The sequence below is a fragment of the Pseudomonas sp. GW822-FHT02G04 genome (assembly GCF_058802085.1).
On record NZ_JBXANU010000019.1, the window covers coordinates 57672 to 115342 of the forward strand.

At 59.0% G+C, this 57671-nt stretch carries 51 protein-coding genes and 2 pseudogenes (2 of these 53 cut by a window edge); 29 read left to right on the top strand and 24 right to left on the bottom strand.

All coding sequences use genetic code 11. The features are described from left to right. Both AC1RO5_RS21525 and AC1RO5_RS21530 read left to right on the top strand, forming a co-directional pair. Positions 1 to 1172: the 3' portion of an McrB family protein gene (locus tag AC1RO5_RS21525; RefSeq protein ID WP_493177520.1), read on the top strand. 1093 nt of this gene lie to the left of the window's left edge; 1172 of the gene's 2265 nt are visible here — the last part of the coding sequence; its start codon lies beyond the left edge, outside the window; the stop codon is at positions 1170 to 1172. A 2-nt stretch (positions 1173 to 1174) separates the two neighbouring features. Beyond that, on the top strand, positions 1175 to 2737 hold the full coding sequence (locus AC1RO5_RS21530) for a hypothetical protein (protein WP_493177521.1): 1563 nt from the start codon (positions 1175 to 1177) through the stop codon (positions 2735 to 2737). A 741-nt stretch (positions 2738 to 3478) separates the two neighbouring features. Here the strand turns inward: AC1RO5_RS21530 and AC1RO5_RS21535 are convergent. From AC1RO5_RS21535 to AC1RO5_RS21560, 6 genes are all read right to left on the bottom strand, one after another. After that, entirely contained in the window at positions 3479 to 3841 is a 363-nt protein-coding gene (locus AC1RO5_RS21535; protein ID WP_493177523.1) for an antitoxin Xre/MbcA/ParS toxin-binding domain-containing protein, read from the bottom strand. Between the two features lie 220 nt (positions 3842 to 4061). After that, complete coding sequence (locus AC1RO5_RS21540) at positions 4062 to 4454, bottom strand: hypothetical protein (protein WP_493177525.1); 393 nt, start codon at positions 4452 to 4454, stop codon at positions 4062 to 4064. Positions 4455 to 4468: 14 nt separating this feature from the next. Further along, a complete protein-coding gene (locus AC1RO5_RS21545) occupies positions 4469 to 6586 on the bottom strand; it encodes a hypothetical protein (protein WP_493177527.1) in 2118 nt (705 codons plus the stop codon). A 1-nt stretch (position 6587) separates the two neighbouring features. Beyond that, complete coding sequence (locus AC1RO5_RS21550) at positions 6588 to 8054, bottom strand: hypothetical protein (protein ID WP_493177529.1); 1467 nt, start codon at positions 8052 to 8054, stop codon at positions 6588 to 6590. Between the two features lies 1 nt (position 8055). After that, positions 8056 to 9240, bottom strand: coding sequence for a tyrosine-type recombinase/integrase (locus AC1RO5_RS21555; RefSeq protein ID WP_493177530.1), 1185 nt, complete (start codon positions 9238 to 9240; stop codon positions 8056 to 8058). A gap of 189 nt (positions 9241 to 9429) precedes the next feature. Then, positions 9430 to 12324, bottom strand: a complete 2895-nt coding sequence (locus AC1RO5_RS21560; protein WP_028938897.1) for a ribonucleoside-diphosphate reductase subunit alpha — start codon at positions 12322 to 12324, stop codon at positions 9430 to 9432. A 738-nt stretch (positions 12325 to 13062) separates the two neighbouring features. Here AC1RO5_RS21560 and AC1RO5_RS21565 point away from each other — a divergent pair. Both AC1RO5_RS21565 and AC1RO5_RS21570 read left to right on the top strand, forming a co-directional pair. After that, positions 13063 to 13776, top strand: a complete 714-nt coding sequence (locus AC1RO5_RS21565) for a response regulator (protein WP_493177532.1) — start codon at positions 13063 to 13065, stop codon at positions 13774 to 13776. Continuing rightward, entirely contained in the window at positions 13773 to 15383 is a 1611-nt protein-coding gene (locus AC1RO5_RS21570; RefSeq protein WP_493177534.1) for an ATP-binding protein, read from the top strand. The genes AC1RO5_RS21565 and AC1RO5_RS21570 overlap by 4 nt, the downstream gene beginning before the upstream one ends. 23 nt (positions 15384 to 15406) lie before the next feature. On the opposite strand, the gene AC1RO5_RS21575 is transcribed toward AC1RO5_RS21570, so the two are convergent. Both AC1RO5_RS21575 and AC1RO5_RS21580 read right to left on the bottom strand, forming a co-directional pair. Further along, positions 15407 to 16132, bottom strand: coding sequence for a 4'-phosphopantetheinyl transferase family protein (locus tag AC1RO5_RS21575; RefSeq protein ID WP_493177535.1), 726 nt, complete (start codon positions 16130 to 16132; stop codon positions 15407 to 15409). Positions 16133 to 16304: 172 nt separating this feature from the next. Next, positions 16305 to 17096: a dienelactone hydrolase family protein gene (locus AC1RO5_RS21580; RefSeq protein WP_493177536.1), complete on the bottom strand. Its 792-nt coding sequence runs from the start codon at positions 17094 to 17096 to the stop codon at positions 16305 to 16307. 146 nt (positions 17097 to 17242) lie between these two features. Between AC1RO5_RS21580 and AC1RO5_RS21585 the strand changes: the two genes are divergently transcribed. The 4 genes from AC1RO5_RS21585 (at position 17243) to AC1RO5_RS21600 (ending at position 20670) form a co-directional block, all read left to right on the top strand. Then, positions 17243 to 17845, top strand: a complete 603-nt coding sequence (locus tag AC1RO5_RS21585; RefSeq protein ID WP_493177538.1) for a hypothetical protein — start codon at positions 17243 to 17245, stop codon at positions 17843 to 17845. A gap of 92 nt (positions 17846 to 17937) precedes the next feature. Next, entirely contained in the window at positions 17938 to 18615 is a 678-nt protein-coding gene (locus AC1RO5_RS21590) for a response regulator transcription factor (RefSeq protein WP_018926312.1), read from the top strand. Then, positions 18612 to 19958, top strand: coding sequence for an ATP-binding protein (locus tag AC1RO5_RS21595; RefSeq protein WP_413697048.1), 1347 nt, complete (start codon positions 18612 to 18614; stop codon positions 19956 to 19958). Before AC1RO5_RS21590 ends, AC1RO5_RS21595 begins: the two co-directional genes overlap by 4 nt. 352 nt (positions 19959 to 20310) lie before the next feature. After that, positions 20311 to 20670: a DUF6124 family protein gene (locus AC1RO5_RS21600; protein ID WP_493177540.1), complete on the top strand. Its 360-nt coding sequence runs from the start codon at positions 20311 to 20313 to the stop codon at positions 20668 to 20670. Between the two features lie 158 nt (positions 20671 to 20828). On the opposite strand, the gene AC1RO5_RS21605 is transcribed toward AC1RO5_RS21600, so the two are convergent. Next, a complete protein-coding gene (locus tag AC1RO5_RS21605) occupies positions 20829 to 21827 on the bottom strand; it encodes an AraC family transcriptional regulator (RefSeq protein WP_493177541.1) in 999 nt (332 codons plus the stop codon). 338 nt (positions 21828 to 22165) lie between these two features. Here AC1RO5_RS21605 and AC1RO5_RS21610 point away from each other — a divergent pair, with 338 nt between their 5' ends. Further along, the gene (locus tag AC1RO5_RS21610) at positions 22166 to 23500 is read left to right on the top strand and encodes a dicarboxylate/amino acid:cation symporter (protein WP_493177543.1); all 1335 of its coding nucleotides are present in this window, start codon (positions 22166 to 22168) and stop codon (positions 23498 to 23500) included. A gap of 143 nt (positions 23501 to 23643) precedes the next feature. Then, the gene (locus AC1RO5_RS21615; RefSeq protein ID WP_493177544.1) at positions 23644 to 24825 is read left to right on the top strand and encodes a CaiB/BaiF CoA transferase family protein; all 1182 of its coding nucleotides are present in this window, start codon (positions 23644 to 23646) and stop codon (positions 24823 to 24825) included. Positions 24826 to 24968: 143 nt separating this feature from the next. Here the strand turns inward: AC1RO5_RS21615 and AC1RO5_RS21620 are convergent, their stop codons facing one another. Further along, positions 24969 to 25463 carry a SprT family zinc-dependent metalloprotease gene (locus AC1RO5_RS21620; protein WP_007937535.1) on the bottom strand — a complete coding sequence of 165 codons (495 nt, stop codon included), beginning with the start codon at positions 25461 to 25463 and terminating at the stop codon, positions 24969 to 24971. A 142-nt stretch (positions 25464 to 25605) separates the two neighbouring features. Next, positions 25606 to 26208, bottom strand: a complete 603-nt coding sequence (locus AC1RO5_RS21625; protein WP_019581231.1) for a Yip1 family protein — start codon at positions 26206 to 26208, stop codon at positions 25606 to 25608. Between the two features lie 431 nt (positions 26209 to 26639). Between AC1RO5_RS21625 and ttcA the strand changes: the two genes are divergently transcribed. Beyond that, positions 26640 to 27464 (top strand): tRNA 2-thiocytidine(32) synthetase TtcA, encoded by an 825-nt coding sequence (gene ttcA / locus AC1RO5_RS21630; RefSeq protein WP_007937538.1) that lies wholly within the window; start codon positions 26640 to 26642, stop codon positions 27462 to 27464. 171 nt (positions 27465 to 27635) lie between these two features. Next, positions 27636 to 28310 (top strand): DNA-3-methyladenine glycosylase I, encoded by a 675-nt coding sequence (locus tag AC1RO5_RS21635; RefSeq protein WP_493177546.1) that lies wholly within the window; start codon positions 27636 to 27638, stop codon positions 28308 to 28310. A 123-nt stretch (positions 28311 to 28433) separates the two neighbouring features. Here AC1RO5_RS21635 and AC1RO5_RS21640 read toward each other — a convergent pair whose 3' ends face one another. The 3 genes from AC1RO5_RS21640 to arsC are packed head-to-tail and all read right to left on the bottom strand — an operon-like array spanning position 28434 to position 29807. Continuing rightward, entirely contained in the window at positions 28434 to 28859 is a 426-nt protein-coding gene (locus tag AC1RO5_RS21640) for a DUF2069 domain-containing protein (protein ID WP_493177547.1), read from the bottom strand. Next, positions 28852 to 29457 carry an NAD(P)H:quinone oxidoreductase gene (gene wrbA, locus AC1RO5_RS21645; RefSeq protein ID WP_493177549.1) on the bottom strand — a complete coding sequence of 202 codons (606 nt, stop codon included), beginning with the start codon at positions 29455 to 29457 and terminating at the stop codon, positions 28852 to 28854. Before wrbA ends, AC1RO5_RS21640 begins: the two co-directional genes overlap by 8 nt. Next, positions 29454 to 29807, bottom strand: a complete 354-nt coding sequence (gene arsC / locus AC1RO5_RS21650; RefSeq protein WP_493177550.1) for an arsenate reductase (glutaredoxin) — start codon at positions 29805 to 29807, stop codon at positions 29454 to 29456. The genes wrbA and arsC overlap by 4 nt, the downstream gene beginning before the upstream one ends. 114 nt (positions 29808 to 29921) lie before the next feature. Here arsC and AC1RO5_RS21655 point away from each other — a divergent pair, with 114 nt between their 5' ends. Continuing rightward, a complete protein-coding gene (locus AC1RO5_RS21655) occupies positions 29922 to 30389 on the top strand; it encodes a TlpA family protein disulfide reductase (protein ID WP_493177551.1) in 468 nt (155 codons plus the stop codon). Positions 30390 to 30538: 149 nt separating this feature from the next. Here AC1RO5_RS21655 and AC1RO5_RS21660 read toward each other — a convergent pair whose 3' ends face one another. Further along, a complete protein-coding gene (locus tag AC1RO5_RS21660) occupies positions 30539 to 30943 on the bottom strand; it encodes an META domain-containing protein (protein WP_007937547.1) in 405 nt (134 codons plus the stop codon). Then, the gene (locus tag AC1RO5_RS21665) at positions 30943 to 31377 is read right to left on the bottom strand and encodes a hypothetical protein (protein ID WP_493177552.1); all 435 of its coding nucleotides are present in this window, start codon (positions 31375 to 31377) and stop codon (positions 30943 to 30945) included. The genes AC1RO5_RS21660 and AC1RO5_RS21665 overlap by 1 nt, the downstream gene beginning before the upstream one ends. 134 nt (positions 31378 to 31511) lie before the next feature. Here AC1RO5_RS21665 and AC1RO5_RS21670 point away from each other — a divergent pair, with 134 nt between their 5' ends. Continuing rightward, positions 31512 to 31907: a hypothetical protein gene (locus tag AC1RO5_RS21670; protein WP_493177554.1), complete on the top strand. Its 396-nt coding sequence runs from the start codon at positions 31512 to 31514 to the stop codon at positions 31905 to 31907. 5 nt (positions 31908 to 31912) lie between these two features. On the opposite strand, the gene AC1RO5_RS21675 is transcribed toward AC1RO5_RS21670, so the two are convergent. Then, on the bottom strand, positions 31913 to 32902 hold the full coding sequence (locus tag AC1RO5_RS21675; protein WP_493177555.1) for a 2-hydroxyacid dehydrogenase: 990 nt from the start codon (positions 32900 to 32902) through the stop codon (positions 31913 to 31915). A 63-nt stretch (positions 32903 to 32965) separates the two neighbouring features. Continuing rightward, the gene (locus tag AC1RO5_RS21680; RefSeq protein WP_493177557.1) at positions 32966 to 35716 is read right to left on the bottom strand and encodes a response regulator; all 2751 of its coding nucleotides are present in this window, start codon (positions 35714 to 35716) and stop codon (positions 32966 to 32968) included. A gap of 215 nt (positions 35717 to 35931) precedes the next feature. Here AC1RO5_RS21680 and AC1RO5_RS21685 point away from each other — a divergent pair, with 215 nt between their 5' ends. The 8 genes and pseudogenes from AC1RO5_RS21685 (at position 35932) to AC1RO5_RS21720 (ending at position 43801) form a co-directional block, all read left to right on the top strand. Then, positions 35932 to 36654 carry a response regulator transcription factor gene (locus AC1RO5_RS21685; RefSeq protein ID WP_493177558.1) on the top strand — a complete coding sequence of 241 codons (723 nt, stop codon included), beginning with the start codon at positions 35932 to 35934 and terminating at the stop codon, positions 36652 to 36654. A 13-nt stretch (positions 36655 to 36667) separates the two neighbouring features. Continuing rightward, positions 36668 to 37436 (top strand): annotated as a pseudogene (locus AC1RO5_RS21690) (sensor histidine kinase); the annotation flags it as partial. Then, positions 37387 to 37521 (top strand): annotated as a pseudogene (locus tag AC1RO5_RS21695) (DUF1016 N-terminal domain-containing protein); the annotation flags it as partial. The pseudogenes AC1RO5_RS21690 and AC1RO5_RS21695, both read left to right, overlap by 50 nt. Positions 37522 to 37654: 133 nt before the next feature. Next, the gene (gene cysM, locus AC1RO5_RS21700; RefSeq protein ID WP_018926292.1) at positions 37655 to 38557 is read left to right on the top strand and encodes a cysteine synthase CysM; all 903 of its coding nucleotides are present in this window, start codon (positions 37655 to 37657) and stop codon (positions 38555 to 38557) included. Beyond that, positions 38557 to 39909, top strand: a complete 1353-nt coding sequence (gene rlmD, locus AC1RO5_RS21705; RefSeq protein WP_493177560.1) for a 23S rRNA (uracil(1939)-C(5))-methyltransferase RlmD — start codon at positions 38557 to 38559, stop codon at positions 39907 to 39909. Before cysM ends, rlmD begins: the two co-directional genes overlap by 1 nt. 121 nt (positions 39910 to 40030) lie before the next feature. After that, a complete protein-coding gene (gene relA, locus AC1RO5_RS21710) occupies positions 40031 to 42274 on the top strand; it encodes a GTP diphosphokinase (protein ID WP_007937564.1) in 2244 nt (747 codons plus the stop codon). Between the two features lie 125 nt (positions 42275 to 42399). Beyond that, complete coding sequence (gene mazG, locus AC1RO5_RS21715; RefSeq protein WP_018926289.1) at positions 42400 to 43233, top strand: nucleoside triphosphate pyrophosphohydrolase; 834 nt, start codon at positions 42400 to 42402, stop codon at positions 43231 to 43233. Positions 43234 to 43258: 25 nt separating this feature from the next. Then, positions 43259 to 43801, top strand: coding sequence for a DUF2058 domain-containing protein (locus tag AC1RO5_RS21720; protein WP_477815485.1), 543 nt, complete (start codon positions 43259 to 43261; stop codon positions 43799 to 43801). 66 nt (positions 43802 to 43867) lie between these two features. Here AC1RO5_RS21720 and AC1RO5_RS21725 read toward each other — a convergent pair whose 3' ends face one another. From AC1RO5_RS21725 to AC1RO5_RS21750, 6 genes are all read right to left on the bottom strand, one after another. Continuing rightward, on the bottom strand, positions 43868 to 44056 hold the full coding sequence (locus AC1RO5_RS21725) for a hypothetical protein (protein WP_493177561.1): 189 nt from the start codon (positions 44054 to 44056) through the stop codon (positions 43868 to 43870). A gap of 374 nt (positions 44057 to 44430) precedes the next feature. Further along, positions 44431 to 45651 carry a beta-ketoacyl-ACP synthase I gene (fabB, locus tag AC1RO5_RS21730; protein WP_305483380.1) on the bottom strand — a complete coding sequence of 407 codons (1221 nt, stop codon included), beginning with the start codon at positions 45649 to 45651 and terminating at the stop codon, positions 44431 to 44433. Positions 45652 to 45662: 11 nt separating this feature from the next. Continuing rightward, positions 45663 to 46178 carry a 3-hydroxyacyl-[acyl-carrier-protein] dehydratase FabA gene (gene fabA / locus AC1RO5_RS21735; RefSeq protein ID WP_007937570.1) on the bottom strand — a complete coding sequence of 172 codons (516 nt, stop codon included), beginning with the start codon at positions 46176 to 46178 and terminating at the stop codon, positions 45663 to 45665. Positions 46179 to 46422: 244 nt separating this feature from the next. After that, positions 46423 to 48324 (bottom strand): ATP-binding protein, encoded by a 1902-nt coding sequence (locus AC1RO5_RS21740; protein WP_493177562.1) that lies wholly within the window; start codon positions 48322 to 48324, stop codon positions 46423 to 46425. Continuing rightward, positions 48321 to 49253 carry an ABC transporter substrate-binding protein gene (locus AC1RO5_RS21745; protein WP_493177563.1) on the bottom strand — a complete coding sequence of 311 codons (933 nt, stop codon included), beginning with the start codon at positions 49251 to 49253 and terminating at the stop codon, positions 48321 to 48323. The genes AC1RO5_RS21740 and AC1RO5_RS21745 overlap by 4 nt, the downstream gene beginning before the upstream one ends. 1 nt (position 49254) lies before the next feature. After that, positions 49255 to 51372, bottom strand: a complete 2118-nt coding sequence (locus AC1RO5_RS21750) for a TonB-dependent receptor plug domain-containing protein (RefSeq protein WP_493177564.1) — start codon at positions 51370 to 51372, stop codon at positions 49255 to 49257. 196 nt (positions 51373 to 51568) lie between these two features. Between AC1RO5_RS21750 and AC1RO5_RS21755 the strand changes: the two genes are divergently transcribed. From AC1RO5_RS21755 to AC1RO5_RS21785, 7 genes are all read left to right on the top strand, one after another. Beyond that, on the top strand, positions 51569 to 52591 hold the full coding sequence (locus AC1RO5_RS21755) for an NAD(P)H-dependent glycerol-3-phosphate dehydrogenase (RefSeq protein ID WP_007937592.1): 1023 nt from the start codon (positions 51569 to 51571) through the stop codon (positions 52589 to 52591). A gap of 35 nt (positions 52592 to 52626) precedes the next feature. Further along, entirely contained in the window at positions 52627 to 52974 is a 348-nt protein-coding gene (locus AC1RO5_RS21760) for a DUF4389 domain-containing protein (RefSeq protein WP_007937595.1), read from the top strand. Beyond that, positions 52971 to 53423 (top strand): phosphohistidine phosphatase SixA, encoded by a 453-nt coding sequence (gene sixA, locus AC1RO5_RS21765; RefSeq protein WP_007937597.1) that lies wholly within the window; start codon positions 52971 to 52973, stop codon positions 53421 to 53423. The genes AC1RO5_RS21760 and sixA overlap by 4 nt, the downstream gene beginning before the upstream one ends. A 166-nt stretch (positions 53424 to 53589) precedes the next feature. Beyond that, entirely contained in the window at positions 53590 to 55257 is a 1668-nt protein-coding gene (locus tag AC1RO5_RS21770; RefSeq protein ID WP_493177567.1) for an AMP-binding protein, read from the top strand. Positions 55258 to 55289: 32 nt separating this feature from the next. Then, positions 55290 to 55733 (top strand): hotdog fold thioesterase, encoded by a 444-nt coding sequence (locus AC1RO5_RS21775; protein ID WP_105342844.1) that lies wholly within the window; start codon positions 55290 to 55292, stop codon positions 55731 to 55733. Positions 55734 to 56048: 315 nt separating this feature from the next. Next, positions 56049 to 56855 (top strand): alpha/beta fold hydrolase, encoded by an 807-nt coding sequence (locus tag AC1RO5_RS21780; protein ID WP_258672757.1) that lies wholly within the window; start codon positions 56049 to 56051, stop codon positions 56853 to 56855. After that, positions 56852 to 57671 carry the 5' portion of an alpha/beta hydrolase gene (locus tag AC1RO5_RS21785; RefSeq protein ID WP_493177568.1) on the top strand. Its footprint extends 35 nt past the window's final position, so only the first 820 of its 855 coding nucleotides appear in the window; its start codon is at positions 56852 to 56854; its stop codon lies off the right edge, out of view. The genes AC1RO5_RS21780 and AC1RO5_RS21785 overlap by 4 nt, the downstream gene beginning before the upstream one ends.

Here is a 57671-nt window from a genome sequence, read left to right on the forward strand (position 1 = left end):
CGTCGAGTCTTATTTGGTGGCTCAGGTCGCTCCAGCTAGTAGATCTCACTGACAAAGTTCTTAGCCTCACGGAGAGAGGCTTGCATTGGGCCAAGCAGATCCATTGGGTGCCGAAGGGGCTGCCGGTAGCTGACCAGGCCGACCAGCAGGATATTGAGATAACGCCGGTAACAGCGACGTCGGTCTCTGTAGAGAGGCCGTCACTCAAAGACATCGTCGGTGGGTTTGATCCTGAGTTTCAGTTCCCAGCGGAGCTGATCGCTCAATTAGATGCCGGACTATGGAGCCACAAGAGGCGCCATTTTGCAGTTCTGACGGGCCTTAGTGGAGCGGGGAAAACTCAATTAGCCCGGGGCTATGCCCTTAGCACCTGGCAGAGTGAAGACGTTCCAGCTGAAGGACTCCTGATAGTTCCTGTCCAGCCGGGCTGGCATGATTACTCGAGCCTCTTGGGATATGTGAACCCACTCGAGACAGACTCATATGTTCGTACAGGTGTTCTGGATTTCCTGCTCCAAGCGAGTGCCGATCCCTCCAAGCCCTATACGCTCGTGCTGGATGAGATGAATCTCTCCCATCCTGAGCAATACCTCGCTCCTTTGCTTTCAGCGATGGAGACTGGAGAGGCAATTGAGTTGCACGGCCAAGCTGAAGGTCTTAACGGCGTTCCGGGCTCAGTCCCTTATCCGGATAATCTCGTGATTATTGGTACTGTGAATATGGATGAGACCACCCATGGTCTTAGCGATAAAGTCTTGGATCGTGCCACCGTAATCGAGTTTTGGGACATTGACCTAAAAGCGTTCCCAGGATGGAAAACTACCGCCCTTGCGCACGACCAAATCGAAACCATCCAAACCCTTATGACCCGACTGATGGAGATCTTGCGTCCGCTCCGCATGCATTTCGGTTGGCGAACCCTCCACGATATCTTGGGTTACATCCACCAGACTCAACTTGGCGAGGTTATCGAATTTCAGCGAGCGCTGGATCATGCGGTTTATTCAAAAATCCTGCCCAAGCTCAGAGGGGAAGACAGTCCACGGGTGCAGCGGATGTTCACTCTGCTTAAGGCTACCTTTAAGGACGCAGATCTCAAATCGTCTTTTACAAAAGTGGAAGAAATGAGCGAGGAATTGGGGCACACAGGATCCACGCGGTTCTGGCGGTAACCATGGCAATCATTAGCTGCGCCTGCAGTGATGGTACTCGCTTCGAGGTTTCGCTCGAGGCGCTCAACACTGGGTTTTCAGAGCGTTCGACTTACCACTTCATAGCCCGAAAGGATTGGGCCATGTATGTGGATGACGTTCTCCTGGAGAAGGTCAGTTGGGAAGGCGAAGCCGCTTGGCAGTGGCAGCCTGGTTTTTACGCCGGTGAGGTGATGGCCGAGCTTTTCGATGAGCATCAGGAGCGTATAGGGATTTATCGCCTCGACGTTTCTCCTGATTCGAAAAAGCTTGGCGGCGAAACCTTTTCTGCAATGGTGAATGACATCCTAGATTTCGATCCAGCCCTTCTGTTCGGGACGGAGGATGCTCAATCCGCTATTGGAGCCGATGGGGGTATGACCAGCCATCACCTTCAGTATTCACGGCTAAGGAGATATGGCGAACGTCTTGTGGCGGGACTGAAGCAAGTCACACTGAAGCCGCTGACAAAGCTTCGTAGAGAGCGAGCATTCGTCAGTGCGCATCAGGTCAAACGGTTGGACAGGGCTGGCATCCACAAAGCATTCAACAGCCCCGGAGGGAGAGCTTTACTGCATCCAGAGATAGCCGATAAACCACCACTGAACACGGTGCGGTTCGATATTCCCACTGCTTACGAAGACCAAGACAATGCTGCCAATCAGGCAATAGGGCTGATTCTGTCCGAAGTCATTCGGCGGTGTAAGAAAGTCAGCATAGCGTTGAGTGTGATCGCGGCAAAAGTTGAGTTAAGCGATACCCGATCCCCACTGGCTCCCAGGTTAGAAAGGCGCCTTGCGTATTTGGTGTCTCTGCAAGCTAGGCTAGAGCGCATCAACAATCAGATGCCTTTTCGTAGTCTGTCCAACCGTAGGCTCTCTGCGTCCGGCCTGAATGCAATCTCCTCCCACCCTGTCTATGCACAGGCGTACCGTTTCGGTTGGTTCATTCTCCGGCCTGGGGTACTTGGACAACTCTCGGACGAGTCGCTCTGGATCAGCCCTACATGGGAAGTATACGAGCGATGGTGCTATACAGCGGTGGTACTGCAGCTTCGGCGGTTGTGCCCTCAGCTTAATTGGAAGCGCCACCCCTCGACCAAAATCGACCGGATACTTTGGCGAGGCATCGGTGACGGCTTCGCGCTCGACGTTTGGCTGCAAGTGCCGTGTCCCGCTGTCGATAAAAAGCCCTACAAAGGTTTTCGGAGCCTCTCTCGCCGGCGTGTCCCTGATATCGTCATCACGTTGGATTCGCCGGGTGGGCGGCGATTCATTGTGCTCGACGCTAAGTATCGGAGTAGTCGACTCGGGGTATTGGATGCGATGGAGTCAGCGCATCTTTACCACGATTGTCTGCGCTGGAATGGCCTCAAGGCTGAAGCCGTCTTGCTGATGATCCCTCGGGGCGGAAGCGTGCCGATATTGGAGAGTCCGGATTTTCAGGCTTCAAACGGGATAGGGAGTGTTGTGATGGGAGGCCAAAAGGATGCGGAAAAACTTGGAGCACTGTTGGTGGCCCTGCTTTTCCGCGACGCGAATGCTTAGGCACGACCTCTCTTAATGTCCCTTAAAAGGGACACTAACCTAGCTTTTGCCACTTAATGACCCAGTTTGGGGTCATTAACGGATGTCTGTTTTGCGCTCAAAAATTAGTGAAACAATCGACTGCACTTGGGGTGATTGCCGCGAGCGCTTCTTCAAAAAGCCAACCGCATCTTTGACTCAGGTGCGGGTCGCTTTCGGCATACAACGTGGGGGTATAGTCGAATCTGCATTCCGTGAGCGCTTGGAGGAAATGACCGGGAGATGGGAGTACTTGTGTGATTCACAGCAGTAGTCGAGCAAGGTGCAATGCTGTCCTGCCATCGCCCCTTCGAGCCGACGGCTCGGCTCAGTACGCCAGCAAGACCGCTGATGTCATCGCACGAATCGCTTGAGTGATCGTCGACTCGCTATTACTTGCTCTCGTATCTCGTCTGGGTTTATCGACATGCCGCCGTCAGGTGTCACGCGGAGCGACTGCAGTTTATTGAGGGCAGCTATGAACGCGCGATCTCTCGCTTGCTCTGAGCCAGATCTTTTGTCAGGCCAAACGAATTCAACGCATCTCCTAAACAAGTTCATAACGCTCTCCATTGACGTCGACTGCTCATCACAGAGCTTCAGCAAATGATATCTGGGTTCTACTACCCTCAGCGACGGGCGCTGATGTGCTGGGCCATAAAAACTCAAAGCGCGGTGGTAAATCGTCATGCATTGGCCACCTGACTGGCTTCACAGGAGGTGTTAGATGAGTGAGCGATTAGCCGCTAGATATTGGACAACTTGCTCGAGACCCGTTCTGCTATTTATAAGGCCACGAGGTCGACTACACAGACCACGATTCTCGCTGCTGAGCCAGTTTCTTGCATTTCGCTCGTTACCAACGGCTGCGAGTAATGACTGATACACCTCAACTAAAAGCAAAGCACGGCTCCACGCGTCACTGCTCGGTCGAAGCAGTTCATGTCCATGGCGGAGAAGCAGCACCGAAGAAACATGCTCGTTCAAGACAGCTGAAAGTTCAGCGTCATCAAGCCCCAGCCCTTCGCCGGCCCGGATAAAAGCTTTGCCAAGTACAGCGCTTTCAGCGCTCGAAGCGGACTCCATGCTCCACCATATGGTCGGTGATGACTGGTCTGTAACGTAATTCTATGCTCTGTAACGCTGCTTACGTTACAAGTCAAAAGTTACGTTACAGTGTGTGATTAAACTCAAAAGGCAAGCGGAGCGCGCAGGCCCGCACGGCTAAAGGCGTAAGAATGGAAGCCCATTGGCAGAGACCGGCGCTCGCAGCTCGCACTCGCGCTTCCTCGTTGGTGGCAGCCATTTAAGAAAGATCTTTTGTTTTAACGTACGGCAGAGGCCGTTCCAGCTCCTCCAGACTCATTCCTCGCCGTGAAGCGTTATGAGCCCAGCGCACGAACTGCTCCAAAAGCCTGGTGTTTTCGCGTGTTAGGCGTTGTATGCGTTCCTCCAGTTCTCTATTCCGACTATCCATGAGCGCGACTTCGGGGGGCTTGGAAGAGTCCTCATTCGAACCCCGGCAGCGCTCTTTCGCATGATCCCAAGCATCTTTGATTCGATCATGTCTCAGCATTGCTGCCTTGGTGTATCGATGGCCAATATCAACGGCAAGAGACTCGAGATATAGATCCCAAGTCAGCTTTCCCGCCCATCCGTCCAGCATTAACACCGACTGATTTATCATCAGATCGGTCATCTTAGGTGCGCCCATCAGAAGAACCCCATCGACATAAGAGCATCTTCAGCTTCATCTGCAAGGTCAGCCTCTGGTGGCTGATCTGCGTCTGTAGTGATCATTCTGACGGCATGAGCCAATCCCGTTTTGGACTGAGTATTCTCGGGCGGGGGCAGGGTGATCAAGGTTCCATCAGGGATGCTAGGATCGTTCATCCTCTCCAACACGAGAGCCCAGCGCTCCATCCGGGGCTGATTCTGCTTCAGCCAGCGTGCTGCACCTGGCTCACCTCTCTGGAGAGCGGCTGTGGCGGCTGAAACGGCCTTCGCATGGATGTTGTATTGGAACTCAGCTTCCTTGCGGTGGCGTTTGTCTCCCTTAACGAATACATGTTCTGAACAGTTAGAGCAGTCTTTATCTAAAGGGCATGGTGTCAGGGCGTATTCGTGCTTGCAAAGACCGAAGCGAGTTACGCTAATGGCCCCTAGCTCGACTCTCATGGCCTCATGCTCAGTCAATCCGTGGCTGGCAATGAGTCCTTGTACCTTTTCGCTTAGCGCTTCTCCGGAGGCTATGCCGCCGACGTTGTCTCCAAGTTTCAGATACGCTTCGATGAAAGCCTCTTCAGGCACGTGGTCATACCATTTGTTTTGCTTGACGCTCTTTCGCCCTGACCAGAATGCGATGAGAGACTCACTCAAATGCTTGCTTTGAGCCAGAGTGTTCAAAAGGTGCCGGAATCCGTGGGTTGTGATGGCCAGTGGGCTGCCGTCCGGTTGTGTTTTCCCGTGACGAGAGAAAATGGTGATGCCGCTAGGATTTGCCCCTAATTGGTTGTTGAATTGATTGACACTAAATACGGCTGGAACGTTGTTAAGCGTCTCGGCTGTAGGTGAAAGTGTATTTTCAGGCAACACGAATAGACTCTGATGCCATTTCAATCCAGTAGAACCATCCAAAATTGGAAATATCTCAGGTAGTTTCGCCAAGACATAATTTTGGAGTGAGTTAAAGTCGTACAGACTTACCCAAGAAGCCGCCGCGTCAGCTCGGCGTGTTGGGTCTGAAGTATAGCCCTTTACCTTCAAAAGCCCGTAGCGATCAGAGTGACAGCCTTTGATAGCCGTATTTTTCCCTAATATTCTCGCAACTTCATAAAGCGTTACAGGCTTATCTCGAAGGTGTTCCAAGCTCTCAGGGAGATATAGCTTTCCTGGGTTTTCTGTATACCACAGTGCTGCCTTCCTGGCCGATGCGCCAAGGTTAATAAGAAACTCAACAGTGTCCGATGCAAGCTTTTCAAAGTCTTCTGAGGCAGCAAACTTCGTGAGCGGCATTCCGCCTTTGGCCGGATCCCAAGCTAGACCCATCATCAATCCATCTTCGTCTTGCACATGGCGAATGCAGTTTACTGGCAAGGATAAAATCTCAGAGCCCCTGCTGGGTGCAAACATCGCCAATGTAACGAACGAAGTAACCACGCGATCTGGGATGTGCTTACTTGTATGGTGAATTTCAGCCAAGTCGAGAATGGACTGTACACTAGGAAGTCGGCTGACTACCTTGTCGTTAAGTTTCGGCGCCACCCGATCACCCCGAATGGGTTGTTTATATGCAATCGGAGACACCCATTCCAGTGGTACATTAGTCAATTTTGCGGGGGAGATGATTTTCGTCGCCAGTCGCTCCAAGCAGCGACCGACGCTCCAAGCATCGGCGAAGCGAACCTGTAGCAATTTGGCGGCTTCATCCAGAATGAACCCGTCAACATGGCCAATGCACGCGGGCTTATTTGCATCTAAGAGAGCTTGCTCTATCGCCTGCATTGCATACAAATAGCGTTTGAATTCTTGCAGCTGAAAGCGGCGCATAATTTCGCTAAAAGCGGATTTTGCAAATTCAAGAAATGGCATCGAAAATGGAATTTCGACGGTAGACTTGCTTCCAGAAGGATCGCGCAGCGCCTTGAAATGCGCAATTTTCTTAGTTTTGCCTTGGTTTTTGCCAATGTTGAAGCTGGTAATATTCCAACTATTATCTTCCCAGCAGACGTTGGCGAACGGCATATTCACTTTTGCATGAAGAATAAACTGCTCAAGATTCTCACTCGCGGCCAGCTCTGTCTTTCCTACGAAATGTACAATCGCGCCCATGTTAGACTACCGCCTCATGCATCCTGCTGTCTCGTACTGCCATGATCTGTTGAATCGCAGCCATTGCATTATGATTTATCTGCTGAATTCGAGGTTCTGTCTCGATTTTCTGATCATCAATCAGCGACACCATCAAGGTTTCCCAGGGAGCGTTGATCAAAGGCTCAAAGTACGGGCAAGACAGGCAGGCGATGGGGGCGTGCTGATGGCATTCAGCACGAGTGCCGCAAGCACCCAAGGTCTCTCCGGTGAGCCGGAGGTAATCAGAGATAACGCATTCGTCATCTCCGGCACGACTGGCCTCATCCAGGTGACTAATCAGACGCCCTTGGAAAGCGCTGGCGAAATAATCCATTTCTTTTCCAAGAGCTTGCCGAATCGGCTTCTGAAGCTGCGGCATCGATGCTCTATAGAATTTAATGCAAGAAGTGCTTCGGTGTGTAAGCAGCCTCGCTACCTCTGCATCGGATGCACCTTGAGCTAATGCCCGCGTTGCCATGGTGTAACGGAAGCGGTATGGAGTGATGTGGATGGGGCTTTCCAGACGCTCCGAATAGGTAGGCAGTGACGCCAATGTGTCAGTCACTAAGTTACCTAGCACCGACGGTGTGCCTGGGAAAAGCGGCTCATCTTCTGAGTTCTTTGTATTTGCGTACGTCTCCAAATACGTGATCAAGCACTCCGCAAGCACTGTAGGAGCCTTCCTGATCCAGTATTCACTCGTGATGACTCCTTGGCCCTTCGCCAGTGGGATCCTGAGAGTTACCTCCATACCGGCTTTGTCGTGAATAATCACATCATTGCGTTTCATTCGACGAACTTGGACAGGGCGCACACCCGTTCCAATAAAAAACCAACATAAAGTGAATGCCAGAAGAGATAAATCTCCTTTGGCATATCCGTGATTTAATGCGCCATGAATACTGTGCAATTCTTGATTTGTCAGGGCGCCTTTTTCGGGGTCATTTGTAATTAGAGTGTAGTAAGCACCGCCACCCTTTTGTTCCCATTTGTGGTCATTTTCTAGGAAATCTTCCACCTCTTCCGATAGGCCAGGAAGAGAGTATTCTTTTACTCTGCGCAGTATGGGGGTGATGAAAGCCCTATATGAAGGCTTAATTTCGAAAATGGTGCTGATTTCTTGTAAAGTTATCTTATCGCAAAAGAAATTATCGCCTTGCGCGAGCCAGGCGCTTAGGGCTTTACTGACGGTCGAATTATAGCTCAGGCTATGTGTGGCAAGGGTACTGCAAAAGCAAGTGAAAAGACTTACATGGAAAGCGTTATGTTCATCCAGTATCTCTAAATACATGGGGCATGATTTTCCATCCCTGTTATGTATCGCGAGCTTATCCCCAAGTGAAATAGTAACCAAGCGACCATCAAGCAGCACAACCTGTTTCTTGAGCTTTTTCGTTACTACGCAAGCGATACTGGTCTCTAAAGAGATGTCTGTGGTTATCGCCATTTTAAACCCTTCCTGCAATGTCGTTTGCTAGCTCTTCCGCAATCCTATCCGCTTTCTCTCTAATTGATCTTGCTGCATACCTAGAAGCCATTTCTGAGTTTTTTGACCATCCATTCAACTGAGTTCTTACGCGTTTTTCCTCTTCAGGATCCATACGTTTTTCTGGGGGCAGCGCATCGATTTTACGACTAAGTCTGTCGTTCCAAGTCCGACGAAGAGTGTGGGGTGCAAGGAAATCAGGGATATCCTTCGAACTATCTCTAGCGACTTTAAAGATCAAATTTATAGCGGATTTCGAAAGTTGATCGCCTGATCTCGTGATGAACAAATAACCATGCATTCGTTTTTTTGCTGGAATTTTTGCCCAGTAATCACTCACGAAGTTTCGAAACAAATCTGCTGTCTGTTGCGAAACTGGCAAATTCCTTGAGAGTGTTTTGGATACTCTAACTTTTACGCGCTTGCGTGCGTAGTCCACATCTTCGACCCGAACGTGTCGTAGTTCATTTCGCCTCATTGTGGTGTCGACGAAGCACCTGTACATCAGATGGTTTCTTGCTTGGATGAATCCCTCTCTAAAGGGATTCTCAGCAGAACCAGCTTCGAATGCGCTATCAACAACGGTCATTACTGACTCTGGGAGCCCCTCTACTGCGTCTCCCTGAGATGAACCACCAGTTTTGGGCGCTAGACTACGGAGTCGCGCGATGGCCACTTCACGGGCTGATTTGAGATCTTCATTGGACGGGGCCAGTACCTGATTGCAAAGTCGCTCGTGATGGAACTCCAAAAACTTGGCGACCGTCATGATCCTATAACCCCCTTCAGCGGCGGAAAGATGGGTCACGGTATCATTCGTCGCCATCCTTCCGCGCACCTGCTCAAGCCGCACGATCTTTTGTTGCTTTGTGACTTTGGCTGCGCTGACCTCTCGATCCTGACCCGCTCGATCCAATCGAAGAAAGTTGGCTAGGTCTTCGCACTGCTCGATGGTCAGGAACGTTGGAGAGGAAAGGGTTGCATGGATGTCAATCTTTCGCGCATAGGCCCAGAGGTAGGCCATGCCCAAGGTACGAAGGACTTTCTCAGTGGTCGTCAACGCTGCGCCCCGGTCGCGATAACGGAGGGTGGCGTAGACGTTGGGTAGGAAGGGGGGGTAGCCGTCTTCATCCACCAGCACAGCCATAGGTAGGCCATCAGTGGCGGTGAAGGATCTGATTCGGATGGCTTGCAATGTATACGTTTCCTGAACCTGTGATAGCAGGGTCGGAAGTATAGGTCGGAGATTTTTTGCTGTAAACCAAAAACCCCCTTTGTTATCAGGGGGTTGATGGAGTATTACACGCTAATGTATACGTTTATTTCAACATGGCTGTCATTGGCAAGCTTCGCAATCCGGCTCGTCAATGGCGCAGGCCTTCGGCACTGGTGCAGGACCGGCTGGGGCTGCCAGGACCGAGTCGTCACCGTGGTTGCCGCCGCTGGAAACAGCGTTCAGCTTACCGGTGTTGATGGTCGACTTCTCGGTGCTGGTCGCGGCCAGGGCACGGAGGTAGTAGGTGGTTTTCAGACCACGGTACCAGGCCATGCGGTAGGTCACGTCCAGCTTCTTGCCCGAAGCGCCGGCGATGTACAGGTTCAGCGACTGAGCCTGGTCGATCCACTTCTGACGACGGCTGGCGGCGTCGACGATCCACTTGGTGTCCACTTCGAAGGCAGTCGCGTAGAGCTCTTTGAGTTCTTGCGGGATGCGCTCGATCTGCTGCACCGAACCGTCGTAGTACTTCAGGTCGTTGATCATGACCGAGTCCCACAGACCGCGAGCCTTCAGGTCGCGAACCAGGTACGGGTTGATCACGGTGAATTCGCCCGACAGGTTCGATTTCACATAGAGGTTCTGGTAGGTCGGTTCGATCGACTGCGACACGCCGGTGATGTTGGCGATGGTTGCGGTCGGTGCGATGGCCATGATGTTGGAGTTACGAATGCCTTTCTGTACACGGGCGCGAACCGGTGCCCAGTCCAGGGTTTCGTTCAGGTCAACGTCGATGTACTTCTGGCCACGCTGCTCGATCAGGATCTGTTGCGAATCCAGCGGCAGGATGCCTTTGGACCACAGCGAACCCTGGAACGTCTCGTAGGCGCCACGTTCGTCAGCCAGGTCGCAGGAAGCCTGGATCGCGTAGTAGCTGACCGCTTCCATCGACTTGTCGGCGAACTCGACAGCAGCGTCGGAACCGTAAGGGATGTGCTGCAGGTACAGAGCGTCCTGGAAGCCCATGATGCCCAGACCGACCGGACGGTGCTTGAAGTTGGAGTTCTTCGCTTGCGGCACCGAGTAGTAGTTGATGTCGATCACGTTATCGAGCATGCGTACGGCGGTGTTCACGGTGCGTTGCAGCTTGGCGGTGTCCAGCTTGCCGTCGACGATGTGGTTCGGCAGGTTGATCGAGCCCAGGTTGCAAACGGCGATCTCGTCCTTGTTGGTGTTCAAGGTGATCTCGGTGCACAGGTTCGAGCTGTGAACCACGCCCACGTGCTGCTGCGGGCTGCGCAGGTTGCACGGGTCTTTGAAGGTCAGCCATGGGTGGCCGGTTTCAAACAGCATGGACAGCATTTTGCGCCACAGGTCTTTGGCCTGGATGGTCTTGAACAGCTTGACCTTGCCTGGGTACTCGGTCAGGGCTTCGTAGTATTCGTAGCGCTCTTCGAAGGCCTTGCCGGTCAGGTCGTGCAGGTCCGGTACTTCGGACGGCGAGAACAGGGTCCACTTGCCGTCATCGAAGACACGCTTCATGAACAGGTCTGGGATCCAGTTGGCGGTGTTCATGTCGTGGGTACGACGACGGTCATCACCAGTGTTCTTACGCAGTTCGATGAACTCTTCGATGTCCATGTGCCAGGTTTCCAGGTAGGCACAGACAGCGCCTTTGCGCTTGCCACCCTGGTTAACGGCGACGGCGGTGTCGTTCACCACTTTCAGGAACGGCACGACGCCCTGGGATTTGCCGTTGGTGCCCTTGATGTACGAACCCAGCGCACGAACCGGAGTCCAGTCGTTGCCCAGGCCGCCTGCGAATTTCGACAACATGGCGTTGTCGTGGATCGCGTGGTAGATGCCCGACAGGTCATCCGGCACGGTGGTCAGGTAGCAGCTCGACAGCTGTGGACGCAGGGTACCGGCGTTGAACAGGGTTGGGGTCGAGGACATGTAGTCGAAGGACGACAGCAGGTTGTAGAACTCGATCGCACGGTCTTCTTTCTGCTTCTCTTCGATCGCCAGGCCCATGGCCACGCGCATGAAGAAAATCTGTGGCAGTTCGAAACGGATACCGTCCTTGTGGATGAAGTAACGGTCGTACAGGGTTTGCAGGCCCAGGTAGGTGAACTGCTGATCGCGCTCGTGGTTGATCGCCTTGCCGAGTTTTTCCAGGTCGAAGGACGCCAGAACCGGGTTCAGCAATTCGAATTCGATACCTTTGGCGATGTACGCAGGCAGTGCCTTGGCGTACAGGTCGACCATTTCGTGGTGGGTCGCGCTGTCGGCGACACCGAGGAAGCCCAGGCCTTCGGCACGCAGGGTGTCCATCAGCAGGCGGGCGGTCACGAACGAGTAGTTCGGCTCACGCTCGACCAGGGTACGGGCGGTCATCACCAGAGCGGTGTTGACGTCGGTCAGGGCCACGCCGTCGTACAGGTTCTTCAGGGTTTCGCGCTGGATCAGCTCGCCGTCGACTTCTTCCAGGCCTTCGCACGCTTCGGTAACGATGGTGTTCAGACGACCCATGTCCAGCGGTGCGAGGCTGCCATCGGCGCGGGTGATGCGGATCGATGGATGAGCGTTGACGGCTTCTTCGGCAGGGCTGTGTGCTGCGCGCTCTTTGGCGCGGGAGTCACGGTAGATCACATAGTCGCGGGCTACTTTTTGCTCGCCAGCACGCATCAGGGCCAGTTCGACCTGGTCCTGGATTTCTTCGATGTGGATGGTGCCGCCCGAAGGCATGCGACGCTTGAAAGTCGCGGTGACTTGTTCGGTCAGGCGGGCAACGGTGTCGTGGATTCGCGACGAAGCGGCAGCGGTGCCGCCCTCAACTGCGAGAAACGCTTTGGTGATGGCGACGGTGATCTTGTCATCGGTGTAAGGGACGACAGTGCCGTTACGCTTGATCACGCGCAGTTGGCCAGGCGCGGTGGCGGACAGATCCGAATTCGAATCGGTGGCCTGCGGCAAGGTGCCCTGCGGGTTCTCGCGAGTTGTGTCGGTTTGCATGGGGGGGTATCTCCACATTCTCTATGTTTGTTTGGGCACCATCACGGTGCCCACCGTTCTGTCCTGAAGCACTACAACCGGCGGGGGCCGGGCATACCAACTTCGGGACAGATCAGGAAGGGGCTATCGGGCGCCGCTTCCATGCCGAAGTCTTTGGTGTCACGCCTGGGGCCTGAAACCGAATTCCGTTTTGGGCGGCAGTAAATGACTGCAACACCCGTACCGTTATCGCCGTTTCGGGCTTAAAAACAGTAGCCATCCGCACGCGCGGTTTGGTCTTTCGAAAATACGTTTGGTTCAACCGGAAAGAGGCAATAAAAGCGCTTGAAATCGGTGTCCGGTTTGTGTTTGGTTTTTGGCGTAAAACCCTACATGTAGGGTTTTTTTTGCGCCGAGGTACAAGATAATGCGTTTTGGAGGGTGTTGCAACGTACTACCTGTGGATAAACCTGTGCGTAAATTGTGTGTGAAAGAGGGAACAGGCGTGTAGGCCGCGACCTAGCTGGAGCCGACCATTTTTCACTGATTTTCAGCGACAGAAAACAGTCATCCGGATTTTTAAGGGCGCGAACCCTATCACAAAAAACCGTTGTGTCCGAACGCATTTACCGGCTTGTGTTCCAGACGTGTGGCGTTTATACAATCGGCCCATGCGGATGCATTCTTATCCTCCCCAATCATTACAAAAAGACGGGTGGATCCTTCCTTAAGCAGTGGTGTTGGCAAGCAGAGGTCATCGTGGAGCAAGAAGCCTGGCAGGTATTGATTGTCGAAGACGACCAGCGTCTGGCCGAACTGACCCGTGATTACCTGGAAGCCAACGGCCTGCGAGTATCGATCGAGGGCAATGGCGCCCTGGCCGCAGCACGCATCATCAAGGAGAAACCGGACCTGGTAATTCTCGACCTGATGCTCCCCGGCGAAGATGGCCTGAACATTTGCCGCAAGGTCCGTGACAAATATGACGGGCCGATCCTGATGCTCACCGCGCGCACCGATGACACCGATCAGATTCTCGGCCTGGACCTGGGTGCCGATGACTACGTCTGCAAACCGGTGCGTCCACGTTTATTGCTCGCGCGTATTCAGGCCCTGCTGCGACGTAGCGAAGCACCTGAAGCCGCCCCGGAAAAACTCCGGCGCCTGCAGTTCGGCCCGTTGGTGGTGGACAACGCATTGCGCGAAGCCTGGTTGCAGGACAAAGGCATCGAGCTGACCAGTGCCGAGTTCGATTTGCTCTGGCTGCTGGTGGCCAATGCCGGGCGAATCCTGTCACGCGAAGAAATTTTCACCGCGCTGCGCGGTATCGGTTATGACGGCCAGGACCGCTCCATCGACGTGCGCATCTCGCGCATCCGCCCCAAGATCGGCGATGACCCGGAGCATCCGCGGCTGATCAAGACCATCCGCAGCAAAGGCTATTTGTTCGTGCCGGAAGCCTGCACGCTGTGAACTCGATCTTCCTGCGTATTTATGGCGGCATGTGCGCGGCGCTGATTCTGGTGGCCGTGCTCGGTGTGCTGGCCTTGCACCTGCTTAATCAGGTGCGCAGCGAACAGTACCGCGAGCGCCTGGCTCACGGCACGTTCTCGCTGATGGCCGATAACCTGCAACCGATGAACGAAACCGAGCGCCACCGGGCCTTGTTGTTGTGGGAGCGCTTGCTCGGGATTCCGCTGGCGCTGAAGACGTTCCCCCAGACCGACCTCGACCTGACCCAGCGTACCCGCGTGCTGCACGGCCAGGCATTGGTGGAGCAAACCGGGCCGCATGCGGCGAAGGTTTATCGCCTGGTCAGCGACAAGGAACAATTGGTGCTCACCGGTGAAGTCCAGCAGATCAGCGAGCAACTGGCGCGGGCGACTATCTACCTGCTGGCTGATGAGCTGGTTCGCTACCCGGTGGCCGAGCAGCCCAAGCGCCTGGAGCAGTTAAAGGAAGAGAAAGGCTTCGGCTTCGATCTGCGGCTGGTGACGGTTGATGAGGCCGACATGGACGAAGACCAGAGCCGCCGCGTGTCTGAAGGCGACACAGTGATGGCGTTGGGCAAGGGCGGCGATTCGATCCGGGTGTTTGCCGGTATGGTCGGTACGCCGTGGGTGCTGGAAATCGGCCCGCTGTATCAGATGAATCCTTACCCGCCCGAGTGGCTGGTGTTGATCGCGGCCCTTGGCCTGAGTCTGATTGGTTTGATTGTCTATCTGTTGGTGCGGCAACTGGAGCGCCGTTTGCGCGGTCTCGAAGCCGCCGCTACACGCATTGCCAAGGGCAGCCTGGAAACCCGCGTACCGGCACGCGGCGCGGACTCGGTAGGGCGGCTGGCCTCGGCGTTCAACGGCATGGCTGAGCACTTGCAGCAATTGCTGGCGATTCAGCGAGAACTGGTGCGTGCCGTGTCCCACGAATTGCGCACACCGGTGGCGCGCCTGCGTTTTGGCCTGGAGATGATCGGCTCGGCCAGCACGCCTGAGGCGCTGGAGAAATACCGCGAGGGCATGGACCACGACATTGAGGACCTCGATCGGCTGGTCGATGAGATGCTCACTTATGCGCGGCTGGAGCAGGGCTCGCCGGCGCTGAATTTCCAGCGGATCGATCTGGATGCGCTGGTCAATCAGGTGATCGAGGAACTGGCGCCGTTGCGCGCCGAGGTCACGGTGCAACGCGGCTTGTGCCTGTCGGCCGCCGATTGCGACGGCGCCTGGGTCGAGGCCGAACCGCGTTACCTGCACCGGGCGTTGCAGAACCTGGTGAGCAACGCCATGCGCCACGCCCATTCACGGGTGACCGTCAGCTATCAGGTGGGGCAGCAGCGCTGTCGGGTGGATGTCGAGGATGACGGGCCGGGCGTGCCGGAAACCGCGTGGGAGAAAATATTCACCCCGTTCCTGCGCCTCGACGACAGCCGCACCCGCGCCTCGGGCGGGCATGGGCTGGGATTGTCGATCGTGCGGCGGATCATCCATTGGCACGACGGGCGAGCACTGATCAGCAAGAGCAAAAGCCTGGGCGGGGCGTGTTTCAGTTTGAGCTGGCCGAGGAATCAGGAGCGGCGTTGAGGTTGGGCACGTGAGCGGGGGCTTCAGGCCTTGATACTGACCAGGCTCAACAACTGCCCATCCATCACCGCAAACTGCGCGTCCAGTTCGGTGCCGCTGCGCCATTCACTGGACAGGTCGGTCAGCAACCGCAACCGCACTTCACCACCCTCGTTCCACTCCAGCATTTCGGCGTGTTCGAAGTAGAAGCGCTTTTGGACGATCGGATAGAGCGCCTTGAACAGGCTTTCCTTCACCGAAAACGTCAGCGTTACCACCATCGCCAACTGATCGCGAGCCCCGGCGGCCATGCGCTGCAACTCAGGCCCGGTGAGAATTTCCCCGGCCAGGCGTTCGGCCCGTTCTGCGTCGAGCAGGTTTTCCATGTCCATCCCCAAACCGCGCCAATGGGCCTTGTTCGCGACAATCGCCGCGGCCCGGCCGGTGCTGTGGGTGATCGAACCGGTGATATGCGCGGGCCACACCGGTGCGCGGTCTTCACCAATGGCCGGAATGAAGCTCAGCCCTTCCAGTTGTTGCAACGCGGCCCGAGCGCAAATCCGCCCGGCAAGAAACTCGGCCTGACGCTTGGCCACCGAGCGCTGGATACTCGCGGGCGGCTCGATGGCGCTGCGCTGGAAATCATCGCTGGCCAATTGCTTGGTATCGAAGTGAGTGCCCAGCAGGACCGTATCGGGCAGCACAAACGGCAGCGGCCAATGGGCGTCGAGCGGGGTGCAGCAGGCGGGTAGGGCGGGGACGGAATTCATGACAGGCATTTTGCCGGGTTGCCTTGAGGCTGGGTAGTCCCAAGGTGATCGAGGTGATCGTTCCCACGGTCCCCGTGGGAATGCAGCCCGGGACGCTCCGCGTCCCTTTGCGGATGTGACGCAGAGCGTCACCGGATGCATTCCCACGCAGAGCGTGGGAACGATCACTGAGTCAGCCAAAGATCTTCTTGAAAAACGCCTGCATGTCCGCCCACGATTTTTCATCGGCGGCCTTGTTGTAACCAATGTCCGGCCCGCCATGATCGCCATGGCTCAGACGATCCGCATCAGGATTGCTGAACCCATGCTTGGCGCCTTCGAGGCTGACGAACTTATAGTCGGCACCGGCCTTGTCCATTTCCGCCTTGAACGCCGTCACGTTTTCCGCCGTGACCATGCTGTCCAGCGCGCCATGCTCCACCAGGATTTTCGCTTTCACGCTGCCAGGCGTTGCCGGTGTATTGGTCGCCAGTGCACCGTGGAAACTCACCACGCCCGCCAGTGGCAAGCCCTGACGCGCCGCATCCAGAACCACCTTGCCGCCGAAGCAATAACCGATGCCCGCCAGTTTGGCCGGATCGGTCTGTGGCTGTTTCTTCAGCAAATCGAGCCCGGCCTGAAACCGCGCGTTGGCTGCTGCACTGTCCTTCGTCGCGGCTTGCATGAACGCCATGGCGTCCTTGGGGTGTTCGGTGTTCTTGCCGTCGCCATACATGTCGATCGCCAGCGCGCTGTAGCCCAGACCGGCCAGATCGCGGGCGCGACGCTTGGCATAGTCGTTGAGCCCCCACCACTCATGCACCACCACCACGCCCGGGCGCGGGCCTTTGATGGCGTCATCGTAGGCGTAATAGCCAATCAGTTTTGTGCCATCGGCACTTTGATAGGGAATTTCCTGGGTCTTGATGGCGGCCTGGCTGAGCCCGCTCACGGCCAGCAATACAAGGGCGAGGAACACGCGCATGGTTGAATCTCCTTATAAACAAACGTCAAGACAGCGTAGTCGATTTGATTCAGCTCAGGTTCAGAGTGCGTTCAGGGGGCGTACAGGGTGAGGTCAGTAACCTTGCCCCGTACCCAAAAGCACATAGCGCATGAGGAAATTCCCCAATGACTACATTGAAAAAACTGCTGCTGGCTTTCACCGTGATGGGCGCCAGTGTTGCCGCCCACGCCGACACCACCAATTTTGCCGGCCTGACATTTGGCCAGACCAGCGACAAGGTTAAAAAATCCAGTGCCCTGAACGACAACCTCAACCACCCGAACGCCGACGGTGTGATCGGCAAGGACAACACCTGGGGTTTGCGTGTGGGCCAGCAAGACAGCCAGGGCCGCTACTACGCCACTTACGACAACGTGTCGGGCTCGCATAATGGCATTAAACTGCGTCAGGAAAACCTGCTGGGCAGCTACGATCTGTTCTACCCGGTGGGTGGCAGCACCAAACTGTTCGGCGGTGCCACGGCCGGTTTGACCAAACTGAGCCAGAACTCGCCGGGTTTCAGCCATGACAGCGATATCGGCTATGCCTTGGGCGGCCAGGTCGGCGTGTTGCAACAAGTTACGCAAAACACCTCGGTCGAGCTGGGTTACCGTTACCTGCGTAGCAACGCCAGCACCGAGATGAGCGAGCGCGGCGGCAGCAAACAGGGGTCGCTGGACTTGACCAGCAGCGCCCAGACGTACCTGTCCGCCAACTACGCTTTCTAAACAGCGTTTGGTTGCCAGTCAGTTAAGCCTCGCAACCTGTGGGAGCGGGCTTGACTGACCTTTGGAGATGTTGATTTGCCCCGGAGAGCCTTATGAAATTGCTGGTCGTCGAAGATGAAGCGCTGCTGCGCCATCACCTGCAAACCCGTTTGACGGACAGCGGCCACGTGGTCGAGGCCGTGGCCAACGCCATCGATGCGTTGCATCAGGCCGAGCAGTTCAACCATGACCTGGCGGTGATCGACCTCGGTCTGCCGGGCATGGGCGGGCTCGACCTGATTCGTCAGCTGCGCTCCCAGGGCAAGACGTTTCCGATTCTGATCCTCACCGCGCGCGGCAACTGGCAAGACAAGGTCGAAGGCCTCGCCGCTGGTGCCGACGACTACGTGGTCAAGCCGTTCCAGTTCGAAGAGCTGGACGCCCGGCTCAATGCCTTGCTGCGCCGCTCCAGCGGGTTCACCCAGTCGACCATCGTCGCCGGTCCCTTGCTGCTGGACCTCAATCGTAAACAGGCGTCCCTCGATGACCAACCGCTGGCGCTGACCGCCTACGAATACCGGATCCTCGAATACCTGATGCGGCATCATCAGCAAGTGGTGGCCAAGGACCGCTTGATGGAGCAGCTCTATCCGGATGACGACGAGCGCGATCCGAATGTGATCGAAGTGCTGGTCGGCCGCTTGCGCCGCAAACTCGAAGGCCCGGCCGGGTTCAAACCGATCGATACCGTGCGTGGTCTCGGTTACCTGTTCAATGAGCGCTGCACTTGATTCGTTCCCTTCGTGTCCGCTTGATGCTCGCCGCCACCACCCTGGCGGTGTTGTTCATGCTGGCGTTACTGCCGGCGATGCAGGGCGCGTTCAGCCTGGCGTTGCAGGACTCCATCGAGCAGCGCCTGGCGTCGGACGTCACCACGCTGATCTCCGCCGCCCGGGTGGATAACAACCGTTTGCAGATGCCGGCGCAGTTGCCCGATGAGCGTTTCAACCTCACCGACAGCCGTTTGCTCGGCTACATCTATGACCGCGAAGGTCACCTGGTCTGGCGCTCGAAGGCCACCCAGGAAGAGAACATCAACTACAAGCCGCGTTACGACGGGCGCGGTAATGAGTTCGCGAGGATTCGCGAGGCCAATGGCGAAGAGTTTTTCGTCTATGACGTCGAGGTCAAGCTGCTCGGCGGCAAAAGCGCGGCGTTCAGCATCGTCGCGCTGCAACCGGTGCGCGAATACGAAGTCACCCTCGAAGGCCTGCGGGAAAACCTCTACCTGGGCTTCGGTGCCGCGTTGCTGGTGTTGCTCGTCTTGCTCTGGGTCGGCCTGACCTGGGGCTTGCAGGCGTTGAGCCGGCTGAGCCAGGAGCTGGACCAGATCGAAAGCGGCACCCGCGAAAGCCTCAGCGAACAACACCCGCGCGAACTGCTGCGCTTGACCGGCTCGCTCAACCGTTTGCTGCACAGCGAGCGTGAACAGCGCAGCCGTTATCGCGACTCTCTCGACGACCTGGCCCACAGCCTGAAAACTCCGCTGGCGGTGTTGCAAGGGGTCAGCGAAGACATGGCGCAAAAGCCGCAAGAGCGCGATCAGGCCTGGGTGCTGCAAACCCAGATCGAACGCATGAGCCAGCAGATCAGCTATCAACTGCAACGGGCCAGCCTGCGCAAAAGCGGCCTGGTGCGTCATCAGGTACGCCTGCGGCCGGTGCTGCAAAGCCTCTGCGACACCCTGGACAAGGTCTACCGCGACAAACGCGTGCGGGTCGCTTTCGATCTGCCGGATCAGTGCTACGTGCCGATCGAGCAGGGCGCCTTGCTGGAAATGATGGGCAACCTGCTGGAAAACGCCTATCGCCTGTGTTTGAGCGAAGTGCGCATCAGCGTGCGCGAAACCCTCAGTGGCATTGAACTTTGCATTGAAGACGATGGCCCCGGCGTACCACCGGACCAGCGCGCACGGATTCTCGAGCGCGGCGAGCGGCTGGACCGCCAGCATCCGGGGCAGGGGATTGGCTTGGCGGTGGTCAAGGACATCATTGAAAGCTACAGCGCCAAGCTGACGCTGGGGGATTCGCCGATGGGCGGCGCGGCGTTCCGGATTCATTTTCCGGTGGTTTGATGTGGGTGCCTGGCTTTTGATTTTAAACGTGGATGTTTAAAAGACATCTCCAGACACTCACCCAGGCTACACATCCTTGCGCCGTTGCCTACGACTACGCCAGAATCCGCCGGCTAGTGCGCCTGGGGCGTGGGCTATATCGTTTCCCTGTCGCTGACCAATCAGCGATCGGGTTTAGCAGCCCGGGTCATCTCTAGGCGTACAACGTTAGTCGTTCATGTTATGGCGGCTTTGCGTGGGGCACTTCGGTGCGCCGGGTTCTAGAGTCCTGGTCTGCTAACCCGCGTACAGCCGCCACCTCTTTTTCGTTTAGCAGCGATATGTAGCGGCTCCATTACTCTAGGAGCTTGATATGTTCAAAATCACACCGAACCCACCGGAAACCGATCCGACATCCCCCTACGAATCCCTCGACTCCAAAAAACTCCACGAAGCCGCCGACCGCGCCCTCGACCACTACCTCAAACCACCCATCCCCAAAGACACCAAGCGCAAACCCAGCACCATTTACCATGTCGGTGCGAAGGTCGATAACGAAACCCTGCTGGTCAACGCCTGCGAATCCCTGGCATCAGCCAGCGTGATGCTCAGTGAGTTCGCCGGGTTGATGGACATGCCACATCGCAACATGATGTTGGGGATTCAATCGGTGGTCATGCTCGGTGAGCTGGCGGTGAATCGGGTGCTGGATAACCTCGATCCTCAGAACTGAGTGATCCATGATCGTTAACCTCGATCCACAAGGCTAGCGAGGATGATCGTTCCCACGCTCCGCGTGGGAATGCAGCCCGGGACGCTCCGCGTCCCTTCCAGAGCCGAACGCGGAGCGTCCGTTGAGGCATTCCCACGCAGAGCGTGGGAACGATCATCTTAGAGCTCCTGGGCGCGATAGGCCCCCGGCGTCAACCCGGTCCACTTCTTGAACGCCCGGTGAAATGCCGACGGCTCGGAAAACCCCAATTGCTCGGCAATCTGTTGCAACGACAGATCCGCCCGCCCCAGGTGATAAATCGCGATGTCCCGGCGCAACTGATCCTTCAATTCCTGAAAACTCGTGCCTTCCTCACGCAAATGCCGGCGCAAGGTTTGCGGGCTGATGTGCAGGTGCGCCGCCACTGCTTCCAGGTCTGGCCAGCGTGCGCTGTCGCGGCTGAGCAAGCGCCGCAATTGGCTGCTCAGGCTGTCGCCTTCGTCGGGGCGTGACAGCAGGTCGGCGGGGGAGCGCTCGAGAAAGTGCTTGAGGGTTCGTTCGTCCTGCAACAGCGGCATGTTCAGGTAGCGACTGTGGAACAGCAGGCTACTCTGAGTAGTATCGAACGTTAGCGGGCAGGAAAACAGCAAGTCGTATTCGGCCCCGTGCTCGGGCCTCGGGTAGCTGAATGTGGCGTGCTCCAGACGAATGCGCTGGCCGATCAGCCAGCTGCCGAACCGATGCCAGATCACCAGCAGGCTTTCGCTGAGGAAGTGGTCCGGGTCCCACAGCGGCGAATCGTCGAGGCTCAGGCGAATCATCTCGCCTTCGCGATTCAGCGTCAGGCGCGGCGCCCCGGGAAACAGGCTGTAAAACAACAGGCCGCGATTGAGTGCTTTCTCCAGCGTGCGGCAGTGGATCACCGCGTGGCACATCATCGCGAAGCTGCCGGGTTTGCTCGGGGCCTGTCCGAAGCCCAGGTATTCGTCGTCCAGGGCCAGCCACAATCCCTGGATCAACCGGGTGAACTGTTCAGGCGCGATTCGCGCGCGCGGTTCCTCAAGCAACTCGGGGCTGATCCCCAGTTGCTGCAACAGGCTCGAATAGTCGTAGCCACGCCGGCGCGCACCGCCGAGGGCGGCACGGGCGAAATGGCTGGCGATAGTGCGTTCACGCATGAGGGCAGGTCCGTCCACTGAGCAATGGATGGTAGCGGTGCCCGTCGACGATGAACAAGGCGGATATCCGCCAAATTGCAGGACGAGGTCAGGCGGGTTGGCGGATATCCGCCACATGGTTGTAACCGGTTGGTGACCAAAAGAAACCTGTAACCCTTGATGTCAAAAGGCTCGCAGGCTTTTTGGCGAATGTGGCACGCACCTTGCGATACAACGAGCAGATGCCTGCCGTTGCGCAGCTCGACAAAACAAATCCCTCCAGTGCAGGAGGGTTCGCAATTGAAGTGTCTTGGGCAACAGATGGATGTTGTCACCGGGCACTCTTGAGGAACTTTGCAATGACGACTCGTCAGCCACTGTACAAATCCCTGTATTTCCAGGTGATCGTTGCCATCGCCATCGGCATCCTGCTCGGTCACTTCTACCCGCAGACCGGTGTAGCCCTCAAGCCGTTGGGTGACGGGTTCATCAAACTGATCAAAATGATCATCGCTCCCATCATTTTCTGCACCGTCGTCAGCGGTATCGCGGGCATGCAGAACATGAAGTCGGTCGGCAAGACCGGCGGTTACGCGCTGCTGTATTTCGAAATCGTTTCGACCATCGCCTTGCTGGTCGGTCTGGTAGTGGTCAACATCGTGCAGCCGGGTAACGGCATGCACATCGACGTCACCACGCTGGATGCCTCCAAAATCGCTACCTACGTGGCTGCCGGTGCGGATCAAAGCGTCGTTGGCTTCCTGCTGAACGTGATCCCGACCACCATCGTCGGTGCGTTCGCCACGGGCGATATCCTGCAAGTGCTGATGTTCTCGGTAATCTTCGGTTTCGCCCTGCATCGCCTGGGTGCCTACGGCAAGCCGATCCTGGACTTCATCGATCGCTTCGCCCACGTGATGTTCAACATCATCAACATGATCATGAAGCTCGCGCCGATCGGTGCCTTCGGTGCCATGGCGTTCACCATCGGTGCTTATGGCGTCGGCTCGCTGGTGCAGCTGGGTCAACTGATGGCCTGCTTCTACATCACCTGCCTGCTGTTCATTCTGATCGTGCTGGGCGGTATTGCTCGCGCTCACGGCTTCAGCGTGCTGAAAGTGATCCGTTACATCCGTGAAGAGCTGCTGATCGTGCTGGGTACTTCCTCTTCGGAGTCGGTGCTGCCACGCATGCTGATCAAAATGGAGCGTCTGGGCGCGAAGAAATCCGTGGTAGGTCTGGTGATCCCGACCGGTTACTCGTTCAACCTTGACGGTACTGCGATCTACCTGACCATGGCGGCGGTGTTCATTGCTCAGGCAACCGACACCCACATGGACATCACTCACCAGATCACTTTGTTGGTGGTGTTGCTGCTGTCCTCCAAAGGCGCTGCTGGCGTGACCGGTAGTGGCTTCATCGTACTGGCCGCTACCTTGTCCGCTGTTGGCCACCTGCCGGTTGCCGGCCTGGCGCTGATCCTCGGTATCGACCGCTTCATGTCCGAAGCCCGCGCACTGACCAACCTGATCGGTAACGCGGTTGCCACCATTGTTGTAGCCAAGTGGGTCAAGGAACTGGACACCGACGTGCTGCAAGCGGAGCTGGCTTCCGGCGGTCGCGGCATTGCCGAAGAGCCTAAAGACGATGTTTTGGGCCACGTCGAAGGGGCAACCCCGACGAACGCCAAGTAAGCCTTGTTGTCATGAAAAACCCGCTTCGGCGGGTTTTTTCATACCTGCGATTTGAGCGTAACGGTCAGCGTCACTGGCACATAAGGTGATTGCTGCAATGTCCCGGGCTGCCTAGGCTTGGGGGATTGCACTGGAGAACGCTCATGCTCGGTCCACTGGCATCACTCAAGGTTCTGGATTTCTCGACATTGTTGCCGGGGCCGTTCGCCTCGTTGCTGCTGGCGGACATGGGCGCCGAGGTGCTGCGCATCGAATCGCCGACCCGCATGGATTTGCTGCGGGTGCTGCCGCCCCATGATCAAGGCGTGTCGGCCAGCCACGCGTACCTCAATCGCAACAAGCGCAGCCTGGCGCTGGACCTCAAGCAGCCCGAGGCGCTGGAGGTGATCACGTTGTTGCTGCAGGAATACGACATTGTGCTGGAGCAGTTTCGCCCCGGCGTGATGGAGCGGCTGGGGCTGGGGTATGAAGCCTTGAAGTCGATCAATCCACGGTTGATTTATGTGTCGATCACCGGCTACGGCCAGACCGGCCCTTACAAGGACCGCGCCGGCCACGACATCAACTACCTGGCGCTGGCGGGCCTTTCGAGCTACACCGGCCGTGCCGACAGCGGCCCATTGCCGTTGGGCATGCAGGTGGCGGATGTCGCGGGCGGTTCGTTGCATGGGGTGATCGGGCTGCTGGCAGCGGTGATTGCGCGGCAGCAGACCGGGCAGGGGCAGCATCTGGATGTGAGCATGACCGACTGCGCCTTCAGCCTGAACGCCATGGCCGGTGCCGGGTATTTGGCCTGTGGCGTGGAGCCGGGCAGGGAAGACCAGATGCTCAACGGCGGCAGCTTCTACGATTACTACCGATCGCGCGATGGCCGCTGGTTGTCGGTGGGCAGCCTGGAACCGGGGTTCATGCAGCAACTGTGCACGGTTCTGGGCCGTCCGGAACTGGCGGCCGAGGGACTGTCGTCCGACCCCGCTCGGCAACGGGCGCTAAAGGACGCGCTGAACATTGAATTCGAAAAACACGACTTTGCCTGGCTGTGTGAGCTGTTTGCCGGGGTCGATGCGTGTGTCGAGCCGGTGTTGAGCCTGGGCGAAGCGGTCGGGCACCCGCAGTTGAAGGCGCGGGAATTGGTGGCTGAGGTGCCGCGGGACGATGGCTCGACCCAGGCGCAGATGGCCTGCCCGTTGAAGTTTTCAGCGGGGTTGCCTGAGCCGCGGCATATTGGCGCCCGGCTGGGGCAGCATACGGATGAGGTGTTGGGTGAACTGGGGTTTAGTGTTGAGCGGATTGAAGCGTTGCGGCGGGCCAAGGTAGTTATCTAGCGTCTGTCCCGGCCGAAACTCAACTTATTGATTGATCGTTCCCACGCTCCGCGTGGGAATGCCGCAATGGACGCTCCGCGTCCACGGTGACGCAGAGCGTCACAGGATGCATTCCCACGCGGAGCGTGGGAACGATCATGGGGTCATTCGACCCGCATCTCCCCACTGAACACCAACGTACTGCGGCAGCGCCGGCACAAATACCGCCGCCCCTGGCGCACCAGGCTATGACGCTGGGCCGAAAACGGGAAATCGCTATCGGCGCACGGGCATTTGTAGATGTAGCGGGTCACGCTGCGGCGTTTGACGTCATAGGTGTGGCAGCGATTGGGCGGCAGTTCGTAGACGCCGCGCATGATCAGTTGCCACTCTTCGCCATGGGGCTGGATGCGGTCGCCGAACAGTTGATGGGCGATCAGGTGCGCGACTTCATGCGCCACGGTCTGCTTGAGGAAATCTTCGGTGTTTTCCCGGTACAGCTGCGGGTTGAAGCGCAGCAGGTTCTCGTGCAAATGCGCGACACCGGCTTTTTGCCCGCGCAGCTTGAGGCTCACCACGGGGCGTTTGAAAGGTCGTTTGAAAAAGGATTCGGCTTGCAGGAAACAGTCTTCGACGCGGGTATTGAGTTGCTCGGGCATGCTTGATGGATCTCCAAGGATGTCGAGTATGCCGCAACCCCGAGGGCTTGCGAATCGTTCAGGTGCCGAATGGTCGTTGCCGGCATTAGAAGGCCGCCTTGCGGCGGCCTGTAGTGGCGGAACGTGTATTTATGTGGGGTTGTCAGTTGGTATAGACGGGGCCCACGCCCAGGCCCCAGACAATCACGGTAAACGCCATGATGGCCACCAGCACCACCAGTCCTACGGCGAGCACCGAGCTCGAGAACAGGAAGCCCTCGTCCGATGGAATGTTCATGAACGTTGGTAGCCCCACATACAGCAGGTACACCGTGTAACAGACAGCCGCGGTGCCGACGATCATCCCCAGCCACAAGTGCGGGTACAGCGCCGCCAGGCCGCCGATGAACAATGGGGTCGCGGTGTACGTGGCGAACGCGATACAGCGAGCCAGGCTCGGGTTGGCGTCATAGGTGCGGGCCATCCAGTGGATGAACGCGCCCATCACTGCGACACCGCCAAGCATCGCCAGGTACGACATGATGGTCATCCATAGCGCGCTTTCCATGGTCAGCATCACCGGTGCTCGATTGCCGATGACCCAGCCGACTTGTGTGGTGCCGATAAACGCCGATATGGCGGGGATTGCCGCAAGAATCAAGGTGTGCGTCAGGTACATGTGGCTGATGCTTTCTTCCTCGTCGCCACGGATTTCTTTCCATTCCTGGTCAGGGTGGGTGAAGAGCCCCACTACGTGATGGATCATGCCAGTCACTCCTCTTGTTGTTGCCATCGCCCCCCAGCGGAGCGCTTACGGGCCAAAGTGGCCAAGTAAGAACAGGTCTGAATACGCGTGCGACCTTATGTCGCAGTATAGAAAGGAGTTACTTGCAATAGTGCGAGGGCTTTAGAGCAAATCGCGCTGTAAACAAACCTGTTAATCGCCGCCGGGTCTGTGCCTGTTGACCCCCTGTGGCGAGGGAGCTTGCTCCCGCTCGGCTGCGCAGCAGTCGCTAATCAGCCGGCAGGGATTGCCTGACGCACCGCGTCGGATGGTTTAAGGGCCGCTTCGCGCCCCAGCGGGAGCAAGCTCCCTCGCCACAGGGGTATGCTCAAGTCATATAAGTGCAGGCTTCGCCCCGCCAGGGTTTTTGCGTAAAATGCCGGCCTTTCGTCACACCTCACGGATTTCGCGTCATGGGCACTCTTACGGTCAACCAGAACAAACTGCAAAAGCGCCTTCGCCGCCAGGCCGGTGAGGCTGTTGCCGATTTCAACATGATTGAAGACGGCGACAAGGTCATGGTCTGCCTGTCCGGTGGCAAGGACAGCTACACCATGCTCGATGTGCTGATGCATTTGCAGAAAGTCGCCCCGATCAAGTTCGAGATCGTCGCCGTGAACATGGACCAGAAGCAGCCGGGCTTCCCCGAGCACGTGCTGCCGGCTTACCTCAAAGAGCTGGGCATCGAGTACCACATCGTCGAGAAAGACACCTACTCGGTGGTCAAGGAGCTGATCCCGGAAGGCAAGACCACTTGCTCGCTGTGCTCGCGCCTGCGTCGCGGCACGCTCTACACCTTTGCCGATGAAATCGGCGCGACCAAAATGGCCCTCGGTCACCACCGTGACGACATCGTCGAGACGTTCTTCCTGAACATGTTCTTCAACGGTTCGCTCAAGGCCATGCCGCCAAAGCTGCGCGCCGACGACGGGCGCAACGTGGTGATTCGCCCGCTGGCTTACTGCAACGAAAAAGACATTCAGGCCTACTCGGACCTCAAGCAATTCCCGATCATCCCGTGCAACCTCTGCGGCTCCCAGGAAAACCTGCAACGCCAGGTGGTTAAAGAGATGCTGCAGGAGTGGGAGCGCAAGACCCCGGGCCGTACCGAGAGCATTTTCCGCAGCCTGCAGAACGTGATCCCGTCGCAACTGGCGGACCGCAACCTGTTCGACTTCACCAACCTGCGTATCGACGAAAGCGCCGCTTCGCGGTTCGTCAACGTAGTGAACCTCTGAACAAAATTGTGGGGGCGAGCCTGTGGTGAGGGGGCTTGCCCCCCCGTTAGGCTGCGAAGCGGCCCAAATTGCGGATGCACCAAAGATTTTGTGAGTGCTACGCACTCAAACGGGGGCAAGCCCCCTCACCACGGGGCTCCCATAGATCCGTTTCATCCCATAGGAGAGGGCATGCGCGATTACAAGTGGCTGCACGAATACTGTCTGAACCGCTTCGGTTCGGCGGCTGAACTGGAAGCCCATCTGCCGGTTCCCAAGACCCCGGCGCAATTGCGCAACATCAGCGACGACCGCTACCTCTCGACCATGGCGTTGCGGGTGTTCCGTGCCGGGCTCAAGCACAGCCTGGTGGATGCCAAGTGGCCGGCGTTCGAAGAAGTGTTCTTCAAGTTCGACCCGGAAAAAGTCGTGCTGATGAGCGCCGAACATCTGGAGCGCTTGATGCAGGACGCGCGAATCATCCGCCACCTGGGCAAGCTCAAGAGCGTGCCGCGCAATGCACAGTTCATTCTGGACGTGGCCCATGAGAAGGGCAGCTTTGGCGCGTTGCTCGCCGACTGGCCGGTGACCGACATCGTCGGTTTGTGGACCTACCTGAAAAAACACGGTCATCAGTTGGGCGGGTTATCGGCACCGCGATTCTTGCGGATGGTCGGCAAGGACACTTTCGTGCCGAGCTACGACGTGGTGGCGGCGCTGAATGCACAGCAGATCATCGACAAGGTCCCGAGCAGTTTGCGCGACCTGGCCACGGTGCAGAGTGCGTTCAACCAGTGGCATGAAGAGAGCGGTGGACGGCCGATGAGCCAGATTTCGATGATGCTGGCCTACACAGTCAATCACTGACGAAGATGATCGTTCCCACGCTCCGCGTGGGGAATGCATAAAGTGACGCTCCGCGTCACAGGGACGCGGAGCGTCCCGGGCGGCATTCCCACGCAGAGCGTAGGAACGATCACTGCGGGGCTATCAGGCGGGGGAAATCTCGCCTTCTCCCGCCAACTTGCGGTTCAACTGATACCGCCACCGCACATACAGCAACGCCGAGCAGAACACCGCCAGGCTCGCGCCCATCTCCAGTAAACCGAACAGCTGCCGGTTCGGGTCATAGGCGGCCAATGCGCCCTTGATGAAATACAGATTCACCACAAAACACATCCACGAATGCCCACGGGCGCTGCCGACGATCATCCCCGGCGCCAGCAACAGCAGCGGCACCAGTTCGATCAGCAGAATCACCCACGGCCGCGCGCCATGCAGGTCGGCGAACACCAGGTAGTAGACGCAAAGCAGCCCCGCCAGGCCGAAAAAGCACAGCAGGCTGATGACGCGCATCGCCCGTACGCGCGGTTCGAGCCATTCGATGGCAGGCAAAACCTTAGGCTTCTTAGCCACGATGGCTCTCCAGTTTCTGCGCGGTCTTCGCCAGGCGCAGGCCCAAGGCCCGGCACAGTGCGACTTCATGTTCGTTCAAACCGCTTTTACCATCGGCGCCGGCGTGATGGCTGGCGCCGTATGGCGTGCCGCCGCCACGGGTTTCCAGCAGCGCCGATTCGCTGTAAGGCAGGCCGGTAATCAACATGCCGTGGTGCAGCAACGGCAGCATCATCGACAGCAGCGTGGTTTCCTGGCCGCCGTGCAGGCTGGCGGTCGAGGTGAAGACCCCGGCCGGTTTGCCCACCAGGGCGCCGGTCAGCCACAGGTTGCTGGTACCGTCGAGGAAGTACTTGAGCGGCGCGGCCATGTTGCCGAAGCGGGTCGGGCTGCCCAGGGCCAGGCCGGCGCAGTTCTTCAAGTCGTCGAGGCTGGCGTACAGCGCGCCTTCCTCAGGAATGTCCGGTGCCACGGCTTCGCATTCGGTGGAGATCGCCGGCACCGTGCGCAACCGGGCTTCAAGGCCGGCCTGCTCGACGCCACGGGCAATCTGCCGGGCCATTTCATTGGTCGAGCCGCTGCGGCTGTAATACAGCACCAGAATGTATGGCGCGCTCACGGCAACAACTCCAGCACATTCTCCGGCGGACGACCGATGATGGCTTTGTCACCGACTTCGAGAATCGGCCGCTCCATGAGTTTCGGGTGTGCGGCGATGGTGGCGATCAATTGCGCCTCGCTCAAACTGCTATCGGCCAGGTTGAGGGTTTTGTACTCGTCCTCGCCGGTGCGCAGCAATTGCCGGGCGCTGATGCCGAGTTTGCTCAGCAGGCTCTGGATTTGCACGGCGTCCAGCGGTGTTTCCAGGTAGCGGACGACCGTTGGCGTCAGGCCACGGGCTTCGATGAGTTCGAGCGCACCGCGGGATTTCGAGCAGCGCGGGTTGTGATAAAGCGTCAGATCGGTCATGTGCGGGTCGCTTCTTGCGTAAAGTGGCGGCTATTCTAACTGTGCGGCGCGTAATCCAGAACCTTGGGAGGCGATGGGTCGCAGGTGCATTCTATTTTTGACAAGGATTGAGACATGACAAGGCGACTGGCAGCGGCATTGGCGATCATGGGGGCGTTATTGCTGGGGGGCTGCGGCAACGACTATGGCATCGACCAGAATGGTCACAAGATCGCCGCCGAACGTCTGGACAAACAATGGCTGGTGCTCAATTACTGGGCCGAATGGTGCGGCCCGTGCCGTACCGAGATCCCGGAGCTGAACGTTCTGGCCGAGCAGCTCAAGGGCAAGAAGATCGGTGTGTTTGGGGTCAACTTCGACAATGTGCAGGGCGAAGAGCTGAAAAGCGCCAGCGAGAAACTGGGGATCAAGTTCACTGTATTGGCCCAGGACCCGGCCGACCTTTTCGAATTGCCACGCAGTGAAGCGCTGCCGGTGACTTACATCATCGACAACAAGGGCAAAGTGCGGGAACAGTTGATGGGCGAGCAGACGGCGGCGGGGGTGATGGCGAAGCTTGAGGCGTTGCAGGCAACCAACTGACCGAACACCGACCTGTGGCGAGGGAGCTTTGATCGTTCCCACGCTCTGCGTGGGAACGCCGCCGGGGACGCTCCGCGTCCCTGTGACGCAGAGCGTCACTTGATGCATTCCCACGCAGAGCGTGGGAACGATCGCTCAACTGAGGGGCATCAACCCTCTTCAAGCCACCAACGCAATGGCTTGCCTTCGGCCGGCCAGAAGCGCATCTGGTCGATCGGTGAGACGTCCCAGCGCTGAACGTTTTCCAGCGCCTGCAGGAAGCGTTTTTCCTGCTCCATCAATGCCGGCGCGCAGAGTTTGCGGGTGCTGCCGATCTTGCCGAAGCTGAGCTTTTCACCTTCCAGGGAATACGGCGCGAACCAGTGGTTGCAGCCGCCGTTACCGTAGGCCCGACCGTCGTCACCGAGGGTGATGGTCAGGTGGCTGTAGTCCATCAGCGGACGTTCGCCGATCCACTCCAGAATGTAACTGCGGTTCTGTTGCAACTTTACCGGCTCGGCGGCGCAGCCCAGCAGGCTGGCACCGACCATCGTGGTCAGAGCAAGGCGTTTCATCACGCAGGCTCCTGGCACTTCGGGCACAGGTGTTTTTCGCCGGCTGCGGTCCAGCCCAGTTCGGCAATCCGTGCGGTGGCGGCCGGTTTTTCAGCCTTGTTGCCCAACTTGGCGTCGACCGCGAACTCGAAGCTCAGCTCTTTGGCGCAGCTGTCGCAGTTGACGTTCCAGGTATGGATCGCCAGTTCGCCGAACACCGGACCACTGGCCACCGCGACCCATTGGCCCGGTGGGTTGATCAAGTGGCGAACCGTTTCGACGGTCAGGCGCATGGACAAGTCCTTGCTGCCCTTGAGGGTCACTACCAGCAGGTCGTTATTACGAATCGAGCCGCCGTTGCCGGTGACTTGATAACGCCCCGGCACCAGGGCGCGGCATTCGGTGAGGGTGTGTTGCGGGTTCATCAGGCTGTAGCGGAAATCGTGTTCGACCATGGGTCCTCCAAATATGCGCGATATGCTAGCACGGGCATCAACGCAGCATGGCGCGGGCATGTGACCTTCGATCTGGTTCAAATTGCCTGTTAATCCATGGCAAACTGCCACTTTTGCATCTCTAAGGAACAGAAATGGCGTTGATCGAATGTTACGAGTGCAAGCAACGCATCAGCTCCACGGCGCCTGCTTGCATTCATTGCGGTGCGCCTGCGGCAACGGTGCACGCGGCCACTTCGACGGCAGCGCCTGTGGAAGCACCGCTTTCTTTCGGGCGTTTGCCGAGCAATGAGAGTGTGCCTCGGGTGACCCCGGCTGCGTTCGGGCGTAAACGAAAAACCGAAGGCCAGGCCGAGGTCCCGGCACCGGTGCTCAATGGGCCGCGTCCGGTGGAACTCTGGCTGAAACTGATGATTTTCTTTCTGCCGCCGTTTTTTGTCTGGTTCCTGCTGCGTCGCGGGCATTCACTGGGGCAGCGCTTGATCGGTTTCGGCTGGCTGGCGCTGATGATCCTTTTGTCCAAGGCCTGAGCTGTTCAGCCCTCGACCTGATTGTGTGGCGAACCGGCCGCCCAGGCCGCGATGTTCTGCAACGTGGTCGCGGCAATCGCGCCCAGGGCTTCGCGGGTCAGGAAGGCCTGGTGTGCGGTGATGATCACGTTCGGAAAGGTCAGCAGGCGCGCCAGCACATCGTCTTGCAGTGGCAGGTCGGAGCGGTCCTCGAAGAACAACTGCGCCTCCTCTTCATAGACATCCAGCCCCAGATACCCCAATTGGCCGTTTTTCAATGCGTCGATCAGCGCCGGTGTATCCACCAGACCGCCGCGCCCGGTGTTGATCAACATCGCGCCGGGCCGCATGTGCGCCAGTGACTCGCGGTTGATCAAATGTTTGCTCTGCTCGTTGAGCGGGCAATGCAGGCTGATGATCTGCGACTCGGCCAGCAGTTGCGGCAAGCTCAGATAGCGTGCGCCGAGCGCTTCGACCTGCGGGTTCGGATAGGGATCATAGGCCAGCAATTGGCAGCCGAAGCCGTGCATGATTTTCGCGAAGATCGCGCCGATCTGCCCGGTGCCGACCACGCCGACGGTCTTGTTCACCAGGTCGAAACCGGTCAACCCGTGCAGGCTGAAATCGCCCTCGCGGGTACGGTTGTAGGCGCGGTGCAGACGGCGGTCGAGCGCCAGGATCAACGCCACCGCATGTTCGGCCACGGCGTGGGGCGAGTAGGCCGGGACTCGCACAACCGTCAGCCCCAGGCGCTTCGCCGCCGCGAGGTCAACATGGTTGTAACCGGCCGAGCGCAGGGCGATCAGGCGTGTGCCGCCTGCTGACAGGCGTTCAAGCACCGGGGCGCTGAGGTCATCGTTGATGAAGGCGCAGACCACCTCGTGATGCTCGGCCAGCGTCGCCGTGTCGAGGCTCAGTCGCGCCGGCTGGAAATGCAGTTCGATGCCGACGGACAGGTCGGCGGCGAGAAAACTGTCGCGGTCGTAGGTCTGGCTGCTGAAAAGAATCGTGCGCATGCTGTCCTCCTGGAAGTCTCACCCTACCTTAACCCTCAACGCCTCCTGCGTTATTGCGCTGCATCAGGCATTGATGCGCGCATGGGCCGCCAGGCGATTGATGGCGCGTTCGAGTTCTTCCAGCGCGCCCGGGGCTTTCGGGTCCTGTTGCTTGAGCAGGGTTTCACTACGCTGGCAGGCAGCGCGCAGTTGCGGGACGCCGCAATAACGGGTTGCCCCGTGCAGGCGATGGACCCGCTCGATCAGGGCATTCTGATCGTTGGCTTCACGGGCCACGCGGATAGCCTCGCGGTCGGCTTCCAGGGAGGCCAGCAGCATTGCCAGCATGTCCGCCGCCAGATCGGCCTTGCCGGCCGCCAGGCGCAGGCCTTCTTCGTGATCGAGCACCTGCAGTTCATGAGCGCTGTGGCTGTCGCTGTTGCGCTCCGGACCCTGATTGCGCAGCGCCAGGCCCGTCCATTTCAACACCACTTGTGCCAGTTGCCGTTCGCTGATGGGTTTGGTCAGGTAGTCGTCCATGCCGCTTTGCAGCAATGCGCGTTTCTCGTTGGCCATCGCGTGGGCGGTGAGGGCGACGACCGGCAGTGGCGTGCAATGCCGCTCGCTTTCCCATTGGCGAATGGCTTCGGTGCTTTGGCGCCCATCCATGCCGGGCATTTGCACGTCCATCAGCACCAGGTCGAACGTCTCGTTCTGCACGGCCTTGACCGCGGCGTAACCGCTTTCTACCGCGAGCACCTTGGCGCCCATGTCTTCGAGCAGGGTTTGCACCAGCAGCAGGTTGGCCGGGTTGTCGTCCACGCAAAGGACCTTCGGCGCACGGCTGGAAACCGGTTCGGCAGGGTCGCTGCGCTGCTGGCGCGGGTTGACCAGATCAGACAGGGCCCGACGCAGCTTGCGGGTGCAGGCCGGTTTGGACTGGAGCTGGCTGTGGGGGTTGGGCACCGAGAGATGGAACAGCGTCAGTTCGGTGGTCGGGCACAGCACCAGCACTCGGCAGCCCAGGTGTTCAAGGTCCCAGATGTGCTGGTTGAGGCGCTCCGGCGGCATGTCGTTGCTGGTGATGCCGAGCACCGCCAGGCCGATTGCCTGATCGGTCTGGTGGGCGCCGGTCACGCCATTAGCCAGGCTTTCCAGGGTATTGAACGGCGTGACGGCCAGGCCGCAGTCTTCCAGTTGATGCTGCAATGCCTGACGGGCCAGTTCGTGGTTTTCCAGGACGGCCACCCGCTGCCCGAGCAGCGGTGGACCGGGCAGGTCTTCGGCGTCGTCGCGGGTTTTGGGCAGGCTCAGGCTGATCCAGAATTCCGAGCCTTCGCCCGGCGTGCTGTCGACGCCGATCTCGCCGCCCATTTGTTCGATCAACCGTTTGGAAATCACCAGCCCGAGGCCGGTGCCGCCGGGTTGTCGGGACAACGAGTTATCGGCCTGGCTGAAGGCCTGGAACAAGGCGCGCACGTCCTGATTCGACAAGCCGATGCCGGTGTCCTGAATGCTGATGCGCAGTTGCACACTGTCTTCATGCTCTTCTTCGAGCATCGCCCGGGCGACGATGGTGCCTTCGCGGGTGAACTTGATCGCATTGCTCACAAGGTTGGTGAGGATCTGCTTGAGTCGCAGCGGATCGCCCACCAGCGACAGTGGCGTATCGCGATAAACCAGGCTCACCAGCTCAAGCTCTTTGGCATGGGCGGCCGGGGCGAGAATGTTCAAGGTGTCTTGCAGCAGGTCGCGCAGGTTGAACGGAATATGGTCGAGCACCAGTTTGCCGGCCTCGATTTTCGAGAAATCGAGAATCTCGTTGATGATCCCCAACAGGCTGTCGTCGGACTTTTCGATGGTGCCCAGGTAATCGAGCTGGCGCGGCGTCAGTTCGCTTTTTTGCAGCAGATGCGTGAAGCCGAGAATGCCGTTGAGCGGGGTGCGGATTTCATGACTCATGTTGGCCAGGAACTCGGATTTGATCCGGCTCGCCTCCAGGGCTTCCTTGCGCGCCAGGTCCAGCTCGATGTTCTGGATTTCGATGGTTTCCAGATTCTGACGAACGTCTTCGGTGGCCTGGTCGACGCTGTTTTGCAATTCTTCCTGAGCGTTCTGCAGGGTCCCGGCCATGCGGTTGATGCCGGACGCCAATTCATCCAGTTCCTGGCTGCCGAGGGGTGGCAGGCGGGTTTCCAGATGACCGTCCTTGAGTTGCGCCACGGCTTGTTTGATCTGGCTCAATGGCCGGTTGATGGTCCGGCCCATGCGCAACGCCAGCAGCGCCGCACCGGCCAGGCCTCCGCCGATCAGCAGCAGGCTGGCGAACAGGCTGCGGTAACCGCGCAGCAGCATGCCGTTATGGGACAGTTCGAGTTCGACCCAGCCCAGCAAGCGGTCGGCTTCATCGGGGATCAGGTCGCCGGCCAGGTTGCGGTGTTTGCCGAACACCGGCAGCAGGTAACGCGTGGCGTCATTGCCACTGCGGCGCAGCAACTGTGAACCGTTGCCCAAGGGCGCCTGATTGAGCATGGTCGGGCCGGCATGGGCCAGCGGCGTGCGGTCGGGGGCGAGGAAGGTCACCGCGCGCACGTCGGTCTGCTCCAGGGACTGGGTGGCGATGCGCTCCAGAAGCTCGTTGTCTTTGTGACTCATGGCCGGGGCCACCAACGGTGCCAGCTGTTCGGCGATCATTTCGCCGCGTTGCATGAGTTGGGCTTGCAGGTCCGATTGCTGCATCCAGGTGAAATAGCCGCCCAGGACCAACGCCATCAGGGTGGTCGGCAACAGGGTCAGTAACAGCACGCGGCCTTTAATTCCCAGTTTCTTGAGCACGCATCTCTCCTGCATCCAGCTGTTTATTGACCTGCACATGCGTCCGGCACGCGCCACCTGCGCAGTGTAGCGATTTGCATGCGGGCAATCTTCGTAAAATTGATGTCGTCATTCGTCGGTCAGTTCAATGCTTTGGTCCAGGGAGACAAACCTTGGGTTGCCCCTGGCGAGGCAATCTTGAATAATCAGCAATTGAGAATTATTTGCAGATACTCATGACTCCCATCGCTGTTGGCCATCCTCGCATCCTCTCTATCGAAGACGATCCGGTGCTCGGTGCTTATGTTCATGAGCATCTGGGGCGCTGCGGTTTTCAGGTGACCTGGTGCCAGAACGGGCAGGAAGGTCTGGCGATTGCGCGTCGGCAGGCCTTCGATGTGGTGTTGATGGATATTCTGTTGCCGGGGCTCGATGGCCTGGCGGTGCTGACCCAATTGCGCCAGAGCCATTCCACACCGGTGGTGCTGATGTCGGCGCTGGGTGCCGAGGCGGATCGCATCAGTGGTTTTCGCCTCGGGGCCGACGATTATCTGCCCAAGCCTTTCAGCATGGGGGAGTTACGGGTGCGCATCGAAGCGATCCTGCGGCGGGTGGCGTTCGACCGTCGGCCGGCTCCGGCACCGCTTGCCCCGGCGCTGGACAGCCTGCGTTTTGACGATGAACTGGGCGAGGTCTTTTTAGGCGAATCCGCGGCCGGCCTGACCCGCAGCGAGTACCGCCTGCTGGACACGCTGAACCGCAACGGCGATGAAGTGTTGAGTAAACCGTTCCTTTATCAGCAGGTGTTGCAGCGCGGTTATGCGCCCCATGACCGCAGCCTCGACATGCACATCAGCCAGATTCGCCGCAAGCTCAAGGCTATCGGTTACACCGAGCGGGAAGTGCGTACGGTCTGGGGCAAGGGGTATGTATTGAGTGCGGCCGATGAAATGGTTTGACATACCGGGCCGCACGGTGGTCCTGCAACAGCAACTGCTGCGCGATCTGTCCCACGAATTGCGCACGCCACTCAGCCGGTTACGGGTGGCCTGCGAAAGCGAGCAGAACCTGGAGCAATTGCGCGAACGCATTGGCCGGGAAGTCGACGGCATGCTGCGTCTGGTCGAGGATGCCTTGCAACTGGCCTGGCTCGACACCGAGCGCACGCCGTTGCCCGATGAAGCGATCCAGGTCCAGGCCTTGTGGGAAATGCTCACGGAAAACGCCTGTTATGAAAGTGGCTGGCCGGCGAGTCAGTTGCACTGTGCGGTGGATGCCTCCTGCTGGGTGCGCGGCCATCTCAATACCCTGGCCCAGGCGCTGGAAAACATTCTGCGCAATGCCATTCGTCATTCACCGAAGGGCGGTGTCGTGACGCTCGATGGCGGGCGCGATGGCGACTTTTGGCACCTGTGGCTGGAGGATGAAGGTGGTGGGGTGGCTGACACGGATCTTGAACGGATCTTCACTCCCTTCATCCGGCTCGAGGGTTCGCTACCGGGGGAGGGTGGATTCGGGTTGGGGTTGAGCATTGCGAGGAATGCGGTGCAGCGCCAGGGTGGGCGGCTTTGGGCGGAGAACACTGAGACTGGGTTGCGGCTGAATATGCGGATGTTAGCACATGACGTTTTAACCGTGTCGTCGCCATCGCGGGCAAGCCTTGCTCCTACGGGATGTGTGTTGCCTTGAGGTTGTGCGGGTTTACCCGGTCGAACTTGTTTCGCATGCGCCAGTTCTATGAGACTTATCGTGCTGAAGAGAAAGTCGCACCACTGGTGCGACAATTGTCCTGGTCGCACAACCTGATCATCTTCAGCCAGAGTAAATGTCGCGCAAGGTGAAGAGTACTGATCCAGCCCCTTATTCCCATAAGCCATAAGCCCCTTACTTTGCGTGATATGGCCTGCGCACGTTTGCCGGTATGATAGGCGCCCCCGCAGTTCGGATTGCGAATACGCCATGACCTTGCAGTACCCAACCATCGCCGATTGCGTCGGCAACACTCCGCTGGTCCGTTTGCAGCGCCTGCCTGGCGTCACCAGCAACACTCTTTTGCTCAAGCTCGAAGGGAACAACCCGGCGGGTTCGGTCAAGGATCGTCCGGCGCTGTCGATGATCACCCGCGCCGAATTGCGCGGGCAGATCCACGTCGGCGATACGCTGATCGAAGCGACCTCGGGTAACACCGGGATCGCCCTGGCCATGGCCGCCGCGATCAAGGGTTACAAGATGATCCTGATCATGCCGGACAACTCCAGCGCCGAGCGTAAAGCCGCGATGACGGCCTATGGCGCCGAGCTGATTCTGGTCAGCCAGGAAGAAGGCATGGAGGGCGCGCGCGACCTCGCCCAGCGAATGGAGGCCGAAGGCCGTGGCAAGGTGCTGGATCAGTTCGCCAACGGTGACAACCCCGAGGCGCACTACACCACCACCGGTCCGGAAATCTGGCGTCAGACCCAGGGCACCATCACCCATTTCGTCAGCTCGATGGGCACCACCGGCACCATCATGGGCGTCTCGCGCTACCTGAAAGAACAGAACGAGAACGTGCAGATCATCGGTCTGCAGCCCATGGAAGGCTCGGCAATTCCGGGCATCCGCCGTTGGCCGCAGGAATACCTGCCGAAGATTTATCAGGCCGATCGCGTGGACCGGATCGTCGACATGGCGCAAAGCGAAGCCGAGGACGTGACCCGTCGTCTGGCGCGCGAAGAAGGCATCTTCTGCGGCGTGTCCTCGGGCGGTGCCGTGGCGGCGATGCTGCGCCTATCCAAAGAAGTTGAAAACGCGGTGATCGTCGCGATCATCTGTGACCGTGGCGACCGTTACTTGTCGACCGGCATTTTCGACGCGCCCAACTGATGGCCAAGCAAGAGAGAGGCCTGCGCTTCCAGCCCACGGGCGGCAGCAAGGCCCCGCAAGTCCCGACCGGCAAAAAGCAGCGCTTGACCATCGAGCGTCTGGCCAATGACGGTCGCGGTATCGCGTTTTTTGAAGGTCGCACCTGGTTCGTCATCGGCGCATTGGCTGGTGAAGAAGTCGAGGCGCGGGTTTTGGGTGCCCACGGCAAAGTGGTCGAGGCGCGTACCGAACGGGTGTTCCAGGCCAGCCAATTACGTCGCCCGGCACAGTGCGCCCATGCCGGTCGCTGCGGTGGTTGCAGCGTGCAGCATCTGCCCCACAACGAACAACTCGCCCTGAAACAGCGCATGCTCGCCGAGCAATTGTCGCGGGTCGCCGGCGTCGAACCCGAAGAGTGGGCTGCGCCATTGAGCGGTCCGGAATTCGGCTACCGGCGTCGTGCCCGGGTGGCGGTGCGTTGGGACATGAAGGCGAAAAAACTCGAAGTCGGTTTCCGCGCCGCCGGCAGCCAGGACATCGTCGCCATCAACGAGTGCCCGGTGCTGGTACAGCCCTTGCAACCGATCATGACCCGCTTGCCGGACATGCTGCGGCGCTTGAGCAAACCTCAGGCACTGGGGCATGTGGAATTGTTCAGCGGTTCGTCATTGGCGGTATTGCTGCGGCACATGGCGCCGTTGTCCGAAGCCGACATGACGATCCTCAAGGAATTCTGCGCGTTCCATCAGGCCCAGTTGTGGCTGCATGGCGACGGCGAGCCGCAACCGGTCGAGGCCGATCAGTCCCTGGGCTATCGCCTTGAACAGTGGGACTTGAACCTGGCGTATCGGCCCGGAGATTTCATTCAGGTCAACGCCGGGGTCAACGAAGCGATGGTCGCTCAGGCACTGGAATGGTTGGCACCGAAAGCCGATGAGCGGGTTCTGGATTTGTTCTGCGGGTTGGGCAACTTTGCCTTGCCGCTGGCCAGGACCGTTCGTGAAGTGGTGGCGGTGGAAGGCGTGCAGGCCATGGTCGAGCGAGCCGCCGCGAACGCCGCTAGCAATAATTTGCATAACGCGAAATTTTTTCAGGCCGATTTATCCCAGCCTTTGGCTGATGCCGAATGGGCCAGCGAAGGCTTTTGTGCGGTACTCTTGGACCCACCTCGCGACGGTGCTTTCGAGGTGGTGCGCAAGCTTGCGTCCCTGGGGGCCGAACGATTGGTTTATGTGTCGTGCAACCCTGCAACTCTGGCGCGCGACACGGTCGAATTGATCAAGCAGGGCTACCGGTTAAAACGTGCCGGGATTCTCGATATGTTTCCTCAAACGGCACATGTCGAGGCCATGGCGTTATTTGAAGCGAGCTAGGATGGCTCGTCTGGTCCGACTGACCGTCCGTGCCGCCACGCATCAGCCCGGCGGGGCGCCCGGACAATGAAGGTCAGCGATTTGACGCATTGAATCTGCGTCGTAGGGAAGGTAAAGCAAGATGGTACAGGTGAGAGCACACCAGCCGATCAACACTGACGGCAGTATCAATCTCGAGGCTTGGCTCGATCACGCGGTCAGTATCGATACGGCACTGGATCGCGAAGCCTTGAAAGAAGCCTGCGAGTTCGCTCGCGAGGCCGAACAACAAGCCAATGCGGCGAAAAACCTGTGGTCCGAAGGGACCTCGAGTTTCCGCACCGGCCTTGAGATCGCCGAGATTCTCGCCGACCTCAAACTCGATCAGGATTCGCTGGTCGCGGCAGTCTTGTACCGCGGCGTGCGCGAAGGCCAGATCCAGTTGCCGGCGGTCAGCCAGCGCTTCGGCCCGCTGGTTGCCAAACTGATTGACGGCGTGCAACGCATGGCGGCGATCAGCGACAGCCTGAGTCCGCGTAAATCCATGGTGATGGGCACCCAGGGCCAGGTGGAAAACCTGCGCAAGATGCTCGTGGCCATGGTCGACGACGTGCGTGTTGCGCTGATCAAACTGGCCGAACGCACCTGCGCGATCCGCGCGGTGAAAACCGCCGACGACGAGAAGCGTAACCGCGTCGCCCGTGAAGTCTTCGACATCTACGCGCCGCTGGCTCACCGCCTCGGTATCGGTCATATCAAGTGGGAGCTGGAGGACTTGTCCTTCCGTTACCTCGAGCCCGACCAGTACAAGCAGATCGCCAAGTTGCTCCACGAGCGACGGCTGGATCGCGAGCGTTTCATCAGCGATGTGATGACCCAGCTCAAAAACGAATTGCACGCCACCGGTGTCGATGCCGACATCAGCGGCCGGGCCAAACACATCTATTCGATCTGGCGCAAAATGCAGCGCAAGGGTCTGGAATTCAGCCAGATCTACGACGTGCGCGCCGTTCGCGTGCTGGTGCCGGAAATGCGCGACTGCTACACCGCGCTCGGCATCGTCCACACCCTGTGGCGGCACATCCCGAAAGAGTTCGACGACTACATCGCCAACCCGAAAGAGAACGGCTACCGCTCGCTGCACACCGCGGTGATCGGCCCTGAAGGCAAGGTGCTGGAAGTGCAGATCCGCACCCACGCCATGCACGAAGAAGCCGAGCTGGGTGTTTGCGCGCACTGGCGTTACAAGGGCACCGACGTCAAGTCCGGCTCGAACCACTACGAAGAGAAAATCTCCTGGCTGCGTCAGGTGCTCGAGTGGCACGAAGAGCTGGGCGATATCGGCGGCCTTGCCGAACAGCTGCGGGTCGATATCGAGCCGGACCGGGTTTATATCTTCACTCCCGACGGTCATGCCATCGACTTGCCGAAGGGCGCGACACCGCTGGACTTCGCTTACCGCGTGCACACCGAAATCGGTCACAACTGCCGCGGCGCCAAGATCAACGGGCGCATCGTGCCGCTCAACTACAGCCTGCAAACCGGTGAACAGGTCGAGATCATCACCAGTAAGCACGGCACCCCGAGCCGCGACTGGCTGAACCCGAACCTGGGTTACATCACCACGTCGCGGGCCCGGGCGAAGATCGTTCACTGGTTCAAGTTGCAGGCCCGCGATCAGAACGTCGCTGCCGGTAAAACCTTGATCGAGCGCGAACTCAATCGCCTCGGCCTGCCGCAGGTGGATTTCGACAAGCTGGCCGATAAGGCCAACATGAAGACTGCCGAGGACATGTTCGCCGCGTTGGGCGCAGGCGATTTGCGCCTGGCGCAACTGGTGAACCTGGCGCAGCAACTGGTCGAGCCGGAACGCGGCAACGAACAGCTGGAGCTGATCCCGCGCAAAGCCACCGGCTACAAACCGGGCAAGCGCGGTGATATCCAGATCCAGGGCGTCGGCAACCTGATGACCCAGATGGCCGGCTGCTGCCAGCCGTTGCCGGGGGACGCCATCGTCGGTTACATCACCCAGGGCCGGGGCGTGAGCATCCACCGTCAGGACTGCGCCTCGGTGCTGCAACTGGCCGGGCGCGAGCCGGAACGGATCATCCAGGTCAGCTGGGGCCCGGTGCCGGTGCTCACCTATCCGGTGGACATCATCATTCGCGCCTACGACCGTTCCGGTCTGCTGCGTGACGTGTCGCAGGTGCTGCTCAACGAGCGGATCAACGTGCTGGCGGTCAACACCCGCTCGAACAAAGAGGACAACACCGCGTTGATGTCCCTGACCATCGAGATTCCGGGGCTGGATGCGCTGGGGCGGCTGCTGGGGCGGATCTCCCAGTTGCCGAACATCATCGAAACCCGCCGTAACCGCACACCGTGAGAGACCTGCACGGAAATTGATGGTGACACTTGTAGGAGCGAGGCTTGCCCGCGAATGCGGTGTGTCAGGTATGTCGCCTTCGCGGGCAAGCCTCGCTCCTACAGATGTGTAGAGATTGATAAAAGATGTATTCACTTGAAGACCTGCTGCACCTGATGAACCGTCTGCGCGACCCGCAGTACGGCTGCCCGTGGGACATCAAGCAAACCTACGCCACCATCGTCCCGCACACCCTGGAAGAAGCCTACGAAGTCGCCGACGCCATCGAGCGCGGCGATTTCGATCACTTGCAGGGTGAGTTGGGCGACTTGTTGTTCCAGGTGGTTTATTACAGCCAACTGGCTAGGGAAGAAGGGCGCTTCGAATTCGCTGGCGTGGTCGACAGCATCACGCGCAAGTTGATCCGCCGTCATCCTCACGTATTTCCCACTGGTGATCTGTACGCGCCGCTGGACGTCCCGCGTCTGAATGAAGAGCAGGTCAAGCAACGCTGGGAAGAGATCAAGGCTGAAGAACGTGCCGAGAAGTCTTCGGCGCCGGAGCAGTTGTCCTTGCTCGATGATGTACCCGCGGCACTGCCGGCGTTGTCCCGTTCGGCAAAACTGCAGAAGCGCGCGGGGCAGGTCGGTTTCGACTGGCCGGACGCCTTGCCGGTGCTCGACAAGGTTCGCGAAGAGCTCGATGAAGTGCTCGAAGCCATGGCCGACAATGACTCGGCGGCGATTGCCGATGAAGTCGGCGACCTGTTGTTTTCCGTAGTCAATCTGGCGCGTCACCTCAAGGTCGATCCGGAAACCGCACTGCGTGGCGCGAACACAAAATTTGAAAGACGCTTCCGATTTATCGAACAGGCATTGCGCGACACCCACCGTCCCATAGAAGATTGCACCCTCGAAGAGTTGGACGCCTTGTGGGGCGAAGCCAAACGTCAGGAAAAGAATTTGCCCAGCTGCGGCTGAGCTGTTGCCTAAGTGAGTAAGCACCATGAGCCTTTCCCTTCGCGACCAGTTGCTCAAAGCAGGGCTGGTCAACCAAAAGCAGGCCAAACAGGTCGGCAAAGAAAAACAGAAACAACAGCGTCTGGCCCACAAAGGCCAGATCGAACTCGATGACTCCCAGCAGCGTGCGGCTCAGGAAGCCATGGCCGAGAAGGTCAAGCGCGACCAGGAGCTCAACCGTCAGCAGCAGGAGAAGGCCGAGCAGAAGGCCCGCGCCGCCCAGGTCAAGCAATTGATTGAAGTCTCGCGCCTGCCCAAGCTGAACACCGAGGACTACTACAACTTCGTCGACGACAAGAAGGTCAAGCGCATCTCCGTCAACACCCTGATGCGCAACAAGCTCAGCAGCGGTTCCCTGGCGATCGTGCATCACGCCGGCGGTTACGAAGTGATCCCTCGTGAAGCGGCCCTGAAGATCCAGGAGCGCGATCCACAGCGCATCGTGCAGCTGAATGTGAAGACAGAAGAAGTCAGCGCCGAAGACGATCCGTACGCGGCCTATCAGATTCCTGACGATCTGATGTGGTAAGCCGTTAGCGGCTGCAACAACGACAAACCCCGCTCATGGCGGGGTTTGTTATTTTCAATGCGGTGGTTATGCAGAGCGCGCTTCGCGTTGCTGCTCCAGTGTTTCCAGTTCGGCCTTGTATTTGTGGGCTTCGGTCTCGGAGTGGAACATCCCGACCAGCAGGTCTTGTTGATGTACATCCCAGATGCGGATAGCGGCGGCGATGCCTTCATGGGACATATGTGAATCGTCGCGTTCAGTTACTTTTACAGTCATCTGCTAGCTCCAATCTCTGTTATCTGCAGCAAGGCGTGTGCAGGCCTTTGTTATAAGTTTTGTTAGCTGGCTAAGTAAACGGCTGAAATCGGTAACGGACTTTTGCAAAATCGAAGAAAGTGCTGCAGCCCGCGATATACGCGACATTCAGTCGCAGGCTGTTGAGTTTCATGACAAATGTTTCATGTTCGTAAGGAAGAAATCACGGACTGAACCTGCATCCGTAGGAGCCAGGCTTGCCGGCGAAAGCGTCCTTGAGTGCGCCTTCGCCGGCAAGCCTGGCTCCTACGAAGAGCGATTCCCGGAGCCAATTTACAGACAAAAAAACGCCCCGAACCAGTCGGGGCGTTTTTATGTGTGGCGTAGGCGGGGTATTACTTACCCTGCCAGCGCTTCAGTACCAGCGTGGCGTTGGTGCCACCGAAGCCGAAGCTGTTGCTCATCACGGTGTTGATGGTGGCGTCTTCGCGAGTCTTGGTCAGGATTGGCATGTCTGCCACTTCCGGGTCCAGCTCGTCGATGTTGGCGGAACCCGCCATGAAGTTGCCTTCCATCATCAGCATGCAGTAGATCGCTTCGTGAACGCCGGCGGCGCCCAGGGAGTGACCCGACAGGCTCTTGGTGGAGCTGATGGCCGGAGCCTTGTCGCCGAACACTTCACGCACACCTTTCATTTCCATCACGTCGCCGACCGGAGTCGAGGTGCCGTGGGTGTTCAGGTAGTCGATCGGTGCGTCAACGGTGGACATGGCCATCTGCATGCAGCGGATGGCGCCTTCGCCGCTTGGGGCGACCATGTCGTAGCCGTCGGAGGTCGCGCCGTAGCCAACGATTTCCGCGTAGATCTTCGCGCCGCGGGCCAGAGCGTGTTCCAGCTCTTCGACCACGACCATACCGCCACCGCCGGCGATGACAAAACCGTCACGCTTGGCGTCGTAGGCACGGGAAGCTTTTTCCGGGGTTTCGTTGTACTGGCTGGACAGGGCGCCCATGGCGTCGAACAGGAACGACTGGCTCCAGTGCTCTTCTTCACCGCCGCCGGCGAATACGATGTCCTGCTTGCCCATCTGGATCTGTTCCATGGCGGTACCGATGCAGTGAGCACTGGTGGCGCAGGCAGAAGCGATGGAGTAGTTCAGGCCCTTGATCTTGAACGGGGTGGCCAGGCAAGCGGAAACAGTGCTGCTCATGGTCCGCGTTACGCGGTATGGGCCGACGCGCTTGACGCCTTTCTCGCGCAGGATGTCCAGCGCTTCCATCTGGTTCAGTGTGGAGGCACCACCGGAACCGGCGATCAGGCCAGTACGCGGGTTGGAGACTTGCTCTTCGGTCAGGCCGGAGTCTGCGATGGCATCTTTCATGGCCAGGTAGGCGTAAGCCGCCGCGTGGCCGACGAAGCGATAGATCTTGCGATCGATCAGCTCTTCGAGGGGAAGGTCAATGGAGCCGGAAACCTGGCTACGCAGACCCATTTCGGCATATTCCGGGTTGAACCGGATGCCAGGGCGGCTTGCACGCAGGTTAGCGGAGACGGTCTCTTTGTCATTGCCCAGGCACGAAACGATGCCCAGACCAGTGATAACGACGCGGCGCATGCGGATAACCCTTAGAAGTTGTCAGTGGAGGTGAAAACGCCGACCCGAAGGCCTTCGGCGGTATAAATTTCGCGGCCGTCAACGGTCACGGAACCGTCGGCGATGGCCAGGTTCAGCTTGCCTTTGAGGACTCGCTTGATATGAATGTTATAGGTGACTTTCTTGGCGGTCGGCAGTACCTGACCGAAGAATTTCACTTCGCCCGAACCCAGGGCGCGACCGCGGCCCGGCAGACCTTGCCAGCCGAGGAAGAAACCGACCAGTTGCCACATGGCGTCAAGGCCCAGGCAGCCCGGCATCACCGGATCACCTTCGAAGTGGCAGCCGAAGAACCACAGGTCAGGAGTGATATCCAGCTCGGCGACCAATTCACCTTTGCCGTACTTGCCACCCTCTTCGGTGATCAGGGTGATGCGATCGACCATCAGCATGTTCGGGGCGGGCAGTTGCGCGTTACCTGGGCCGAACAGCTCACCACGACTGCAGCGCAGCAGGTCTTCCCGGGTAAAGGCGTTTTGTTTGGTCATGCGAGCTCCTCAATAGTCCATGCGGCAGGGGGGCGAACTTCCCGGCCGATCGAAGCGTTCATGCCTCGAGTCAGCAGCCTACTCATAGACTATTGCGTTGTAGTGAAAGTCACAGCACCAAGGACATGAATGTACACTTGTGCACTGAAATTATTATTCAAGCCCCTTTTGGGGCCTGTTCGGGTGCCTAAGACTGCCGCACTTTCGTCTTTCACGCCAGTCGCAGATAGCCGAAAGGCCTGCACTACTGCACCCAACGCTGCAGAATTTGCTGCAGATCAGTGCGTTTAAAGGGCTTGGCCAGGTAATCGTTCATTCCCGCGGACAAACAGGCTTCACGGTCGCCCTGCAAGGCGTTAGCCGTCAGGGCAATGATCGGCACGTCAGCGCAGCCGGGCAGTTGGCGAATCTGTCGGGTGGCCTCGTAGCCGTCAATGACCGGCAGTCGGCAATCCATCAGAATCGCTTCGAAAATCAGGCTCTCGGCACTTCGCACCGCTTGTGCGCCATCGGTGACGACGCTGACAGTAAAGCCCAGGCTGCGCAACATTGCTTCGACGACGGTGCGATTGACCGGGTTGTCTTCCACCAGCAACACATTGCGACCTTCGCCGTGGCCATTGCCGGTATGTACTCGCGGTGTCAGCACCGGCAACGACTGCTTATACAGCGCCAAAGGAATTTCCAGGGTGAACACCGAGCCGACGCCTTCTTCGCTCTGAGCACGCAAGGTGCCGCCCATTCGTTCTGCCAGAGTGCGGGCAATCGGCAGCCCCAGTCCGGTGCCACCGTAACGTCTTGAAATAGAACTGTCGGCCTGCTGGAACGCGTTGAACATCAATTCCAAGCTCTCGGCCGGGATGCCGATCCCGCTATCACGCACGGTGCAGGTGAACCACAGCAATTCGTGATCCAGCGACTGCCACTGTGGTTCGATCGTGATGCGGCCACGTTCGGTGAATTTCAGTGCATTGCCGACCAGGTTGACCAGTATCTGCCGGATCCGCGTCGGGTCGCCCTTAACCTGCAGGGCGCGCATGTCCTCGGGGATCTGCAGTTGCAGGTCAAGCCCGCGTTGCACTGCACTGTGCTGGAACGACTGGGCGCAACTGGTGATCAGGTCCGCGAGGTTGAACGCAATGTGCTCCAACTCCAGTTCCGAACGCTCGATGCGCGAGAAATCGAGAATGTCGTTGATCACTTTGAGCAGGTGTTCAGTCGATTCCGAAGCCAGCGCGGCGTACTCGATCTGTTCCTCGGTCATCGCGGTGGTTTCCAGCAGTTGCAACATGCCTAGCACGCCATTCATCGGTGTGCGCAGTTCATGGCTCATCATGGCCAGGAAATCGGATTTGGCGTTGTTGGCCTTTTCCGCTTCCTCGCGGGTCTGGATCAATTGCGCCATGGCCTGATGCTGTTCGCGGCTGGCTTGTTCAAGGCCTTGGGCAAGGTTGTTGATGTGTTGCGACAGGGCGCCCAGTTCGGTGTCGTCGACAATCGGCAGGGGCGTTTTGTAGTCGCCTTCCTGGATCGCCTTGACCGCATTGCCGATGTCATGGATCGGTTGCGACAGGCTGCTGGCCAGGCGCCGAGCCAGCAGAAAGGTAAACAACAGGGCGAACAGGGCCAGAATCCCGGCCTTGAACAGAATTTCCTGTTGGCGCTGGTTGAAGGCGTCATTGGACAGACCGACGATCACCCGGCCCAGGTAATCCTCGCCCGGCTTCGTGGGGGCGGTGTGGCTGTTCTGGAAGAAGTCATTGTTGAGTGCGATACGTTGCAGCCGTACCGGTGCCTGGAACACTTCGACCTGGTGCGAGCGGTGATGGGTTTCCGACGGTTGTTCGACATACACCAGAATCCGGTCGGTGCTGTCCTGAACCTCCAGAAAACGCACATTGGGCGTGGCCAGGGTGGCTTTGAGCAAACTTTCGAGCACATCGTTATTGCCCGAGATCACCCCGTATTCGGTGGCCGGCGCCAGTTGGTTGGCGATCAGTTGACCGGTGTGGTTGAGTTCCTGGCGCAGGTCCTGGATTCGCACGAAGGTGAAGAAACTGATCAGCAGCAACGTCAGCAGCAGCGCCGGGCCGAGGCTGATGATCTGGGTACGGGTATTGATGTCCCAACCGCTACGGAAGGTCATGGGCGGTGTTCTCCTTCGGCCAGCTGTGTTGCGACAGAGGCTTCATCCATTGGCTCAATGCTTAATGAACGAGCTACTTGCGGGTTGCTCAAGACCTTGAAGTGCTGCGGATAAAGGGTGCGCGGCCAGGTGCTGGAGGGGCGGTCGAGCAGTTCGTCGAGAATCTTCAGCCAATCGTTCTGGTCGCTGTAGGTGCTGGCGAGGCTGCCTGCCCTGACGAAGGCGGCATTGGGACCGATCAGCGGCAACTGCCGTGCATAGCTGCTGAGCAGCAGGTTTTTCACGGTTTTGGGGTTGTACAGATCAGGATCATCCAGACCCAGCAGCACATCGCTGTTTTTCAGCAGGGTCTGCAACGGGCGGCTGTCATTGGTGTTGTCCCAACGCTCGGTGACCACTTCAAGGCCCAGGGGCAGGGCGGACTGATGCAGTTCCTTCAACAGGAATTCGCTGTGGCTGTCGAAAAGCACGCCGACCCGTCGGGCCTCGGGCAGGACGAGTCGGGTCAGGCGCAATTGTCGATCCAGCGGCGGATCGCTCCAGAGCAGGCTCAGGTGCGGTGGCGAAACATCGCCGAAGCGTTGGTGGGCTTGCAGACGGCTGATGCGCAGCACCAGCGTTGCCGGGCCTTGGGCGTCTTGCAGGCGCCAGTCGAGGCTTTGCAAGTCGAGCAGAATCAGGCGGGTGCCGGTGGGCAGTTGATTTGGCGCCGGCAGGCTGGCGACCGGTTGGAAACGCACGCTGTCGGTGGGGCGCAACTCGCTCAGGGCCTGGACGAAAGACTGCACGCCTGGGCTGTCTTCGGCGCCGGTCAGCAGAATGTCGGCGGCCCGGGCCGGCAGATTGCACAGCAGCCCGGCAAACACCAGGCACAATCCGGCCAGCAGGCGGCCAAGGGTTGGCGTCTTCCGTGACGGGCAATACTGCATCTTAAAACTCCAGCTCCGCGCTGAAGTAGAGCACCCGGCGTTCGTCGTAGTTGTTGTCGACGAAAGTGGTGGGCTGATTGTCGAGGCGTTGCTGGAGGATCCCGGCCAGCTCCAGATTGGCCTTGCCCAGGCCGATGCGTTTGGCGATGCGGGTGTCGACCCGTTCGAAGCGGTAACCGTTGAGGGCGTCGGCGCCATAGTAGAAGAGTGCGCTGTTCCAGCCCTGGCCCCAGTTGCGCAGCCAACCGGCGGAGCCGCTGTTGCGCGCCGTTTGTTGTGCATCCAGCGGGTTGCTCGCCTCGGCATCGACATAGGCGTAGGTCAGGCGCAGACGATCGACGCTGCTGACGCGCCAGTCCAGTTGGGTTTCCGTCCCGGAGAATCGTGAGCTGTTCGAGTTGCTGGCAATGTACTGATTGTTGCGCAGCGGTTCGCTGATCATGCCGTTGATTTCGTCGTAGAACAGCTTTACATCGACCGTCAGCCCCCAGTCTGTGAAGTAGCCGTTGTAGCCCAATTCCCGGGAGCGCATGCGTTCCTGTTCGAGGTTACCCGGGCCACGGGTCCTGACGAAATAGCGGGCGCTGGTCTGGCCGTAGGCACTGGGTTGCAGATTGGTCACCTGGTAACTCCAGTTGACGCTGTTCTCGAACATGTCCGGCGAACGGACGGCTTCTGAATACACCGCGCGCAAACCGTGGCGCGGGTTGATCAGATAGTTGACCGCCACCCGCGGGGTCAGTGAACTGCCAGTCAATTGCGTGTCTTCGAACATCGCCCCGCCCTGCAGCAACCAGTGCTCGGTGGCGCGCCACTCGAGTTGGCCGAACGCCCGCCAGGTGGTGTCGTCGAGCGTGCCATTGAAGTAGGTCTCGGAATCGGCCCGGTCGTAACGATAGTTCATGCCGCTGACCAGCCGCAGAGTGTCGGACAGGCTGAGGGTGTCTTGCAGTTCGAGGTCGTAGCGCGATTCTCGGGCACTCTGGTCGATGTCGCCGCACAGCGTTTTGTTCGCGCCGTTTCGCCATTGCGCCAGAACCTGATTGGCCAGGTCTTGTTCCGCCGCTGTGCCGGGGGGCGCGCCGGTGAAACGTGCGATGTTGCGCGCCAGGCGTTCGGTGTAATTGGGGTTGAGCTGCCAAAGCTGGGTCAGCTCCGGGCTGAACGAGATCTCGGCATCGCAGGCACGCCAGGTCTGCTGACGATCCCAGTGTTGCGCCGAGCCTTGGATATAAAGGCTGTGATCGGGATTGATATCCAGGTTCCAGCGCAGCGAGCCGGCATAGTCCTTGGCGATGACGTCGGAATTGTTCCCAGCGGCGGTAATCCCTGAGAACACCGGGCGGTAGGTATAGGGCCGCTGGTTGGTCCCGTCCTTGGCGTTCAGTTGCCAATCGATGCTCTGGTTCTCATTGAGCGTCTGGCTGACGGCGAGGCTGAAGCGATTCAAGTGACGGTTGTCGCGGTAATCGGCGCCGGTGCGGTCCGAGTCGAACCCATCGTCTTGTTGGCCGGACAGCGACAGACGCAAGTCGCCGCTGTCCCAACCCATGCCCTGGCTGGCGTAGAAATCGTTGATGCCGCGTTGGCCACGGGTGATTTTCAGCCGTGTGCCGTGGCTGTCGGCCGGTTTGCGGGTGATGATATTGACCACCGCCATCAGCGCGTTGGCGCCGTAGCTGACGGTGTTCGGGCCACGGAAAACCTCGATGCGCTCGATGTCTTCCATGGCCACCGGAATATCACTCCAGTCCACCGTGGCCAGGCCCGCGCGGTACACCGAGCGGCCGTCGATCAGCACTTGCATGCGCCGCGCTTCGCTGGCGTTGGTGCCGTGGTAGTTCACCGCTGCCTGATTGCCGTTGATATTGCCGACCATCATCCCCGGCACCAGGCGCAGCAACTCACTGATGTCCCGCGCGCCGCTGGCGTTGATCAGTTCGCTGTCGATCACCGTCATGCTGCCCGGCACGGCTGCAGGCGACTGCTTCAGGCGCGTCGCGGTGAGCACTTGCGGCAACGGATTGTTGTCCAGGAACAGGTCGTCGGCCAGCAATGGCGAGCTGAAAAACAGCGCCAGCACCAGTGGCGAGCGAGGATAGGGAGAGCCAAAAGACACGGCACGGCCTTGATAGCGATTAATTGGCGCGCATGTTAACCGAGCGCAATGACTTTTCCAGTCACGTTGTGGGCATTTTCCTCGGTTTTCTTGGTCTTCTTCCTACAAGTGCCGGTAATTGATGTCGGGGCTGGCCGCCACTGGGCCGCTCCGTATAATGCGGGCATCGCCACTGGTATGGATTAACGGATTGCATATGACTGAACAGCGCCCAATTGCGGTCCTGGGAGGCGGAAGTTTTGGTACCGCCGTGGCTAATCTGCTGGCCGAGAACGGGCATCAGGTCCGTCTGTGGATGCGTGACCCCGAGCAGGCGGAGGCCATTCGGGTCGATCGCGAGAACCCGCGTTACCTCAAAGGCATCAAGATTCTTGCGGCGGTGGAGGCGGTCACAGACCTGCAAGCCACCCTGGAGGCCTGCGACCTGTGCTTCGTCGCGCTGCCGTCCAGCGCGCTGCGCTCGGTGCTGGCGCCCTATGCTCAGCTTCTGAGCGGCAAAATGCTGGTGAGCCTGACCAAAGGCATCGAAGCCCACACGTTCAAGCTGATGAGCCAGATTCTTGAAGACATCGCCCCGCAAGCGCGCATCGGCGTGCTGTCCGGGCCGAACCTGGCCCGTGAAATCGCCGAACACGCGCTGACCGCCACGGTGGTCGCCAGCGAAGACGAAGACCTTTGCCAGCAGGTCCAGGCCGCGCTGCATGGCCGGACCTTTCGCGTGTACGCCAGCGCCGACCGCTTTGGCGTGGAGCTGGGCGGGGCGCTGAAAAACGTCTACGCCATCATCGCCGGCATGGCAGTGGCGTTGGGCATGGGCGAGAACACCAAGAGCATGCTGATCACCCGGGCGCTGGCGGAAATGACCCGCTTCGCGGTGAACCAGGGCGCGAACCCGATGACGTTCCTGGGGCTGGCGGGCGTCGGCGACCTGATCGTCACCTGTTCGTCGCCGAAAAGCCGCAACTACCAGGTCGGATTTGCCCTCGGCCAGGGCTTGAGCCTGGAGGATGCGGTGACGCGTCTGGGCGAAGTGGCCGAAGGCGTGAACACCCTCAAGGTGCTCAAGGCCAAGGCTCAGGAGGTCGGCGTGTATATGCCGCTGGTCGCCGGATTGCACGCGATCCTGTTCGAAGGGCGCACGCTGGATCAGGTGATTGGGTTGTTGATGCGTGGCGAACCGAAAACCGACGTGGACTTTATTTCCCCCAGTGGTTTCTAAGCACTTAACCGATACGAGCAGGGAGCGAGACAGACATGAACGATCCGAAAGTAGAAGGCAAGTACGAATCCATCCTGCTGCGGGTGCTGTGGATGATTGTCTATGTGCTGGTCTGGCAAGTGGCGCAATTGATCCTCGGCGCAGTGGTGCTGGTGCAGCTGATCTATCGTTTGATATATGGCGCACCGAGCGCCAGCCTGATGAATTTCGGCGACAGCCTGAGCCAGTTTCTGGCGCAGATCGGTCGTTTCGGCAGCTTTCACAGCGACCAGAAACCCTGGCCGTTCGCCGACTGGCCAGCGCCGCGTACACCGGAAGGTGAAGCCCCGCACGTTGTGGCGCCGGCGCCGCATCCGGCCCGAGATGAGGAACCGAAACTATGAAACTCTGGGTATTGCGTCATGGTGAAGCCGAACCTCACGGTACTCGCCCGGACTCCGAGCGGGCCCTGACCGACAAGGGGCGCAAAGAGGTGAAGCGCATCGCGGCCAAATTGAAGGGCAAACACCTGACAGCCATTTATGCCAGCCCTTATCTGCGAGCGCAGGAGACTGCATTGCTGGTGCGTAAGGAGCTGGGTTTTGCACCGGAGATTCGCACCGTCGAATGGCTGACGCCCGACAATAATCCGCAAGCGGTGGCGGAGCAGTTGGTGTCCGTGGATCACGCGCTGCTGGTCAGCCATAACCCGCTGGTCGGTAACCTGCTGGGCTATTTGCAGCATGGTCACGTGCAAGAACCCGAGAGGGTCGGCACCGCCGGTCTGGCGGAGCTCGAGGGCGACGAACTGCTGGTCGGGGCGATGAAGCTCAACGGCATCAAAACCCCTTAAAAGCAAAGATCGCAGCCGGCGGCAGCGCCCACAGGCGCGTAGGAGCTGCCGAAGGCTCGGGCCGCGTTCGGACGATCTTTTGATCTTGCTCCTACCCTTAAATAATTAACCAAGCACTTGCTTGGTTGACTACGCTTGCTCCAGACCAAAAAAGGGAGCAAGTCGCATGTCTGCTGCTTTTCGTTTGCCACTGGACGTCTTCTACGAGCGCGAAGCCCGTCATCCGCGCCAGCGCTTTCTGGTCCAGCCGACAGGGGGTGGCCAGGTCGAAACGCTGACCTGGGCCGACGTCGGCCATCAGGCGCGCTGTGCCGCCCACTGGTTGCGGGCTCGTGAATTGCCGCAAGGCAGCCACATTGCACTGATCTCGAAAAACTGCGCCCACTGGATCATCGCCGACCTGGCGATCTGGATGGCCGGGCATGTCTCGGTGCCGCTGTACCCCAATCTGACCGCCGATTCCGTAGCCCAGGTGCTCGATCATTCTGAAGCTGCACTGGCGTTCATCGGCAAGCTGGATGACTGGCCGGGCATGTCCGTCGGGATTAGGCCTGACCTGCCGACCATCAGCCTGCCGCTGTGCCCGGTGGGCACTTTCGATTTCAGCTGGGTCGACCTGCAACGCAGCTCACCGATTCAGGACGACCCCAAACCCGCCGCCGATCAACTGGCGACCATCATTTACACCTCCGGCACCACCGGCCAGCCCAAAGGCGTGATGCACAGTTTCGGCACGCTGGGATTTGCCACCACCCATGGCACCCGGTTGTTTGGCCTGAATGAGTCGGATCGCCTGCTGTCCTACCTGCCGCTGTGCCATGTCGCCGAGCGGATGTTCGTCGAGCTGGCAGCGATCTACACCGGGCAAACGGTGTTTTTCGCCGAGAGCCTCGACACCTTCCTCACCGATTTGCAGCGTGCCCGGCCGACCGCACTGTTCGGCGTGCCACGCATCTGGACCAAATTCCAGATGGGCGTGTACAGCAAGATCCCGGCAAAACGCCTCGACTTCCTGCTTGGCCTGCCTTTCATCGGCAAACGGGTAGGGCACAAAGTCCTCGCCGGGCTGGGGCTGGACGCTTTGCGCATTGCCTTGTCCGGCGCGGCGCCAGTGCCGCAGACCTTGCTGCATTGGTACCGAAAACTGGGGCTGGACGTGCTGGAGGTGTACGGCATGACCGAAAGCTGTGGTTACTCCCACATCGGCCTGCCCGGTCAAAACAACCCCGGCTGGATCGGCAAGCCCTGCCCGGAGGTCGAAGTACGGGTTGAGCCATCAGGTGAAGTGCTGGTGCGCAGCGGCGCGACCATGCTCGGCTATTTCAAGGAGCCTTTGAAAACCGCCGAAACCCTTACCGAGGACGGCTTCCTGCGCACCGGTGACAAGGGCGAGGAAGACGCCGAGGGCAACCTGCGCCTGACCGGGCGCCTGAAAGAAATCTTCAAGACCAGCAAAGGCAAATACGTGGCCCCGGCGCCGATCGAGAATCGCCTGGCGGTGCATTCGCGGATCGAACAAGTGTGCGTGGTCGGCGATGGCTTGAGCGCGCCACTGGGTTTGTGCGTGTTGTCGGCGGTCGGTCAGCAGGACGCCAGCGGGACGGCGAGGGCGGGTTTACATTCAAGCCTGGAAAAACTGCTGGAGGAGGTCAATGGCGTCCTCGACAGGCATGAACGCTTGCGCCGGTTGGTGGTGGTCAAGGACAGTTGGGCGGTGGAAAACGGCTTCCTGACACCGACCCTGAAGATCAAGCGCAACATGATTGAAGCGGCTTACGGTGCGCGCTTCGAAGAATGGAGCGCGCGCGGCGAGGCGGTGCTGTGGCAGGATTGAGTCACGAACAACACCAACAAAGGAACGCAACGATGAGTCTGTGGCGCACCACTCCCAACGTCGAGCAGTTGAACGCTATCCAGAAAAACACCATCGGCGAAGTGCTGGATATTCGCTTCGAAGCCTTCGATGACGAGTCCCTGACCGCGAGCATGGTCATCGACCACCGTACGCACCAGCCTTATGGATTGCTGCACGGCGGCGCTTCGGTGGTGCTGGCCGAAACTGTCGGCTCGATGGCCAGTTTCCTGTGCATCGACGCCAGCAAGTTTTATTGCGTGGGCCTGGAAATCAATGCCAACCATTTGCGCGGTCTGCGCAGCGGGCGGGTGACGGCGGTGGCCAAGGCGATTCACATTGGGCGCACCACCCATGTCTGGGATATTCGCTTGACCAGTGATGAGGGCAAGGCCAGTTGTGTGTCGCGCCTGACCATGGCGGTGGTGCCGTTGGGGGAGAATCCGCCGGCGCGTTGATTTCTGATCGAGCCGAAGACTCATGACCAGCGAATTTTTGTGGCGAGGGAGCTTGCTCCCGCTGGGTCGCGGAGCGGCCCCAAGCCGGAATACACCGTTCTCCAGTCATGCCGCATTCGCTGGTTTTGCGGTTGCTGCGCAACCGAGCGTCGGAACGCTGCCCGGAGCAAGTTCGCTCGCCACAAGGTTCTCAGGGGATCCTGAATGCTCATAGCCCTGACCCGACTGTCATCATTCCTGTCAGTTACGGTCATTGCTGTAGGACACGGTCTTACGGACAATCAACGTCTGTTTTTTGCACATGGATCTGCCGGTATGTCGCAACAGATATTTTTCGCCCACGCCAATGGTTTTCCTTCGGGGACCTACAGCAAGTTGTTCGCGGCGCTGGCGCCGGAGTACCGGGTGGCGCATCTGGAGCAGCACGCCCATGACCCGCGCTTCCCGGCGGACGACAACTGGAACAATCTGGTGGATGAGCTGATTCATCACCTCAAGCAACAGCCGGAACCGGTCTGGGGCGTCGGCCACTCTTTCGGCGGCGTGCTGCACCTGCACGCCGCGTTGCGTTGCCCTGAGTTGTATCGCGGCGTGGTCATGCTCGATTCACCGGTGCTGACCCGCACCGATCAATGGGTAATCCGTGCCGCCAAACGCTTTGGTTTCATTGATCGCCTGACCCCGGCTGGTCGCACGTTGGGACGACGGGAAGAGTTCGCCGATCTGGAAGCGGCCCGCCTGTATTTCGCCGGTAAAACCCTGTTTCGCGGCTTCGACCCGGAATGCTTCGAGGCCTACCTTCAACATGGTTTGCAAAAGGTCGGCGACAAGCTGCGCCTGCGTTTCGACCCGGCCACGGAAATCAGCATCTACCGCGGCGTACCGCACACCAGCCCTGGCCGTGCGCGGCAGTTGAAAGTACCGCTGGCAGTGGTTCGTGGGCACAAGAGCCGTGTGGTGATGCGTCATCACGCCCGATCCGTCGGGCGCATGCCTCTGGGCGAGTCCTTGACCCTGCCCGGTGGCCACATGTTTCCCCTCGAACGTCCACAAGACACGGCCACGCTGCTGAAGAACCTGTTCAGTCGTTGGGACAGTCGCCGCCAACAGGATTGCGCATGAACAGCGTCGTCGAAGAAGTTCGCCTGAGCCTGCCGCACATCGAGTTGGCGGCACACCTGTTCGGTCCCGAGGACGGCTTGCCGGTGATTGCCTTGCACGGCTGGCTGGACAATGCCAACAGCTTTGCCCGGCTGGCGCCGAAGCTCAACGGCTTGCGCATCATCGCGCTGGACATGGCCGGGCACGGTCACTCGGGGCATCGGCCGAACGGCGCCGGTTACGCGCTGTGGGACTACGCCCACGACGTGCTGCAAGTGGCCGAGCAGTTGGGATGGAAACGTTTTGCGCTGCTGGGGCATTCCCTGGGGGCGATCGTCTCGCTGGTGCTGGCCGGGTCGTTGCCGGAGCGGGTGACTCACCTGGCGTTGATCGACGGCATCATTCCTCCTACAGACAAAGGCGAAAACGCCGCAGAACGCATGGGCATGGCCCTGCAAGCGCAGCTGGATCTGCGGGAAAAACGCAAACCGGTCTACAACACCCTCGACCGGGCCATCGAAGCGCGCATGAAAGGCCTGGTGGCGGTCAGTCGCGAAGCCGCCGAACTGCTGGCCCAGCGCGGCTTGATGCCGGTGCCGGGCGGTTATACCTGGCGCACCGACAACCGTCTGACGCTGCCGTCGCCGCTGCGTCTGACCACTGAGCAGGCGATGGCTTTCGTCCAGCGCGTCAATTGTCCTGCACACCTGGTGGTCGCGGCTGACGGCATGCTCGCCAAACATCCCGAGTTGCTGGAACGTCTACCCTTTAGCCATGAACAGTTGCCTGGCGGCCATCACTTGCACCTCAATGACGAACCCGGTGCCGGTCTTGTCG

Coding starts and splice junctions, on each gene's coding strand:
- AC1RO5_RS21605 (WP_493177541.1), bottom strand. CDS start 21,827: ATGCGTGAACGCACTATCGCCAGCCATTTCGCCCGTGCCGCCCTCGGC.
- AC1RO5_RS21725 (WP_493177561.1), bottom strand. CDS start 44,056: ATGACTGTAAAAGTAACTGAACGCGACGATTCACATATGTCCCATGAA.
- AC1RO5_RS21745 (WP_493177563.1), bottom strand. CDS start 49,253: ATGCAGTATTGCCCGTCACGGAAGACGCCAACCCTTGGCCGCCTGCTG.
- cysM (WP_018926292.1), top strand. CDS start 37,655: ATGACCTTGCAGTACCCAACCATCGCCGATTGCGTCGGCAACACTCCG.
- AC1RO5_RS21755 (WP_007937592.1), top strand. CDS start 51,569: ATGACTGAACAGCGCCCAATTGCGGTCCTGGGAGGCGGAAGTTTTGGT.
- AC1RO5_RS21720 (WP_477815485.1), top strand. CDS start 43,259: ATGAGCCTTTCCCTTCGCGACCAGTTGCTCAAAGCAGGGCTGGTCAAC.
- AC1RO5_RS21535 (WP_493177523.1), bottom strand. CDS start 3,841: ATGGAGTCCGCTTCGAGCGCTGAAAGCGCTGTACTTGGCAAAGCTTTT.
- AC1RO5_RS21770 (WP_493177567.1), top strand. CDS start 53,590: ATGTCTGCTGCTTTTCGTTTGCCACTGGACGTCTTCTACGAGCGCGAA.
- AC1RO5_RS21575 (WP_493177535.1), bottom strand. CDS start 16,132: ATGAATTCCGTCCCCGCCCTACCCGCCTGCTGCACCCCGCTCGACGCC.
- AC1RO5_RS21670 (WP_493177554.1), top strand. CDS start 31,512: ATGGCGTTGATCGAATGTTACGAGTGCAAGCAACGCATCAGCTCCACG.
- AC1RO5_RS21550 (WP_493177529.1), bottom strand. CDS start 8,054: ATGGCGATAACCACAGACATCTCTTTAGAGACCAGTATCGCTTGCGTA.
- fabA (WP_007937570.1), bottom strand. CDS start 46,178: ATGACCAAACAAAACGCCTTTACCCGGGAAGACCTGCTGCGCTGCAGT.
- AC1RO5_RS21610 (WP_493177543.1), top strand. CDS start 22,166: ATGACGACTCGTCAGCCACTGTACAAATCCCTGTATTTCCAGGTGATC.
- sixA (WP_007937597.1), top strand. CDS start 52,971: ATGAAACTCTGGGTATTGCGTCATGGTGAAGCCGAACCTCACGGTACT.
- AC1RO5_RS21555 (WP_493177530.1), bottom strand. CDS start 9,240: ATGGCTGTGCTGGTGGATGAAGACGGCTACCCCCCCTTCCTACCCAAC.
- relA (WP_007937564.1), top strand. CDS start 40,031: ATGGTACAGGTGAGAGCACACCAGCCGATCAACACTGACGGCAGTATC.
- fabB (WP_305483380.1), bottom strand. CDS start 45,651: ATGCGCCGCGTCGTTATCACTGGTCTGGGCATCGTTTCGTGCCTGGGC.
- AC1RO5_RS21560 (WP_028938897.1), bottom strand. CDS start 12,324: ATGCAAACCGACACAACTCGCGAGAACCCGCAGGGCACCTTGCCGCAG.
- AC1RO5_RS21675 (WP_493177555.1), bottom strand. CDS start 32,902: ATGCGCACGATTCTTTTCAGCAGCCAGACCTACGACCGCGACAGTTTT.
- AC1RO5_RS21655 (WP_493177551.1), top strand. CDS start 29,922: ATGACAAGGCGACTGGCAGCGGCATTGGCGATCATGGGGGCGTTATTG.
- AC1RO5_RS21530 (WP_493177521.1), top strand. CDS start 1,175: ATGGCAATCATTAGCTGCGCCTGCAGTGATGGTACTCGCTTCGAGGTT.
- AC1RO5_RS21665 (WP_493177552.1), bottom strand. CDS start 31,377: ATGGTCGAACACGATTTCCGCTACAGCCTGATGAACCCGCAACACACC.
- AC1RO5_RS21545 (WP_493177527.1), bottom strand. CDS start 6,586: ATGGGCGCGATTGTACATTTCGTAGGAAAGACAGAGCTGGCCGCGAGT.
- AC1RO5_RS21590 (WP_018926312.1), top strand. CDS start 17,938: ATGAAATTGCTGGTCGTCGAAGATGAAGCGCTGCTGCGCCATCACCTG.
- mazG (WP_018926289.1), top strand. CDS start 42,400: ATGTATTCACTTGAAGACCTGCTGCACCTGATGAACCGTCTGCGCGAC.
- AC1RO5_RS21740 (WP_493177562.1), bottom strand. CDS start 48,324: ATGACCTTCCGTAGCGGTTGGGACATCAATACCCGTACCCAGATCATC.
- AC1RO5_RS21660 (WP_007937547.1), bottom strand. CDS start 30,943: ATGAAACGCCTTGCTCTGACCACGATGGTCGGTGCCAGCCTGCTGGGC.
- AC1RO5_RS21685 (WP_493177558.1), top strand. CDS start 35,932: ATGACTCCCATCGCTGTTGGCCATCCTCGCATCCTCTCTATCGAAGAC.
- AC1RO5_RS21760 (WP_007937595.1), top strand. CDS start 52,627: ATGAACGATCCGAAAGTAGAAGGCAAGTACGAATCCATCCTGCTGCGG.
- AC1RO5_RS21615 (WP_493177544.1), top strand. CDS start 23,644: ATGCTCGGTCCACTGGCATCACTCAAGGTTCTGGATTTCTCGACATTG.
- AC1RO5_RS21775 (WP_105342844.1), top strand. CDS start 55,290: ATGAGTCTGTGGCGCACCACTCCCAACGTCGAGCAGTTGAACGCTATC.
- AC1RO5_RS21635 (WP_493177546.1), top strand. CDS start 27,636: ATGCGCGATTACAAGTGGCTGCACGAATACTGTCTGAACCGCTTCGGT.
- AC1RO5_RS21625 (WP_019581231.1), bottom strand. CDS start 26,208: ATGATCCATCACGTAGTGGGGCTCTTCACCCACCCTGACCAGGAATGG.
- AC1RO5_RS21600 (WP_493177540.1), top strand. CDS start 20,311: ATGTTCAAAATCACACCGAACCCACCGGAAACCGATCCGACATCCCCC.
- arsC (WP_493177550.1), bottom strand. CDS start 29,807: ATGACCGATCTGACGCTTTATCACAACCCGCGCTGCTCGAAATCCCGC.
- rlmD (WP_493177560.1), top strand. CDS start 38,557: ATGGCCAAGCAAGAGAGAGGCCTGCGCTTCCAGCCCACGGGCGGCAGC.
- AC1RO5_RS21540 (WP_493177525.1), bottom strand. CDS start 4,454: ATGACCGATCTGATGATAAATCAGTCGGTGTTAATGCTGGACGGATGG.
- AC1RO5_RS21585 (WP_493177538.1), top strand. CDS start 17,243: ATGACTACATTGAAAAAACTGCTGCTGGCTTTCACCGTGATGGGCGCC.
- AC1RO5_RS21780 (WP_258672757.1), top strand. CDS start 56,049: ATGTCGCAACAGATATTTTTCGCCCACGCCAATGGTTTTCCTTCGGGG.
- AC1RO5_RS21580 (WP_493177536.1), bottom strand. CDS start 17,096: ATGCGCGTGTTCCTCGCCCTTGTATTGCTGGCCGTGAGCGGGCTCAGC.
- AC1RO5_RS21620 (WP_007937535.1), bottom strand. CDS start 25,463: ATGCCCGAGCAACTCAATACCCGCGTCGAAGACTGTTTCCTGCAAGCC.
- ttcA (WP_007937538.1), top strand. CDS start 26,640: ATGGGCACTCTTACGGTCAACCAGAACAAACTGCAAAAGCGCCTTCGC.